Below are 57,671 nucleotides of genomic sequence, written 5' to 3'. Positions count from 1 at the left end.
GAATAAGACTTGGTTATGTTGTTGATATGATTCATACAGACTTTATGAATTTTGCTATTTTTAATGTTGCGGATTCCTATCTTTCAATAGGAGTTGTTCTACTCATGCTCATTCTATGGAAGGAAGATAAATGGAATTAATAATATCAAAAGCAGGCAGTCGTCTAGATAAGGCAATTGCAGATTTAACGGAACTATCACGTGGTCAGGCCAATGAAGCTATAAAAGAAGGTAATATTTTAGTTAATGGCCAAGCTGCTAAAGCTAAGTACGCTGTCAAAATAGGTGACGTCATTACTTATGAGATTCCAGAAGAAGAGGTTCTGGATTACCAAGCCGAGGATATTCCTCTAGAAGTCGTATATGAAGACGAAGATTTGGCAATAATTAATAAACCACAAGGAATGGTCGTCCACCCTTCGGCTGGTCACAGTTCTGGAACAATGGTTAATGCTTTGTTGTATCAAATCAAAGATTTATCGGGGATTAATGGCGTTGTCCGACCAGGGATTGTCCATCGTATTGACAAAGATACTTCAGGTTTATTGATGGTAGCAAAAAATGATGCTGCGCATCAGGCTTTGGCTGATGAATTGAAAGCAAAAAAATCTCTCAGAAAATATTTGGCTATTGTGCACGGCAATTTACCAAATGATCGTGGTGTCATTGAAGCGCCAATTGGTCGAAGTGAAAAAGATCGTAAAAAGCAAGCCGTAATCGCTAAAGGGAAAGAGGCAGTTACCAGATTTCAAGTTGTTGAGCGATTTGGTGACTATACCTTAGTTGAATTGACTTTGGAGACTGGTCGAACACACCAAATTAGGGTTCATATGGCTTATATCGGACATCCTGTTGCAGGAGATCCCTTATATGGGCCACGAAAAACGTTAACTGGAAATGGGCAATTTTTACATGCTCAAACTTTAGGGTTAACGCATCCTAGCACAGGTGAAGTAATGACATTTTCGGCTCAACCTCCAAAAGTATTTCAAACTGCAATAGAAAAACTGAGGAATCAGAACTAGTTTATCAATTTTAAAAAATTGTAAAATAGTATTGTTTTTCACGAGAGAATTTGCTATACTAGTAAAAATTTAATAATCCTTTAAAACGGTCCCGTGAGGCTGGCAAGGAGAAAAGATCAAGAAAAGTGTACGCCTGTATTGGGGTGTGCCATAATTTTGTAAGTCTCCTTGTATACAAGGAGACTTTTTTTATGACTTTGGAGGTTAACATGAAGCAAAAAGAAATTGTTGATGATGTGACGATGAAACGTGCCATCACACGGATAACTTATGAAATAATCGAGCGCAATAAAAACCTTGATAATATTGTATTAGTTGGTATCAAAACTAGAGGAGTCTATTTAGCAAGACGAATGCAAGAACGTCTCCAGCAATTAGAAGGGCTTGAAATTCCATTAGGAGAGCTTGATATTAAACCATTCAGAGATGATATTAAGGTAGAAGAAGATACGACAGTAATGCCAGTTGACATCACAGGAAAAGATATTATTTTAGTTGATGATGTTCTATATACAGGAAGAACAATACGTGCAGCTATTGATAATTTAGTTAGTCTTGGTCGACCAGGGAGAGTAAGTTTAGCTGTCTTGGTTGATAGAGGGCATCGTGAATTGCCTATTCGTGCTGACTATGTTGGAAAAAATATTCCAACAAGTAGTGTAGAGGATATTGTTGTAGAAGTTGTTGAAGTAGATGGTAACGACAGAGTTAGCATTGTAGATCCTTCATAAGAATAGGGAGAGAAAATGAAAGATATTAGTTATGATGTTGAAGAAGTACCAAAAGCAGGGATCTTGTTTGGGTTATCATTTCAACACTTATTTGCAATGTTTGGAGCAACAGTACTAGTACCAATTTTAGTTGGCATTGATCCTTCTGTTGCTTTATTATCAAGTGGACTTGGAACCTTAGCTCATCTATCAGTTACGAAATTTAAGATTCCTGCCTATATGGGTTCAAGTTTTGCTTATATTGCTGCAATGCAGATGTTGATGAAAACAGATGGGATTGGAGCTGTTGCACAAGGAGCAATCACTGGTGGACTTGTTTACTTTGCAGTCGCCTTAATTGTACGATCAGTTGGTAATGAATGGATTGATAAGATATTACCACCGGTTGTTGTAGGTCCAATTGTTATGGTTATTGGATTAAGTCTAGCTTCAACAGCTGTTAATAGTGTCATGTTAAAAGATGGAAAATATAGCATACTCTATTTACTGATTGGTATGGTAACCTTATTAGCAGTTATTTTCTTTAATATCTATGGTAAAGGTTTAGTGGCGATTATCCCAATCTTGTTAGGGCTACTAGTTGGTTATATTTTTGCAATAGTAGTTGGCCTGGTTACAGGTCAAGAAATCATTAGCTTTACTGCAGTTTCACAAGCCAAATGGCTTAGCATTCCATCGGTTTCACTTCCCTTCTTAAGTTATGGTTTCAAATTCTATCCAAGTGCTATATTAACAATGGCACCGATTGCTTTTGTAACAATGACAGAGCATTTTGGTCATGTCATGGTCTTGAATAGCTTAACAAATCGAGACTACTTTAAAGATCCAGGTCTAGATAAAACTCTTACAGGTGATGGCTTTGCTCAAATTATTGCAGGTTTCTTAGGTGCCCCTCCAGTAACATCATATGGTGAAAACATTGGTGTCATGGCCCTCAATAAAATTTTCTCAGTTTATGTTATCGCTGGTGCAGCGGTCATTGCTGCGCTACTTAGCTTTGTTGGTAAAATTTCTGCCCTCATTCAATCAATTCCTTCACCAGTAATTGGTGGGATATCCGTTGCTCTCTTTGGAGTTATTGCATCAAGTGGTTTAAAAATTCTAATTGAATCAAAAGTTGATATGGATAATAAAAAAAATCTTTTGATTGCAAGTGTTATCTTGGTATCTGGGATTGGTGGATTGATGCTTCAAGTACAAGGCTTACAAATTTCAGGAGTGGCCTTCTCAACTTTGCTTGGAATTATATTGTACAGAGTATTACCAGAAAAATAATCATCTAAAAATAGTCGCAACATAGTTTATTAAAGGGGGAAATCATGTCAGTAATCAATAATCAAATAGCACTTAACCATTTAGTTTCAATGGAATTACTCACTAATGATGAGGTCTTAGGTTTAATTACCCGTGGCTATCAGTATAAACTAGGTAAGGTTGAATTCAAAGATAATAGTCATCTCTTTGCGACAAATTTATTCTTTGAAAATTCTACCAGAACACATAAATCATTTGAGGTTGCGGAACGAAAAATGGGGCTCCCAGTAGTCGATTTTAACGTAGATACTAGTTCCGTTAATAAAGGTGAGACACTTTATGATACGGTTTTGACCATGAGTGCTTTGGGAGTTGATATTTGTGTCATCAGACACCCTGAAGTTGATTACTATAAAAAATTAATTGAGAGCCCAACGATCAGTACCTCAATTATTAATGGTGGCGATGGTTCTGGCCAACACCCTAGTCAGTGCTTACTTGATTTAATGACAATTTATGAAGAATTTGGGCGTTTCGATGGTCTTAAAGTGGCTATCGCAGGTGACTTGACACATTCTCGCGTGGCAAAATCAAATATGCAAATTCTGCAAAGGCTTGGCGCTCACGTTTACTTCTGTGGGCCAGAAAAGTGGTATTCCAGTGAATTTGAAGCCTATGGGACTTATAAAGATATAGATGAGATTATTGAAGACTTAGATGTTTTAATGTTACTTCGTGTACAACACGAACGCCATGATGGTACGGCTGGATTTTCCAAGAAAGAATATCATGAAAAATTTGGTTTGACAGAAGGCCGCTATGAGCGATTAAAAAATCAAGCAATTATTATGCATCCGGCTCCGGTTAATAGAGAAGTTGAAATTGCGGATAGTTTAGTTGAAGCTCCTAAAGCAAGAATAGTTGCTCAAATGGAAAACGGTGTTTATGTCAGAATGGCTATAATAGAAGCTATTTTGAATGGAAGAAATAACGCGTAATTAACATAGGAGGGCCTAATGACAAAAAGACTATTACTCTTAGAAGATGGAACTATTTTTGAAGGTTCTGCTATTGGCGCAGATATTGATGTGACTGGTGAAATAGTATTTAATACAGGAATGACAGGTTATCAAGAGTCAATTACTGACCAATCTTATAACGGGCAACTCTTGACCTTTACTTACCCTTTAATAGGTAATTATGGGGTAAACAGAGATGATTACGAAAGTATTGTTCCGACATGCAAGGGTGTCATTGTTTCTGAGATTAGTCGATGTGCAAGTAATTGGCGACAACAAATGACATTAGATGAATTTTTAAAAGCTAAAGGTATTCCCGGTATTGCTGGCATTGATACCCGTGCCCTGACTAAAATAATTCGTCGTTTCGGAACGATGAAAGCTACTTTAGCTGATGAGGGAGATTCACTTGACCATCTAAAAGATCAGTTAAAGGCAACAGTTTTACCTACAAATAATATTGAACAAGTTTCGACTAAGTCAGCTTATCTATCCTCTGGAATTGGAAGAAATATTGTTCTTGTCGATTTTGGATTGAAGCACTCGATTTTAAGAGAATTTGCTAAAAGACAATGTCATGTAACAGTAGTACCATTTGATGTAACAGCCGAAGAAATTTTAGCTTTAAACCCTGATGGGCTTATGTTATCAAATGGACCAGGAAACCCAGAGGATTTGCCTCAGGCACTTGAAATGATTAGAGGTGTTCAGGGAAAAGTTCCAATCTTTGGAATTTGTATGGGACACCAACTGTTTAGTTTAGCAAATGGTGCAAGAACCTATAAAATGACTTTTGGTCATCGTGGATTTAACCATGCCGTACGAGAAATAGCTACAGGACGAATTGATTTTACAAGTCAAAATCATGGTTATGCTGTTGAAAGAGATAGTTTACCAGAAGAGTTAATGATAACGCACGAAGAGATTAATGATGGCTCCCTTGAAGGTGTAAAACATCGTTATTATCCAGCCTTCTCAGTGCAATTTCATCCAGATGCAGCCCCAGGGCCGCATGATGCTTCCTACTTATTTGATACATTTTTAGAAATGATTGATGCTTTTCAGTTAGAAAAAAGCTAACTAATATTTAATTCTATCCAGAGAGATAGGAAATAGAAAGGAGTAGGAGAGGGGATTTCTGATTGTGGAGACTACTTTAGATGTCAAAAAATCATTATATGAGTTATTAATAGAAGAAAGTTAGAGAGTGAGACAAAAGTCAGTAATTTCGTAGAAATTTGATTTTGTCGTCCACCTCCGCAAAGTTGAGTAGGGCTATAGCAGTTGATTTTCAACGTATTAGAGCCCACTCAACTACTGCGTTACATACATAAATCTATATAAAGATTAGAGTCTGAGAATATTTTATCCAGCCTCTTATTTTAAGAAATGCTTCTATTTCCCCTCTCTATCTAAAATATGCCAAAACGTACTGATATTAACAAAATTATGGTGATTGGTTCAGGTCCAATTATCATTGGTCAAGCAGCAGAATTTGATTATGCGGGAACTCAAGCTTGCTTAGCTTTGAGAGAAGAAGGTTACCAAGTTATTTTAGTAAACTCAAATCCAGCTACAATTATGACTGACAAAGACATAGCTGACAAAGTGTATATCGAACCTATAACACTTGAATTTGTGAGTCGGATTATTCGCAAAGAACGGCCTGATGCCTTATTGCCAACACTAGGTGGGCAAACGGGCCTTAATATGGCCATGGAATTGTCACAATCAGGGATTTTGGATGAATTAGATATTGAATTATTAGGCACCAAATTATCAGCAATCGATCAAGCAGAAGATCGCGATTTATTTAAACAGTTAATGAAGGATTTGGAACAACCTATTCCTGAATCAGAAATAGTTCACACGGTTGAAGAAGCAATTGATTTTGCAAATCAGATTGGCTACCCTATCATTGTCAGACCTGCTTTTACCTTAGGTGGTACAGGTGGAGGGATGTGTTCTAATGAAGAACAATTGCGAGAAGTTGCTGAGAATGGTTTAAAGTTATCACCTGTTACCCAATGTTTAATTGAGCGCTCAATAGCTGGCTATAAAGAAATTGAATACGAAGTCATGCGTGATGCTGCAGATAATGCATTGGTTGTTTGTAATATGGAGAATTTTGATCCTGTGGGTATTCATACAGGCGACTCAATCGTCTTTGCTCCGACACAGACTTTGTCTGATGTGGAACATCAATTGTTGCGTGATGCTAGTCTAAAAATCATACGTGCCTTAAAAATTGAAGGTGGGTGTAATGTTCAATTGGCATTGGATCCACATTCTTATAACTATTATGTGATTGAAGTCAATCCTCGCGTCTCACGTTCGTCAGCATTAGCTTCAAAAGCGACTGGCTATCCAATTGCTAAGTTAGCAGCAAAAATTGCTGTTGGATTAACTCTTGATGAGATGATTAACCCTGTAACAGGGACAACTTATGCTATGTTTGAACCAGCTCTCGACTATGTGGTGGCTAAGATTCCTCGCTTTCCCTTTGATAAATTTGAACATGGCGATCGCCGTCTGGGAACACAGATGAAGGCAACAGGAGAAGTTATGGCAATTGGCCGCAATCTTGAAGAAGCACTCTTAAAAGCCTGTCGCTCACTGGAGATTGGGGTTTATCATAATGCTATGCCTGAATTAAGTCAAGTCAGTGATGAAGTGCTCTATGAAAAAATGGTGAAACCACAAGATGACCGTCTTTTCTATATTTCAGAAGCTATCCGACGAGGGATTTCGATTGAGGAAATTGCAGAGCTTACAAAAATTGACTTGTTCTTCCTAGATAAATTATTACATATCTTTGAAATTGAAACAGACCTAGCAGGTCAAAAAGGGGACCTTAACAGCTTAAAACTAGCCAAGAAATATGGCTTTTCTGATAGAATAATCGCTGATCTGTGGAACGATTCGCCAGAGGCGATTAGAAACTTACGACTGGCTCATCAGATTATACCTGTCTATAAAATGGTTGATACTTGTGCAGCTGAGTTTGCTTCTGAAACACCCTATTTTTACTCTAGTTATGAGTGGGAAAATGAATCCCATAAGTCGGAAAAGGAATCAGTTATTGTGCTTGGTTCGGGACCAATTCGTATTGGTCAAGGTGTTGAATTTGACTATGCGACAGTTCATTCCGTAAAGGCAATTCAAGAAGCGGGTTATGAAGCTATTATTATTAACTCAAATCCGGAAACTGTGTCAACTGATTTTTCGATATCTGATAAATTGTATTTTGAACCATTGACCTTTGAAGATGTTATGCATGTGATTGACCTTGAGAAGCCAAAGGGTGTTTTAGTTCAATTTGGTGGGCAAACGGCTATCAATTTGGCTGCTGATCTTGAACGAGCAGGAGTGACTATTTTAGGAACACAGGTTGACGATCTAGACCGAGCTGAAAATCGTGATTTATTTGAGAAAGTTTTAAGTCAGCTTGGGATTCCACAACCAACTGGGAAAACAGCAACAAATGAAGAAGAAGCTGTGCAAGTTGCAAAAACAATTGGTTTTCCAGTCTTAGTCCGTCCATCATATGTTTTAGGTGGTCGTGCAATGGAGATTGTTGATAATGAAGAAAACCTAAGAAATTATATGAGAACAGCTGTAAAAGCTAGTCCAGAATACCCTGTTTTAATTGACTCTTATATTGTTGGGAAAGAATGTGAAGTTGATGCAATCTCGGATGGAAAAGAAGTTCTACTACCAGGGATTATGGAACATATTGAACGTGCTGGTGTGCATTCAGGTGACTCTATGGCTGTATATCCGCCACAACATTTAAGTCAATCAGTCATTGACAAAATTGTTGATTATACCAAAAAGCTAGCAATCGGACTGAAATGTGTTGGAATGATGAATATTCAATTTGTTATTAAGAAAGAAACCGTGTATGTCATTGAAGTAAATCCTAGAGCCAGTCGAACTGTTCCGTTTTTATCAAAAGTGACAGGTATCCCGATGGCTAAGGTGGCTACTAAATTAATCTTAGGACAAACGTTAAATCAGCTAGGTTATCAAGAGGGATTGTATCCAGAAACGACAACTATTCACATTAAAGCTCCAGTCTTTTCTTTCAATAAATTGGCTAAAGTAGATAGTTTGTTAGGACCAGAAATGAAATCGACAGGAGAAGTCATGGGATCAGACCTAACAATTGAAAAAGCCTTATATAAAGCATTTGAAGCCAGTTATTCTCATATGAAAGATTATGGGACTATCGTCTTTACAATCAGTGATGAAGACAAAAATGAAGCATTACATTTAGCTGAAAAATTTAATAGTCTAGGCTACCACATTTTAGCAACAAGTGGCACTGCGGATTTCTTTTTTAAAGAAGGATTGCATGTTTCAAAAGTAGCCAAAGTAGGTCAGAGTCAAAAAGACATTACTAGTCTAATGAGACAAGGCAAGATTCAATGTGTTATCAATACGGTAGACAAACAAAGTCAAGCTGGCAGGGATGGTCAGATTATTCGAAGTACAGCTATTGAACAAGGTATTCCACTCTTTACTGCATTAGATACAGTCCAAGCAATGCTAAAAGTTTTAGACAGTCGAGGCTTTTCAGCATGTGCCATATGATTGCAAACCCAAAAAACCATTTCTATTTGAGAAATGGTTTTTATTACAGTTTTGTAAGGAATTTAAGCATCAATTTTTATTATAATAAGAGAGTGGGACAGACTCAAGAGTCTTTAATAGCTTGACAGGTTATTGAAATGATTATATACTTGTCTTATGAAAATAATACAAATAGGAGTTTCGTTATGTCTAGATCGAAAAAGACAAAAATGTCTAAAAAATTGCAGGTAATTATTTCAGGCGGAGTAATTGCTATCCTTATTATTACTGGTACTTTCTTATATTTTCAAAGTAAAACTAGTCATGAAAAATTAGCTTATTCTACAGCAAATGTAAAGGAAGGAAGTGTTAATTCATCGACACTGTTGTCTGGAACAGTAAAAGCTGAGTCAGAAGAATATGTTTATTACGACCCTTCAAGAGGGACTACAGCAGAAGTTACTGTTAAAGTGGGTGATAAAGTTACAAAGGGTCAACAACTTGTACAATATAATACAAGTACAACTCAGGCAGCCTATGATACAGCTGTTAGGAATCTAAATAAAGTTGGAAGGCAAATTAATTATTTAAGAACTTATGGTGTTCCTATGGTTCAAGCCGAAACATCCCAAGATTCAAGTTCTGGCGCTGTTCAAGGGAACAGTTCATCGTCTTCATCTAATGCCAGTTACAACCAACAGTTGCAAGATTTAAATGATGCCTACGCAAACGCACAAGCTGAAGTCAATAAAACTCAGGATGCATTAAATCAGACGGTGGTGGTGAGTAGCGTAGATGGTACAGTTGTTGAGGTTGACAATGATATTAATCCTGCATCAAAAGAAAGTCAAACGATTGTTCATGTTGCTTCTGAAGGTCAACTGCAGGTGAAGGGGAGCTTAACTGAATACGATTTGGCAAATATTAAACAAGATCAGGACGTTAAAATAAAATCAAAAGTCTATCCTGAAAAAGAATGGACTGGTAAAATTGCTTATATTTCCAATTATCCTAGTCAATCGAATCAAGGTACATCTGGATCTGGAAAAACTTCAACTTCAAATGCTTCAAATTATGAATTTAAAGCTAATATCACTAGTCCACTTGAAAACTTGAAACAAGGATTTTCAGTGTCAGTAGAAGTGGTCAATAATTCTAAACACTTATTAGTACCTGTCTCAGCAATTGTTAGTGAAGGAAAAAAATCTTATATTTGGCTTTATGATAATACAACATCCAAAGTTAAAAAAAGAGAAGTGACTTTGGGAAATGCTGATGGGAAGCACCAGGAAGTCCTGACTGGTATTAAAGCTGGACAACTAGTTATTACGAATCCAGATAAACAGATAAAAGAAAACCAAAAATTAGACAATGTTGACACTGGTTCAGATAAGGGAGCTGAGGTGACAAAATAGTGACTGAAGAAAAAAACATATTAATTCAGTTGAAGGATATTGTAAAAAGTTATAAAAACGGTGATCAAGAATTGCAGGTTCTTAAAGGGATAAACTTAACAGTATCTGAAGGCGAATTTCTTGCTATAATGGGTCCTTCTGGGTCTGGGAAATCAACTTTGATGAATATTATTGGATTGTTGGATCGACCAACAAAAGGGGATTATCAATTAAATGGAACTGCTGTTGAAAAGTTAAATGATCGTAGGTTAGCTCAGGTTAGAAATGAAGAAATTGGTTTTGTATTTCAACAATTTTTTCTATTATCTAAATTAACAGCCTTACAAAATGTAGAACTTCCTTTAATTTATGCTGGAGTTGGATTATCAAAACGTAAAGAATTAGCAAAGCAATTTTTGGATAAAGTTGAATTATCTAGTCGCATGAAACATTTACCTTCTGAATTATCAGGAGGTCAAAAGCAAAGAGTTGCTATAGCCAGAGCATTAGTAAATAGCCCATCGATTATTTTAGCTGACGAACCAACTGGAGCATTAGATACTAAAACGGGTGAGCAAATTATGACCTTACTAACAGAGTTAAACAAGGAAGGTAAAACCATTATTATGGTTACACATGAACCGGATATAGCTGATTTTGCAACTCGTAAAATTGTTATCAGAGATGGCGAAATCACAGCTGATACTACAGAAAGCGTCCGTATTGAATAGGAGGAACAAATGGAAAACTGGAAATTTGCTCTTAGTTCAATCTGGGGGCACAAACTTAGGTCACTTTTAACAATGCTAGGTATTATTATCGGAGTATCAGCTGTTGTTATTATTATGGGACTTGGAAATGCTATGAAAAAAAGTGTGACCGATTCTTTTTCAAATAAAGAAAAAGAAGTTCAAATTTATTTTAAATCGAATGCTGATGTAGACGATCCTTATGCCGTTTATAATATTAAAGAAAATACTGAAGATGTAAAAACAGAATGGCTAGAGCAAGTTGTGCGAGATGTCGATGGCGTTGATTCATATTATGTTATGAATAATACAACATCTACGATTTCTTATAATAAGAAAAAAATGAAGAATGTCAATATTACTGGTGCCAGTAAAGATTATTTCAACATCAAGAAGTATCACATTCAAGCAGGGCGAACACTGAATGATAATGACTATAAAAATTTTTCACGTATTATATTAATTGATACGGCCTTATCAGATGAGTTATTCGGTAAGGGGAATTATAAAGATGCTATTAATAAGGTTGTTAGCATTGAATCAAAGGACTACTTAGTTGTAGGTGTTTACAAAACGGATATGCAAACTGTTTCAATGTCAGGTATGACAACTGGCGGAGCAGTAATGGCAAATACACAAGTTGCATCAGAGTTCAATGTTAATGAAGTTGGAACTATCCATATTCATGTCTCTGATATCCAAAGAAGTATTATCATTGGTCGCCAAGCTGCAAAAATGTTAACGCGTTTATCTCATGTGAAAAATGGCAAATATACAATTCCAGATACCAGTCAGATTGTTAAAAAAATCGATCAACAATTTGGTATAATGACTACCGTAATAGGTTCTATTGCAGGCATTTCACTATTGGTTGGGGGAATAGGTGTTATGAATATTATGCTTGTTTCTGTGACTGAAAGAACTAGAGAAATTGGACTTCGTAAGGCTTTGGGGGCAACACGGATGAAGGTTCTTACACAATTTTTAATTGAATCAATTGTTCTGACGATTTTAGGTGGGATGATTGGTTTAATACTTGCTTATATTACAGTTGGTGGACTGGGAAATGCTATGCATCTAAAAAATGCCTCAGTATCACTTAATGTTGCAGTTATTGCTATAGTTTTCTCAGCTACAATTGGAATTATCTTTGGTTTACTTCCTGCAAATAAAGCAAGTAAATTAAACCCAATTGAGGCCTTACGTTATGAATAAATTTGGCATTAGCCATAGTTGTTAAAGAAAATTTTTCGGATTATTGGAACAGTTTCTATTATTTTGTCAATTGTCTTTTTTTCTGATTGACAAACTTGAGGCTATTAATAATCCCAAAGCCTTATCAGAACTAATAAAATATCAAGTTATTATAGGGGCAATATTATTCTTATAGCTATTTTTGGATTTATGGTGGAGGCTTTTTAATTCATTTATTTTCTTAGCGAGCTATTTTATACGGAGAAAATCTTTATCAAAACTGTCAAGAAAAAAACTTGACAGAATGAATGCCTTAAGATATACTAAGTAGAGTAAGAAGTGCAAAGAGTTCTTCTTGTAAATATAAAAAGAAAAAAGAAAAGAGACTTAATAAAATGGCAGTAAAAATCCGTTTAACTCGTATGGGTTCTAAGAAAAAACCTTTCTACCGTATCAATGTTGCAGATTCACGTGCACCACGTGATGGACGCTTTATCGAAACTGTTGGAACATACAATCCATTAGTTGCTGAAAATCAAGTAACACTTAAAGAAGATCGTATTCTTGACTGGATGTCAAAAGGCGCACAACCTTCTGATACTGTACGCAATATTCTTTCAAAAGCTGGAGTTATGACTAAATTCCACGAGCAAAAATTCTCAAAATAATAAAAGCCTATGGATACCATTGAAAATCTTATTATCGCCATTGTGAAACCTTTGATTTCACATCCAGACAATCTTACCATCAAAATTGAAGATACACCAGAATTTTTGGAGTATCATCTTGACTTGGATGCTCAAGACATCGGTCGTGTAATCGGGAAAAAAGGTCGTACCATTACTGCGATAAGATCGATTGTTTATTCGGTTCCAACACAAGGTAAGAAAGTTAGACTAGTTATTGACGAAAAATAATGTCTAACTCTATTTTAGAATAGCAAAAGAGGTAATGGCAATTGTCTAACCTCAAATAAAAATGAACAAGATAGTATTCTCTCATTACGAATGCTATCTTGTTTTTTCTTATCATTTTTTTATAACTTGAACGAATCATACCATAATGAATGTCTGAATTGGCTATCACATTATTGTCAAATCAACTATTAATACCTCAAATTTAAATGACTATCTTCAAGTATTTTTATTTATAAGTCATTTAAGACAGGAAGTTGCTAATAATCTATAGTATAATAAGTAAGAATGAGAGAAAATGTTGGGGTACATATGATTATTATTGACACTGATGGAAAAAATCTTTCAGTATTGAAAGAAACCTTATCTGATGATTTTAAGAAAATTAAACGAACAATCATATTGAGCGATAACGGTTTTTTAGAAGACGAAACTGAATCATTGATGATGTTAATTGCTGGAATTGATCACCATCAAAAACAAGCATCTATTTACTATAATCGTTTGAAATTGCCAGATTTCTGGGAAGTTACTTTAGAAGGTGGTCTTCAGGGAAGAATTACCTTCTGGGGGCAAAAAAAAGCAATCATTGATTTTAGTGATCCGATTGAAAACAGAATGGTTCATACGATTACTTGGCTAACTGACACAGGTGATATTTCTTATAAGGAAACCTATAACCAATTTGGCTTTCTTTATTCGAAAGAGTATTATGAAGATAATCAAGCTTTGGCGACCTTTTATTATGATAAAGAAGGAAAAGAGTTTGCACAGACTATCCCAGGTGGCAAGGGAATTATCATTGGTGATCAATCCCAACTTGCAGGATTTTACCCTTCAAGGTTGTCTTTATTAAGGACTTATCTGCAATTGGAAGGTAATAGTGATAAGGTCATAACTGTTGATGATAGTTTGCTGAGTGATAGCGAAGAACAAATGGATTTCTTAAATTGTGGTGAAGGAAAACGATTTGATTATTTGATAAACGAAGAAAATAAACTTGGTAAGATTATTGATTTCAGTCATACCAGTCAGGCGCAATCAGAATCCTACGTAAAAGTTTTTAGCCCCCAAACTAATACAAGAATAGATAAGTCGCTATTTATTTTATCTGCCAGTGATTGTCTGGAGATGATTGATCAATTAATACTACATTTACCTGATTACCACTTTAGAATAGGTGCAAGAACAGAAGTGTCGGATAAATTTTTAGGCTTAGGTCGGTATGATAATGTCACTGTGTTTGCAGAAATGACACAAGAAGAGGTTGAAAAAAATTTAGAGCAGACACATGTGTATTTAGATGTCAACCATCTTTACGAAGTAGATCACATAATTTCTAGAGCCATTCTGAAAGACATTCCTATTTTATCTTTCAAAGTAACAGCTCACCATCCACATTATTATTATCCAGGAAGTATATTTGAGTCTCATCAAATGCATGAGTTGATTACTTATATAAAATCTGTAACAAGTAATAAAGAGTTATCTGATATGATTAGTGCTTTTCAAAAGTCACAAATACCTTTTTGTTATGTAAGCAAAGATAAAGCAGTAGCTTATTTGGGAGATAGCAATGACGATATATAATTTTAATTTATTGGTAGGTTATCTACCGTCCGGTGTTGACTATGCTCAGGGGTATCGCGCAAAATTATTTAGAGATCTTCATCAAGAGAGTTATTTTATTTTTACAGAGGCTCCGGAATGGGAATATATCAAATTTTACCTAGAAGATGTTGGCTTGAAAGAAGAGGAGCTGAAATCACTGCATCTATCTTATCTAGATGATGTTAGTTTAATTCCCCAACTCAGTTTTGATGAGGTCAAGGCCTTTTATCCCGAGATTATGGATGACCAACAGTTTGAGTGGGTAAATGATGTCAAAGCTTATACTAATATTGGCAATAACCACTATGGAATCAATTTTTCTTTTAAAAATCCTAGTTCGGATATTGTTAGTTCAGTTGCCATTTTTCTTGATGGCAATCTAATTAGACGTGACTTTTATACGAATCGAAAATTATTTAGTAAATACTATCATCCTAAATTAATTAATAATACCTTATCTGCCTCAACTTATAAAGTTAATTTTTATAATCGAGAAGGTCAGATTGTCTTTGAAGAAAACTTGGCCAGTGAGAATCCCTACTATATTTTTGCCAATCAAACCAAACGTTTAACGAAGTTTGATTTAGTAGAGGAGTTTGTCACTAATCTTAAGTTATCAAAACATGACACGTTAATAATGGATCGTAGTGCAGATATGTCTTTTGCGCAAGTTCTAATGAAGCATAAGGGACCAGCAAAATTAGTAGCTATGATTCATTCTGAACATTTTTTTCCTAAGAATTATGATCCAAGTTATCTCTACCTTAACTATGAGTACTATTACATTATTAGAAATGCGCACTTAATTGATTATTTTGTTACGTCCACTGAACTTCAAAAGATAAATTTTGCTGAAACAGTCATTAATGAAACTGGGGTGACCCCAACCATTAAAGTTATTCCAGTCGGAAGTGTTGAAATAAAAGAGTCACTGAATCGTCAGCGTCAGCCTTTTTCTATGATGACTGCATCACGTTTATACTTAGGTAAGCGAGTGGACTTGCTGGTCAGCGCAGCGATTTTAGCAAAAAAAGAAATTCCTCAGTTAGAGTTTAGTATTTATGGTCGGGGTCATGAGGAGGCAAGGTTAGAAAGAATGATTACAGAACAAAAAGCCCAAGATTATATTTTCTTAAAAGGTCATCTTGATTTAAACAAAATTTACCCACAATATGAGCTTTATGTTTCTGCCTCTCCTAGAGAAAGTTTTGGGTTAAGTTTATTAGAAGCGATTTCGCATGGGTTAGCGATGATTGGCTTAAATGTCCCCTATGGCAACCCAACCTTTATTGAAAATGGCGCTAATGGCTATTTAGTTGATTATGATCATCTTGGAGACCAACAAGTTACTATCGAAGCATTGGCGGAAAAAATGATTAGCTATTTTAAATTGACCGAAATCGAACGGCAATCTTTTAATGATAAGTCATCTGAAATTGCCAAACGTTTTACAAAAGATAAAGTGAAGGCAGCTTGGCTAAATTTGTTGCAGGTTACAAAGTGAGGTAAGGGGAACTTTCTCTGATATAATGCAAATTCTGCTATATCATGATAAAATAGATAAATACGTATTTGAAGGAGCAGCACATGATAGTTATACTTCTTCTAAAAAGATACCAATAGGAGTTACAATGGAATACTTTAATGTCGGTAAAATTGTTAATACCCAAGGCTTACAAGGTGAATTGAGAGTTTTATCTGTCAGTGATTTTACTGACGAACGTTTTCAAAAAGGCAATCTTTTAGCCCTGTTTGATGATAAAAATAATTTTGTTCAGGATGTTGAAATTGTCAGTCATCGTAAACAGAAAAACTTTGATATTGTTAAATTTAAAGATATGTATCATATCAATAAGGTAGAAAAATTCAAAGGTTTTATACTAAAAATCTCAGAAGATAAGTTGACAGAACTTGATGAAGACGAATTCTACTACCATGAAATCATCGGTCTAGATGTTTATGAAGAAGATACCTTAATTGGTCAGGTCAAAGAAATCCTTCAGCCTGGGGCAAATGATGTCTGGGTGGTTAAACGTAAAGGCAAAAAAGATTTATTATTACCCTACATTCCACCAGTCATTCTTAATGTTAATTTAGCTGCTAATCGTGTTGATGTTGAGATTATGGAAGGATTGGACGATGAAAATTGATATATTAACCCTTTTTCCTGAAATGTTTGCACCACTAGAAGCTTCAATTGTTGGCAAAGCCAGTGAAAAAGGATTATTGGATATCAACTATCATAATTTTAGACAGAATGCGCAAAAGGCTCGTCATGTAGATGATGAGCCTTATGGCGGTGGTCAAGGGATGTTGTTAAGAGCACAGCCCATTTATGATACTCTTGATAAGATAAATGCTAATAAGCCGCGCGTGATTTTGTTAGATCCAGCCGGTAGAACCTTTGACCAAGCCTATGCTGAGGAACTAGCAAATGAGGATGAATTAATTTTTATCTGTGGTCACTATGAAGGCTATGATGAGCGGATCAAGGAATTGGTGACAGATGAGGTTTCACTAGGTGATTTTGTATTAACGGGTGGTGAGTTAGCTGCCATGACCATGATTGATGCGACCGTCAGATTAATTCCAAATGTGATTGGAAAAGAGGCCAGTCATCAAGATGATTCATTTTCATCGGGTCTTTTGGAGTATCCGCAATATACACGCCCATATGATTTTCGTGGGATGACTGTGCCCGATGTTTTAATGAGTGGACATCATGAGAATATCCGCCTTTGGCGATTGGAAGAAAGTATCCGGAAAACGTATCTAAGAAGACCAGATATGTTGGAAGTTTATCAGTTTTCGGAAGAAGAAACTAAAATTTTTGAAAAGATTAAAAGAGAAGAGCCTGAAGGAGTAATGAATGACAAAAAAGGTTTATGATATTACGATAATTGGTGGTGGTCCAGTTGGACTATTTACGGCTTTTTATGCAGGGTTGCGAGGAATGACTGTTGAAATTATTGAGAGTCTATCTGAATTAGGTGGACAACCTGCTATTTTATATCCTGAAAAAGTCATTTATGATATCCCAGCCTATCCAGCAATTACTGGTGCTGAACTGACTGATAATTTGATTAAACAGGTTAGTCGATTTGATGATCGTTTAACAGTTTCTTTGAAAGAAGAAGTCTTGTCATTTGAAAAGGTTGAATCAACCTTCCACGTTACCACCAATAAAGGCATGCACTATAGTAAATCAATTATTATTGCTTGTGGTAATGGCGCTTTTGCACCTAAAACACTTGGTTTAGCAAATGAGGAAGTTTTTTCAGATCACAATATTTTTTATAATGTCCACAAATTAGATCAATTTTCAGGTAAAAAAGTGGTTATCTGTGGTGGTGGAGATTCAGCGGTAGACTGGGCTTTAGCCTTATATGGACTTGCAGAGAAAGTGACAATTGTTCATCGTCGTGAAGCATTTAGAGCTCATGAACATAGTGTGGAACTATTGAAGGCGTCTGGAGTTGACATAATGACACCTTTCATCCCAATTGCTGTTGAAGGTGACAATGGCTTAGCTAATAAATTAGTGATTCAGAAAGTCAAAGAAGAAGAAACAAAGACTTTAGATTTAGACGCTTTGATAGTGTCTTATGGCTTTTCAACTTCTAATAAAAATTTGAAGAATTGGAACCTGGATTATAAACGAACTAGTATAAATGTCTCTACTTTGTTTGAAACTAGTCAAGAAGGGGTCTATGCAATAGGTGACTCAGCACAATATCTGGGAAAAGTTGATTTAATTGCTACTGGATTTGGCGAAGCACCGACAGCAGTCAATCAAGCTATTCAATATATTTATCCTGAACGTGATAATCGCATAGTTCATTCGACATCACTGATTGATTAAGTATAAGAAAAACTTATAAAACTATAAAAACATCCGATAGAAACTATAGCAATTTCTTATGACACGCCATATTTCATGTGATATAATTAACATTGTGAATGTGATGGATTTCACACTATAAAATTAAGCGAGGTCATGAAGATGACAGAAACAAACAAAGAGACTTTTAGCTCTTTTATTAATAAAGTTTTGGCAGGAACTGCAACTGCGATTGTAGTAGCACTTATACCAAATGCTATCTTGGCAACTTTTCTAAAACCACTTTTACCTAATGCAACAGCCGCTGAATTTTTACATGTTGTTACAGTTTTCCAATTTTTCACACCAATCATGGCAGGTTTCCTAATTGGTCAACAGTTTAAATTCAATCCAATGCAACAGTTAGCTGTTGGTGGAGCAGCATATATTGGTTCAGGTGCTTGGAAATTTAATCCGGAAATTATTACTGCTGTTGGGAAAGGTGGCTTCCAATTAGTTGGTATTGGTGACCTAATCAACATGATGATTACTGCCAGTCTTGCTGTTTTAGCAGTAAAATGGTTTGGTAATAAATTCGGATCACTTACAATTATTCTCTTACCAATTATCATTGGAACAGGTGTTGGCTACATCGGTTGGAAATTACTTCCATATGTATCATTTGTAACAACATTAATTGGTAAAGGGATTAACTCATTTACTACATTACAACCAGTACTAATGTCAATCTTAATTGCAATGGCATTTGCAGTCCTAATTGTTAGTCCAATTTCAACGGTTGCAATTGGTTTAGCAATTGGATTAAATGGACTAGCAGCTGGAGCCGCTTCAATGGGAATTGCAGCAACAGCAGCTGTTCTTGTATGGGCTACACTTAAAGTTAACAAATCTGGTGTGCCAATTGCTATTGCCTTAGGAGCAATGAAAATGATGATGCCAAACTTCCTTAAGCATCCGGTTATGGCTATTCCAATGCTTATCACAGCAGCAATTAGCTCATTAACAATTCCAATGTTTAATCTTGTTGGAACTCCAGCTTCGTCTGGATTTGGTTTGGTAGGTGCTGTTGGACCTATTGCATCACTTGCAGGTGGAAGCAATATCCTTATCATCATTCTAGCTTGGTTAGTCATTCCATTTGGTGTTGCTTTTGCAGCACATAAAATCTGTAAAGACGTCTTAAAACTTTACAAAGATGATATCTTTGTATTCGAAGGACAATAGGAGGAAATTATGTTAGTATATATTGCTGGATCAGGTGCTATGGGTTGCCGTTTTGGTTACCAAATCTCTAAAACAAATAACGATGTTATTTTATTAGATAACTGGGAAGATCATATCAATGCTATTAAAAAAGATGGCTTAAAGATCTCAGGTGACGTGGAAGAAACCGTTTTTCTTCCAATTATGAAACCGACGGAAGCAACAAAAGAAGCAGATTTAATTATTTTATTTACAAAAGCGATGCAATTACCACAAATGTTGCAAGACATTAAAGGTATCATTGGTAAAGAAACAAAAGTACTTTGCTTGCTAAATGGCTTAGGACATGAAGAAGTAATTCGTCAATATATTCCTGAGCACAATATCCTTATGGGAGTTACAGTTTGGACAGCTGGTCTTGAAGGTCCAGGACATGCACACTTACAAGGTGTGGGTGCTTTGAACTTGCAAAGTATGGATCCAGCTAATCAAGTTGCAGGTCATCAAGTAGCTGAAATGCTTACAGAAGCAAAATTATTTGCGACTTATGATGAAAATGTATTACCAAACATTTGGAGAAAAGCTTGTGTTAACGGAACAATGAATTCAACTTGTGCCTTACTTGATTGTACAATCGGTGAATTATTTGCAAGTGAAGATGGCGTTAAAATGGTTGAAGAAATCATCCATGAATTTGTAATGGTTGGTGAAGCAGAAGGTGTTACTTTAGATGAAGCAGAAATTACTAAATATGTAATGGATACTTCTGTAAAAGCTGCACATCATTACCCATCAATGCATCAAGATTTAGTACAAAACCATCGTAAGACTGAAATTGATTTCTTAAATGGAGCAGTTAATTCTAAAGGGCAAAAACTTGGAATTGATACACCTTACTGCCGTTTAATCACTCAATTAGTTCATACTAAAGAAAATGTATTAAACATTAAATAATTAAAGGACTAGACATTGTCTAGTTTTTTTTGGAGCTAAATATGACTGTTTTTGAAAGAAAGTGCTTGACATTGAAAGAAAATATAGTATAATTTATCTGTAACCGATTACAGAAAGGTGGTGTTATTATCTTAAAATCTAAACGAAAACAAATTATCATGGACCGTATTAGCCAAGATAACTATGTTGCATTAGATGACTTGATACTTCTTTTAAATACTTCGGAGTCTACAGTACGTAGGGATTTGGATGAACTTGAAGTTGAAGGGAAACTTCACCGTGTACATGGCGGGGCTGAACTAGTTCACTCTTTAAAAGAAGAATTGTCTAATCAGGAAAAATCTGTCAAAAACAGTCAAGTTAAATTGAAAATTGCTCAAAAGGCATCAACTTTTATTAAGGACAATGATGTTGTTTTTGTAGATGCAGGTACAACTACTGACTTACTAATTCCATTGATTACACAAAATAATGTTACTGTGGTAACTAATTCCATTCACCATGCTGCTAAACTTGTGGATATGGAAGTTAAGACGATAATTATTGGTGGTTTTGTTAAACAGACAACTGATGCTAGTATAGGCCAAGTTGCTCTACAACAAATCCAGACAATGAATTTTGATAAAGCTTTCCTTGGTATGAACGGAGTTGATGAGAATTTTATAACGACACCAGATGTAGAAGAAGCGGTTATCAAGAGAGCTATTATTGCAAATGCAAAAACATCATATATATTAGTTGATGCCTCTAAAATTGGACATGTTTCATTTATCAATGTTGCTCCAATTGATGATATTGAAATCATCACAGAAGTTTCTTCAAATAAGCTTATGAGTAAAATAAAAGAAAAGGCCAAGGTAAGTGAAGTATGATATATACTGTTACACTTAATCCTTCAATTGATTATATTGTCAGGATTAACCATTTAGAGATTGGTTATGTGAACCGAATGGATAGTGATGATAAATTTGCTGGAGGAAAAGGGATTAATGTAAGCCGTGTTTTAAAACGGTTGGGGACAGAAAATACGGCGACAGGTTTTCTAGGTGGTTTTACAGGTCGTTTTATTCAAGAGTCTTTAGTTAGTGAGGGAATTATTTCAAATTTCGTTAATGTTACTGAGGATACACGTATAAACGTTAAAATAAAATCAGAAAAAGAAACAGAAATTAATGGTCAAGGACCAAAAATAACAGATGAGAATTTAACTGCACTTAAAGCAATCTTAACTAAGTTGACTGATGAAGATACTGTTGTCTTTGCTGGATCAGCGCCAAGTAGTCTTGGAAATGAAGTCTATAAAGAATTGATTCCTTTGGTTAGAAATACAGGAGCTGAGGTTGTTTGTGATTTTGAAGGACAAACACTTTTGGATTCACTAGCTTATAATCCGTTACTGGTTAAACCAAATAATCATGAATTAGAAGAAATATTTAATGTTACCTTATCAGGAATTGATGATGTTGAGCATTATGCTAGAAAAATTCTAGATATGGGTGCTCAAAATGTTATCATTTCTATGGCAGGAGATGGCGCCTTATTAGTTACTAAAGAAGCAGCTTACTTTGCCAAACCAATTAAAGGACAAGTTAAAAATTCTGTTGGAGCAGGTGACTCGATGGTTGCTGGTTTTACAGGTGAATTTGTAAAATCTCATAATCCAATCGAAGCATTAAAATGGGGAGTTGCTTGTGGGACATCTACAGCCTTCTCAGATGATTTAGCTACTGTTGCGTTTATTCAAGAAACATATAAAAAAGTTGAGGTAGAAATACGATGAAAATTCAAGATTTACTAAAAAAAGATCTTATGATCTTAGACTTACAAGCAACAACAAAAGAAGCAGCCATTGAAGAAATGGTTTCTCGTTTTGTTGCTAAGGGCATTGTATCTGATATGGATATTTTCAAGGATGGTATTATGGCTCGTGAAGCGCAAACATCTACAGGACTAGGTGATGGTATAGCAATGCCTCATTGTAAAAACGAGGTAGTACGCCATGCACGTGTCTTGTTTGCAAAATCAAACAAGGGAGTTGATTATGAAGCTCTTGATGGACAACCAACAGATTTATTCTTTATGATTGCAGCGCCAGAGGGAGCAAATGATACCCACTTAGCTACACTTGCTCAACTGTCACAATACTTACTTAAAGATGGCTTTGCCGATTCATTAAGAAAAGCTGAAACTGAAGATGAGGTTATTGCATTATTTGATACCTCTGAATCGGAAACGGTAGCAGAAGTAGTTCAAGTTGCAAATAATGACAAAGATTATATCGTTGCTGTAACAGCATGTACTACAGGTATTGCTCATACTTATATGGCAGAAGAAGCCTTGAAAAAACAAGCTGCGCAAATGGGTGTTGGGATTAAAGTTGAAACCAACGGTGCCTCAGGTGTTGGCAATCGCTTAACAACCGAAGACATCGCAAAGGCAAAAGGTGTCATTGTGGCAGCAGATAAAGCAGTTGAAATGGATCGTTTTGATGGAAAACAATTGCTTTCACGTCCAGTAGCTGACGGGATTAAGAAGAGTGAAGAGTTAATTTCAACTATTTTGGAAGGTAAAGCTTCAACTTATCATGCTAAAAATAGTAGTAATACAGTTGAAACATCTGAGAAATCTGGTCTTGGTGGTGCTTTCTACAAACATCTAATGGGTGGTGTATCACAAATGTTGCCATTCGTTATTGGTGGTGGTATCATGATTGCCCTTGCCTTCTTATTTGATAATATATTAGGTGTACCTAAAGATCAATTAAGTAACTTAGGGTCTTACCATGAAGTTGCTGCAATCTTTAAAAATATTGGTGGCGCAGCCTTTTCATTCATGTTACCAGTTTTAGCCGGTTATATTGCTTACTCAATTGCTGAAAAACCAGGTTTAGTTGCTGGTTTTGTTGCAGGGGCTATTGCCTCTAATGGATTAGCATTTGGAAAAGTTCCTTTTGCAGTTGGGGGCAAAGCATCACTTATGCTTTCTGGAGTCCCTTCAGGTTTCCTAGGGGCATTGGTTGGTGGTTTCTTAGCAGGTGGCATTATCCTTGTTCTCCGTAAATTGCTAGCAGGTCTTCCTCGTTCATTAGAAGGTGTTAAATCAATTCTTTTGTACCCCCTTCTTGGCGTATTAGTAACTGGATTCTTAATGCTATTCGTTAACATTCCAATGGCAGCAATCAATACAGCACTTAATAACTTCTTACAAGGCCTATCAGGTAGTTCAGCAGTATTAATGGGACTATTAGTTGGTGGGATGATGGCTGTTGATATGGGAGGTCCAGTAAATAAAGCAGCCTATGTTTTTGGTACAGGTACACTTGCTGCGACTGTAGCAAACGGTGGATCAGTAGTTATGGCTGCTGTTATGGCAGGTGGTATGGTTCCTCCTTTAGCAGTATTTGTAGCAACATTGATCTTTAAAGACAAATTTACTAAAGAAGAACGTGAGTCAGGTTTAACAAATATTATCATGGGACTTTCATTTATCACTGAAGGAGCAATTCCATTTGGAGCAGCTGACCCTGCACGTGCTATTCCAAGCTTCATTGCTGGATCTGCTCTTACTGGAGCCCTAGTTGGACTTTCAGGAATCAAATTGATGGCACCACATGGTGGAATCTTCGTTATTGCATTGACAAGTAACCCAATTTTATACTTAGTTTTCATTGCAATTGGCGCAGTAGTATCTGGATTACTCTTTGGAATACTTCGTAAAAAGGCATAAAAGTATAGCTAGAATCAGTTATGATTCTAGTTTTTTTGTTATACTATAGAATAGAAAATCACTGTAGGAAGGAAAGTATGGCAAAGAGAAAGTCCTACACCAAAAAAAGGAGAAGCACTAAAAAGAGTAACATAAAGCTGTTTAATCTCTGTGTCCATGGTTTGATGGTCTTAGTTAGCACTTATTCTTTATTAAGCTTAAAAAAAGCAAACAATCAACTATCAGCTTATCAACAAACAGATACAGTAAAGTTTATTGCTAAGGCTTCTCATGCTGCGCGCCAGGTTGCCCATAAAAATAAACTCTATACATCAGTGATGCTTGCTCAATCCATTTTAGAATCAACAAACGGTCAGTCCCAACTGAGTCAATCCCCTTACTATAATTTTTTTGGAATAAAGGGAAGTTATAGAGGGAAATCAGTTGTCTTACCAACAACTGAAGATGACGGGACTGGTAATTTATATCAAATAGATGCTAATTTTAGATCTTATGGAAGTATGACAAATGGCTTTTCAGATTACGCAGCTGTATTAAGTGATCCCTTGTATGAGGCCATTCATAAAGGACAAGCAAAAAGTTATCAAGATGCGACAGCTGTATTAACAGGTCGTTACGCTACAGATACGTCATATGATAGTAAATTAAACCAAGTTATAGCTAGCTACCATCTCTATTATTTCGATTACCCTTTTTAGGCTCTATTTTACAAAATAGTGACAAAAAGCTACAAAAACATATCAAAATAATAAAAAACTTAAATATTGTAGTCAAATACTAAAAAGTTGTGTTATAATATTATTCCAAAACAAAAATGAAATTAAAGGAATTATATTCATATGACATCCAAGAAGAGTAAAAAGCTATTATTAGTATTTGGACTAGTTGCTCTAATCATCTCGACAGTTTTTATGACTAATTATAAGCACAAAGAAGTGAAGGTCTCAGCAGAAACAGTGTCTCTAAGCCGGACACAACTTTTTATCAATGAAATTGCTGGAACGGCTAGTCAAATTGCACAAGCAAATGATTTATATGCCTCAGTTATGATTGCACAAGCTATTTTGGAATCAAATAGTGGTCAATCTGGTCTAAGTGTTGCGCCAAATAATAACTTTTTTGGAATTAAAGGAGCATATAATGGTGCGTCAGTTACAATGTTGACATGGGAAGATGATGGCAACGGCAATGCATATGAAACTCATCAACCATTTCGCTCTTATCCAAGTATTGCAGATTCATTAGCTGATTATGCTAGATTACTTAACTCGCCAATTTATGCAGGTGTAAGACGATCTAATACATTATCCTATCAAGATGCAACTGCTGCCCTGACTGGTGTATATGCCACAGATACGTCTTACAATGCTAAATTAAATAGTATCATTCAAACTTATGGCCTAACGGCTTACGATGTTGCCGCTCCAGTTGCAGCAGATTCAAGTGCGACAAATGCTTCTTCAACAGGTATTGGTGGAAATCAAGCAACTATTCAATCAGTTTGGAATGCTTTTCGTAGACAGTACACAAGTGCAGAGATATTAGCTGAAGATCAAGCATGGTCAGAATTTAAAAAAGGTCATTAATAAATGATTTTTTAACGTGATAAAGTTATAATAACTGAATAAATTACGAGAGAAGGTAATGACTTGCCTTCTTTTTTTAATTTAGAGATAAATGAAAGGGACTGGTAACTGTTGTAATAATAGGTACTGTCATCTTTCGACAGAATTATAAAAAACTAGATTTTTTCGTTACGCTATTTTTTTGATATAATAGCTTTATGAAAACAATAAAAGAAGTCTATCGTAATCATCAGGAAATGCCTTTTGTACTTCCGAAATATGAAAAAGAACTATGTCAAAAACCGATTCCTAAGCGAAATATGATTCGAACGAAAGAAGGGCTTTTGCCAGGACATATTATTATGATTTGGAGAATTCACTTTGGAACTTACACGACTGAAAACCCTCACCATAAGTATTTTTACACCACATATGGAATTGATGCAGAAAAAGAGCTATCTTGGCTCATTGCTAACAATTATGTAGCTATAGATACAGCCTTTATGTCACTTCCTCATCTGTCAGCTTTGCAATTAAAAGAGTTCCTAAAAGAAAAAGGTGTAGTTGGGCTTTCAAAGATGAAGAGGCAGGAGTTAGAAGAGCAGATTGCAAGTGTCTACGATGAAAGCAGTTTAGGAAAATGTTTTGATTTAAGGTCTTACCGTATTTTACCAAAAGGGCAAGCTATTTTAGATAAGTATCCAGAAATTATTGGGAAACATCCACAAAAGAAATACTAAACTAGCCTCACTTTAACTAATGGGTAACTTATGCTATAATGGATATTATCGCGCTCAAGGAGAATAAAATAAAATGCAATTAATTAGAGAAAAAGAATTTGTTAATCAATATCATTACGATGCAAGAAATTTAGAGTGGGAAGAAGAAAACGGAACACCTGAAACAAATTTTGAGGTAACTTTTCAACTAATCGATAAAAATGAAGAAACTAAGGAAACAGTTATTGTTTCTGTATTACAATTTGTTATTGTAAAAGACGAATTTGTAATCAGTGGTGTCATTTCTCAGATGGTAAAAATTATCGACCGCTTGATTGAAAAACCAAGTGAATTCTCTCAAGAAGAAGTAGAGACACTTGCTGCACCATTATTAGATATGGTACAACGATTAACATTTGAAGTGACTGAAATTGCTTTAGATAGACCTGGAATCAATTTGGAGTTTAAAAATTAATGAAATTAGCAGTGATAACGGACAATACCAGTTATTTACCTGATAGCCTGACAAACAAAGATAATCTTTTTGTATTAGATATTCCTATTATGATTGATGGGGAAACATTTTACGAAGGAAAAAATATTACTTTAGATGACTTTTATACAAAAATGGCATCTAGTGCTGAACTCCCTAAAACTAGTCAGCCTGCTTTGTCTGAATTAGATGAGTTATTGACACAACTTGAGAATGACGGTTATAGTCATGTTATTGGCTTATTCTTAGCAGCTGGTATCTCTGGCTTTTGGGCAAATTGTCAATTCCTAGTCGAGGAACATCCACAACTAACAATCGCTTTTCCTGATAGTAAGTTGGCTTCTGTACCAGTTTGCAACATGATACTGAATATTTTTAAATGGTATGAGGAAGACTTTGATTTTCAAACAATAATTTCTCATTTGCAGATCCAAATTGACCACTCGTCAGCATTCATTCTAGTCGATGATTTGAATCATCTAGTTAAGGGTGGGCGATTGTCAAATGGCTCAGCCTTATTAGGAAATTTACTAAATATTAAACCAGTTTTACGATTTGATAATGACGGTAAAATTGTTGTTTTTGAAAAAGTTAGAACTGAAAAGAAAGCTTTAAAACGGTTAGTTGACATTATTAATGACATCAATGAGACGGGTGAATTTGATTTTTCAATTATTAATGCAAATGCTAAAGAAAAAGCTACTCTTTTGAAAGAAATGATTATTGATAGTGGCTTAGATTGTGAGTTTACGGAAGCAAACTTTAGTGCAGTTATCGGCACGCATCTTGGTTCTGGTGCGGTAGCTATTGGATTTTCACCAAAAATGTAAGAAGTAGGACACAAAATGAGCATAAAAGTCATAATAGCTGGTTTTAATGGGAAAATGGGATCAACAACTTTACATATGGTAAAAGAAGATTCTGATTTGGAAGTTGTTGCTCTTTTTGATCCTAACTGCAGTGATAAGGAAATTGATGGTATTCCTGTTGTAAATTGCAAAGAGGATTTAGAGGATTGTGATGCAGATGTTTGGATAGATTTTACAAATCCAACTGTTGCATTTGAACACACATACTTTGCTATTGCAAATGGCTTTTGCCCAGTTATTGGTACTACTGGTTTTACAAGGCAACAATTAGATGAGCTCCACAAGCTGTCGATAGTGAAAAATTTGGGGGGATTAATTGCTCCAAACTTTGCTATTGGTGCGATCTTACTTATGGAATTTGCCACTAAAGCAGCTAAGTATTTTTCAGATTTAGAGATTATTGAGTTACATCATAATCAAAAGAAAGATGCTCCTAGTGGAACAGCTATTAAAACTGCAGAAATGATTAGTCAAGTCCAAAGTAGTCATCGTTATGTCAATGAAGAAGAAACGGAATTAATAGCTGGTGCTCGGGGTGCAGATTACAATGGAATAAAGATTCACAGTGTCCGCTTACCAGGTCTGGTAGCACATCAAGAAGTTATCTTTGGTGGACCAGGCGAAGGCTTAAGTATTCGACATGATTCCTTTAATCGTGACTCTTTTATGCGAGGTGTTAATCTTGCTATAAAAGAAGTCATCAAAAGAGATCAACTAGTATATGGGTTAGAGAATTTACTATGAAATTAATGACAATGCCTTCTGAATTTCAGAAGGCTTTACCAATATTAAAAAAGATAAAAGATGCCGGCTTTCAAGCTTACTTTGTGGGTGGTGGTGTTAGGGATATCCTGTTAAATCGTCCGATCCATGATGTGGATATTGCTACATCATCTTATCCTCAAGAAACGAAAGAAATTTTTGCTAGAACTGTTGATATTGGTATTGAACATGGAACAGTTTTAGTTCTTGAAAATGGTGGAGAATATGAGATAACTACCTTTAGGACAGAAGATGTTTATGTTGACTTTCGAAGACCTAGTCAAGTCTCTTTTGTGCGCTCACTTGAGGAAGATCTGAAGAGAAGAGATTTCACAGTTAATGCTTTGGCTTTGGATGAAACAGGTCAAGTTATTGATACCTTTAGTGGCTTGCAAGATTTAGTAAATAAAGAATTGAGAGCAGTTGGTAAAGCTGAAGAACGCTTTGAAGAAGATGCCTTAAGAATTATGAGAGGTTTCCGTTTTTCAGCGACATTAGATTTCACCATCGAGCAAGAAACTTTTATGTCCATGTGTTCACATGCTCATTTATTGGAAAAAATTTCTGTGGAACGGTCATTTATTGAATTTGATAAATTATTGTTAGCAGATAATTGGAAAAAAGGTCTTCAGTATTTGATCACTTCAAAGGCCTATCTTTATTTACCTGGTTTGGCTCAAAAAGAGTGGAAATTACAGCGTTTCTTAACTGATATAAAAAATAATTATACTTTTGTTAACAGTCCTCAGGCTTGGTCTTGTTTAATCCTGATGTTAGATATTACAAAACCTAAAGACTTTTTAAAGCACTGGAAAACCTCCAACGACTTTCAAAAAACTGTTTTAAAAATTGTAAAACTTTATAAAATGAGGCTAAGTCATTCATACACTAAAGAAAATATTTATGAATTTGGAAAAGACTTAGCAAACTTATGTGAAAATTTAAGGGAAGCTAACGGGTTAACAACGGATTATCAGTCAATTGAAACTATTGATAAAGAATTGGTTATTCATGATAAGCATGATATTTGCGTCAACGGCGGAACCTTGATGAAAGAGCTACAAATGAAGCCTGGTCCACATTTGGGTAGGGTGCTGAGTCAAATAGAATCAGCAATTGTTAAAGGGGATTTGGCAAATGACAAAGAATCAATAATGCGATTTGTTTCAGAGGAGTGTGGACATGAGTGATTTATTAGTCGAAAAATTAAGTAAAACTGTTGGTGATAAGACGGTCTTTAAAGATATTTCTTTTTTAATTCATGATTTTGATCGCATCGGAATAATTGGGGTCAATGGTACAGGCAAAACAACATTACTAGATGTCTTATCTGAAAAAATTGGTTTTGATGGGGATGTTTCTCCAATAAAGAAAGCTAATGGCTATAAGATAGCTTATTTAACACAAGACCCTGATTTTGATGATCAAGCTAGTGTCATAGATACTGTTCTTTCATCTGATTTAAAAGAGATGGAATTAATTAGACAATATGAAAAGATAATGGCTGATTATTCAGAAGACCAACAAAGTTCTCTAGAAAAAATAATGACAGAGATGGATCGCTTAGATGCTTGGTCTATTGAAAGTGAAGTCAAAACAGTCCTTTCAAAATTAGGAATTGATCAATTGCAATCGAAGGTTGGGACCTTATCGGGTGGTTTAAGAAGACGCGTTCAGATGGCTCGAGTCTTACTTGGTTCAGCTGACTTACTTCTTCTAGATGAGCCAACCAACCACTTGGACATTGATACAATTGCTTGGTTAACAAATTATTTGAAAGCTAGTAAAAAAACAGTTTTATTCATTACCCATGATCGTTATTTTCTCGACAATTTAGCAACACGTATTTTTGAACTTGAAAATGCTAGTTTGACCGAGTATCAGGGCAATTATCAAGATTATGTAAGACTAAAAGCAGAGCAAGATGAACGTGATGCTGCAAATTTACATAAGAAAAAGCAACTTTATAAGCAAGAATTGTCTTGGATGAGAAGACAACCACAAGCTCGTGCAACTAAGCAGCAAGCTCGCATAAATAGATTTCATGACCTAAAAACGGAAGTTCATGTTGATAGTAATCAAGATCAACTTGATATCAATTTTGAAACCAGTCGGATTGGGAAGAAAGTCATTAGTTTTAATCATGTCTCTTTTGGCTACGATCAACAAAAATTGATTAATGATTTTTCATTGATCATTCAAAACCGTGATCGCATTGGTATTGTTGGTGATAATGGCGTAGGAAAATCAACTCTTTTACACCTTATCAATGGTGATTTACAAGCCCAATCAGGGGATGTAACCATTGGTGAAACCATTAAAATTGGCTATTTTTCTCAACAAATCAAAGATATGGATGGCAACAAACGGATGATTACTTATTTGCAAGAGATTGCAGATGAAGTAAAGACGAGTGTTGGCTCAACCAGTATCAGTGAATTACTAGAACAATTTTTATTCCCGAGGTCAACACATGGTAGTCTCATCTCAAAGCTTTCAGGTGGTGAGAAGAAACGGCTATATTTACTTAAACTATTGATAGAGAAACCCAATGTCTTATTATTGGACGAGCCAACTAATGATTTAGACATTGCAACCTTGACTGTTTTGGAGAATTTCTTGCAAACTTTTAGTGGTCCTGTTATTACAGTGAGCCATGATCGGTATTTCTTAGATAAGGTTGCTAATAAAATTCTGGCATTTGAAAATGGGGCAATCAGAGTCTTCTATGGAAACTATAGTGATTATCTTGATGACAAAGAGTTTGAAAAAACTGCGCAAGACGAGACCTTCAAAAAGGAAGCACCGAAACCTGTCCAAGAAGTCAATATTTCTCAGAAAAAACGTATGTCTTATCTTGAGAAAAAAGAATGGGCTGAGATTGAAGAAAAAATTGAGGCTCAAGAAGAAAAAATTGAAGTAACAGAAAATGACATGCAAAGTGTTCCTTCAACAGATTATGGCAAACTGATGGACATGCAAGCAAGCATTGATAAAATGAATCAGGAACTTTTGGAAATGTATGACCGTTATGAGTATCTGAGTGAATTAGAGGAGTAACCAATGATCATTCGAACGATAGAAGAAAAAGATGACCAAGCTATAGCTCAAATTATCAAAAAATCGTTAGAAGCAGTCGGTTTGGACCAAGAAGGCACAGCTTATACCAATCCACAGTTGAATGACTTAACAAGTTATTAGAACGATACTCCAAAATCACAATATTTCGTAATGAGTTAAGAAAATAAAATTTTAGGCGGAACAGGGTATGACAAATTAACTCCTGAAATTGCTGCATTGCAAAAATGTTATGTGACAAAGGACGCCCGTCGCCAAGGAATTGCTTGCGCACTATTAGCCGCTGTTGAATTAGCAGCAAAAGAAGAAGGCTATCACCAAATGTATCTCGAAAGCTCTTCGCTTTAAAGGAAGCTGTAGGTTTTTATCAACGACAGGGTTATGAAAAATTAGAGGGGCCATTACTAAATAATCAGAACCATCATTTGATGGATATTTTGATGGTAAAAGAATTATATGCCTTAGAAAATTATAGGATAAAAATCCAACTTATGATACACTAGAAGAAAGGAAGAAGTGCTCTGGCGCTTCTTTTCATATACAAAGGGGAGGTGTGAAATGGGATTAATTTGGTCTTATTTAAAAAATAAGAAATATTGGTTAATTTTAGATGTGATTGGTGCATTATTTTTTGTTTTAGTTAACTTAGGGTTACCAACGGTTCTTGCACGAATGATTGACCAAGGTGTTGTTCAGAATAATAAAAAGGCATTATACTTTTGGGCAGTAATAATGTTTATCATTGTTATACTAGGTGTTATTGGACGGGTTATTCTTTCATACGCATCAAGTAAATTGACAACAACAATGATTAAAGAGCTTCGCAATGATATGTATCGTCGACTACAGGACTATTCTCATACGGAGTATGAAAAAATTGGTATTTCTTCCTTAGTAACTCGGATTACCAATGATGCATTTGTTCTCATGCAATTTGCAGAAATGTCATTACGTTTAGGTGTTGTCACACCACTCATGATGATTTTTTCTGTCGTAATGATTCTTTTGACTAGTCCATCACTGGCATGGATTGTAGCAGTCCTGATGCCTTTACTTATTTTTGTTGTCATTTATGTCGCTGTTAAAACGAAACCTTTATCTGAAAAACAACAAAATACACTGGATAAACTAAATCAACTGGTTCGTGAAAATTTAACCGGACTGAGAGTTGTTAGAGCATTTTCACGAGAAGCGTTTCAAGAAAGCCGTTTTCAAGAAAAAAACCAGGACTATGCTGAAACATCACGACAATTATTCACACTGACTGGTTTGACAGAGCCCTTGTTTGTTCAAATTATAATTGCAATGATCGTTGCCATTGTTTGGTTTGCCTTGGATCCTTTGAAAAAACAAGAGATTAAAATTGGTGACTTAGTAGCCTTTATTGAGTACAGTTTCCATGCTATGTTCTCATTCTTAATGTTTGCCAATCTCTTTACCATGTATCCACGGATGTCAGTATCTAGCAAACGGATTAATGAGGTGTTAGATATGCCCATTTCGATTTCGAAAAACGAAAATGGGATAAGAGAGAGTGAAACTAAGGGTTATCTTGAATTTGACAATGTCACTTTTTCATATCCTGGTGAAACTGAAAATCCTGTATTGCAAAATATTTCTTTCAAAACAAAACCCGGTGAAACCATTGCTTTTATTGGATCGACAGGGTCAGGTAAGTCATCACTTGTTAATTTAATACCTCGATTCTATGATGTGACCTTTGGCCATATCCTGGTTGATGGTATTGATGTACGAGACTATCAACTAAGTGCATTACGTGCTAAGATAGGCTTCATTCCGCAAAAAGCTCTGCTATTCACCGGAACCATTGCTGATAATATCAAATACGGGAAAGAAAATGCCAGTCTGTCAGAATTAGATCAAGCGACAGACGTTTCACAGGCCCGTGAATTTATAACCAGTCGAGAAGAAGGGTATCAAACGCACCTGGCAGAAGCTGGAAGTAATCTATCTGGTGGACAAAAGCAAAGATTATCAATTGCTCGAGCAGTTGTTAAAAAACCAGATATTTACATCTTTGATGATTCCTTCTCTGCATTAGATTATCAAACAGATGCAGAACTAAGAAGGCGGTTAAAGGAAGTGACAGACAATGCAACTGTCCTTATTGTGGCACAACGTGTAGGAACTATTATGGATGCTGATCAGATTATTGTACTTGATCAAGGGAAGATCGTTGGTCGTGGCAAACATGAAGAGTTACTAGAAACGAATGACATCTATGCTGAAATAGCCAAATCTCAATTAAATAGTAATAAGGAGGTGGCTGATTAATGACAGAAAAACAGGTTTTTAGACGTATTTGGACTTATTTAAAGAGATATAAAGTTTCATTAATTTCGGCTATTTTCTTAAAGGTAATGAGTGCACTAATGAGTTCATTAGAGCCATTTGTTTTAGGGTTAGCAATTACTGAAATCTCAAATAATCTGATGGATATGGCAAAAGGAGTTGAAGGGGCGGGCATTAATAAGTCTTATATTGCAGTGATTCTCTGCATCTATTTTGTTCGAGCTATCTTTTTTGAGATTGGATCATATGGTTCTAACTACTTTATGACTAAAGCTGTACAAGCTAGCATAAAAGACTTGAGACAAGATCTCAGCCGTAAAATTAATAAGATTCCAGTTTCCTATTTTGACAAACATCAATTTGGTGATATGCTTGGGCGATTTACTTCAGATGTCGAGACTGTTTCAAACGCCTTACAACAGTCTTTTCTACAAATTGTCAATGCTATTTTGACCATTACTTTTGCCATAATCATGGCTGTTTATATTAACGCGCCCTTAGCATCAATTCTAATTATCAGTATTCCTGTGATTTATTTGTCATCAGAATTTGTCTTGAAAAAATCACAACCTTACTTTAAAGAACAAGCTAAAGTTTTAGGAGATATGAATGGTTTTGTTCAAGAAAATTTAAGTGGCTTTAATATCCTTAAATTATATGGTCGCGAAAATCGTTCTGAGGAAGACTTTCATGCCATTACAGATCGCCTTCAAGAAGTAGGATTCAAAGCCAGTTTCTTGTCTGGCATTATGATGCCAGTTTTACACTTTATCTCAGACTCAGTCTATATGATTATAGCCCTATTAGCCGGACTTCAAGTTTTGGCAGGAAAATTAGCTATTGGTAATATGCAGGCTTTTGTTCAGTACATTTGGCAAATTAGCCAACCAATTCAAACGATTACCCAATTAGCACCGGTGCTTCAAAGTTCTAAATCATCCTTAGAGCGGATTTTTGCAGTTTTGGATGAGGTTGAAGACAAATCTGAAGAAAAGGTAACCTTAACAAAACCTCTAACAGGTCAAGTCTCTTTCAACCAAGTCGATTTTGCTTATAGCAACAGTAAACCTTTAATTAAAGACTTTACTCTGGATGTTAAACCTGGGGAAATGATTGCTATTGTAGGTCCAACAGGTGCTGGTAAAACGACTTTAATCAATCTACTCATGCGATTCTATGATGTTAATCGAGGATCTATCACAGTTGATGGAATGGACATCAGAGATCTTTCGCGGCAAGAGTACCGTCAGCAGTTTGGGATGGTTTTACAGGACGCTTGGTTATTTGAAGGGACTATTCAAGAAAATCTGTATTTTGGGAATTTGTCAGCGACGGAAACAGAAATTATTGAAGCAGCAAAGACGGCAAACGTCGATCACTTTATTAGAACCTTGCCTGGCGGTTATCAGATGATGATGAACCAGGAATCAAGCAATATTTCACTGGGGCAAAAACAACTCCTAACTATTGCGCGTGCGCTATTAGCTGATCCGAAAATATTAATTCTTGATGAGGCAACCTCATCAGTTGATACTCGGTTAGAGCTATTGATTCAAAAAGCCATGAAACGCTTAATGAAAGGCAGGACCAGTTTTGTGATTGCCCACCGTTTATCAACGATTCAAGAAGCTGATAAAATATTAGTCTTAAAAGATGGCCAAATTATTGAACAAGGTAGTCACTATAATCTGTTAGAAGCTCGTGGTTTCTACTATGATCTCTACTATAGTCAATTTAAAACAGCACATCACTAAAATTGTTACCACCTTCCATTTTTTGAAAGGTGGTTTTGTTGTCAGCCAATGAAAAATACTTGACAAGAATATTCTGAAAATTTATAATAATTATTATCTTATTAAAAGTCGTCAGAAAGGAAAGATTATGGTATCAGGAAAAGAATACGTAACACGTGTATTTGAACAGGTGAAAGCAAACAATTCACATGAGGATGAATTCTTACAAGCAGTTGAAGAGGTATTTCACTCACTTATCCCAGTTTTTGATAAATACCCTAAGTATATTACTGAAAATATATTAGCTAGACTTGTAGAACCAGAGCGTATTATTTCGTTTAGAGTTCCTTGGTTAGATGATAACGGTCAGGTTCAAGTGAATAGAGGCTATCGTGTTCAATTTTCATCAGCGATTGGACCTTATAAAGGTGGCTTACGTTTCCACCCATCAGTGAATCAGTCAATTGTTAAATTCCTAGGTTTTGAACAAATTTTCAAAAATTCATTAACAGGCTTGCCAATTGGTGGAGGTAAAGGGGGGGCTAATTTTGATCCCAAAGGTAAATCAGATAATGAGATCATGCGCTTTACACAGAGCTTCATGACGGAGTTACAAAAGCATATTGGTCCTGATATGGATGTGCCAGCAGGTGATATTGGTGTCGGTGGCCGTGAGATTGGTTACTTATTTGGGCAATACAAACGACTAAATGGTTACCAAAATGGTGTTCTAACTGGTAAGGGCTTGACATTTGGTGGCTCATTAGCTCGCACAGAAGCAACAGGTTATGGGGTAATTTACTTTACAAAATGTATGCTAGAAGCAAATGGGCATGATTTTAAAGATAAAACAGCTATTGTTTCTGGATCTGGAAATGTAGCAATTTATGCTATTGAAAAATTACAAGCGTTAGGTGCTAAAGTTATTGCTGTTTCAGATTCATCTGGCTTTGTACATGATCCAGATGGAATTGATTTGGACTTATTGAAACAAGTTAAAGAAGTTGACCGTGATCGTGTTATTGCCTACACACAAAAACGTAAGAATTCAACCTTTACGGAAGCTAAAGCAGGTTCAATTTGGTCACTTAAAGCAGATTTAGCCTTTCCATGTGCGACTCAAAATGAATTGAATGGAGATGATGCAAAAGTCTTGGTTGAAAATGGGGTCATCGCTGTCGCTGAAGGTGCGAATATGCCATCTACTCTTGATGCGGTGGCTGTTTTCCAAGAAGAGGGGATATTATTTGCACCAGGCAAAGCTGCAAATGCTGGTGGAGTAGCTGTATCTGCACTGGAAATGTCTCAAAATAGCAGTCGTCTAGCTTGGACATTTGACGAAGTAGATCAAAAATTGGTTGATATTATGACAACTATCTATACTAATTCAGCAGAGGCCGCAAAAGAATTTGATTTAGAAGGTGATCTTGTCGCGGGAGCTAATATTGCTGGTTTCCTAAAAGTTGCACAAGCAATGTCTTCTCAAGGCCTAGTATAATAGTCTAAAAGAACTCATTGAGTTCTTTTTTTGATATACTAGTTAATAACAAGAAAAGGGGAAGTTATGCTAAGAAAGATTGTAAAAGATCCATTATTTTTATCGGGAAAATCACAAGTGGCAACTAAAGAAGATATAAAAATTGGCAAAGATTTGCAAGATACCTTAACTTATCATCGCGAAAACTGTTTAGGTCTTGCAGCGAATATGATAGGCGAGAAAAAAGCTATTATTATTATAAGTATGGGCTTTGTTGATTTAGTCATGTTTAATCCAATAATTGTTGAAAAATCGGAACCGTTTGAAACAGAGGAATCATGCTTATCTTTATCAGGTTCTAAAAGGACAAGGCGATTTAAAAATGTAACTGTACGTTACCAAGACATGAATTGGCGAGAAAAGAATTTAAGTTTAACCGGACTGCCCGCTCAAATTTGTCAACACGAGTTAGATCACTTAGATGGTATATTAATATAAAAAGAGAGTGGTACAAACACCCATGAGGACAAAGTCCTCATGGGTGTTTGTACCACTCTCTGAGTGTCTATTTATTTGTTTTCTTTCTTTTTCTTAGAAAATCCAATGAATGATAAACTTACTAATCCTAATAATGAAAGCATTGCAGTTTGTTTTTCATCACTATTTGTAGTTGGTAATTGCTCCTTAGTTGTAGTAGATTGTGTATTTACTATTCTAGGTTTGACTGTCGTTGTATTAATAGGAGAAGGAGTTGCTTTTTCTATATGGTTAGCTGTAAAGAGATCAGAAACTAACTCGGTTGCTACCACATTTCCATTACGGTCACGATAAACTCTATGGACTAAATCATGTCGGCCATTTGGATCATTAGTTGTTGAACTCTCCAGTGCAACAGTGACATAAGTTTTTGTACCAGCTAGTGATGCAGATACAGTTTGACCAGATGCTTCTAAATTTTTGATATATTGAATAAATACTTCAGTATCAGGATTAATGGCTCCTAATAATTTAGCATTCAGGAAAGACTTAAAGCCGTCACCACCTCCAAAGAGGAAATCGTTAATGACCAATTTGTAAGTAGCATTTGGGTCAATCTCTTCTCCACTAGATTTGTAGGCTTTAAGAACTTTGAATGGATTTTGAGGATCATTTAAACCACTGTCTGTATAAGTATATTTCAAACCAGACATTTGAAGGAATTGACGTTGCGCGTCATCATACTGTTCATTGAGAGCTTTGTAGATGTCTTGTCCTGTCATTTCAACAACTTGTAAAATATTACCAAACGGTTGAACAGCTTGTGCTGCACCCCATGTAATGGCCCCATCTGGTTGAACCACTAAGTCTGCACGGATTCCACCATTGTTTGTCATGGCAAAATCAATATCTGGATATGATTCTTTAGCGATCGTTAATTGGGCTCTTGTTATTAAATCACCTAATGCAGATTCATAATCAGCATTAATTTCTCTTGAAATAGTTGTATTAGTTGTGGCTGTACCAATTTTACCTTTAGTTAGGGTAGTAACTCGAGTATTTGCATCATCTACAATGGCTTGAATATCAGCACTACCTTTTAAAACATTAGGTGCAACAGCAATAATTTTAGCTGAAGGAGTAGCAGTGAAGTCCTGAGTAGTCGTGTCTAAAGTACCACGAACATCGGAATAGGCTTTTCCTGATGAAAGAGCTTCAACAATACGCGTATTACCGACTGTCCCATTGGTATAAACATGGTTATGACCAGCAAATACGATATCAATCGAATTATCGGGGTATAGTTGATTAACCTTAGTCATAATTGCAGCCATTTCATCTCCAGCAAGTCCATCTTTTCCACTAGTCGCAGGAATGTGAGCCAGAACAACAATAGCATTTACATTTTGTGAACGTAATTCTTTTGCATACTTAACGATAGTTTGTGCCTCATCAAGGAAATTATATTGTTCATAATTTTTTTTAAGGACTAATTCTGGGATTGCTGTTGTTACAACACCAATGAAACCGACATTTACGGATGTGTTATTGACAGGAATATTTTTTATAGCATAAGGTTTCCAGTTATATGGAATTTGATTTGTTGTTTTATCAACAACGTTGGCGATAACGATTTGTTGTGTTGAAGCTTCTGCAGGGTATGCTTTTGTAATATCATTGATAGTAGAATCAGCAGCAGGTGCTGATCCAGTCATGATTCGATTATATTCAGCTAGTCCCTCATCAAATTCATGGTTACCTATCGTCCCATATTCGATACCTATTTTGTTCATTACTTTGACGGTGGGTTCATCCTGTAATAATCCTGAATTTGCAGGACTTGCCCCAACCATGTCTCCAGCTTGGACACGAATGCTTGTTCCATTTGGACTTGTTTGGTTAAAGTCTGCTTGTGATTGATCCATGTAAGCGTCTAATTGAGCAGCTGTTCCTGCACCAGATATTTTACCATCAGGCATATAAGCTGAACCTGTCTGATCAAGGGCCCCATGGAAATCATTTATTCCCATAATTTGTACGTCAACTTGATCAGCTTGAACAGCTGTAAACAGCATTGATACACTAGTAACGACACCTAAAATACTGCTTTTTAAAACAATATGCTTTTTCATAAACTCTCCTAAAGAATTATTTTATGTTACAGTAATAATAGTACTATTTTTTTCTTTTTATGACAATAAGATTATGAGTAAATAACGATAATTATTTTTTTATTGGCACTATAAAATTAAAGAACACGATAAATTGTGAACGATAATTATTGTTTATAAAAATCAAGCGCTTTAAAAACGAATTAAGGGTGTTTTGTGATTTTTTGATATTAACCATAAAAATAGTATAAAAAAAGCGACTTCTCATATTTACAAATAATTATTCTTATGATAGAATTTTCTTAAGTTTAAATGAAAGGAGTACTAAAGATGACTAATTTGGTTTATAAACAAGCTATTTTTAATAATACGAGACTCCTTTTAGTAACCGTAGATTAATCTAAACATAACAAGTTGTTTAGCCCGTGGTAAGGAGTACTCTTTATCGCGGGCTTTTTGTGTACACAATTTACGGTTATTGCTCTGAACTGAAAGGAGGATAGCATGTTATCCTTAATTTTAAAATATATTTGCAAAAAGAAAAAAGCGTATATTTTAATTGCCATTACACTGATTATTTACGATGCTACTTTGGTAATTCCAACTAAGGTGATTGAAAGTTTAATAGATTTGATGTCCAAAAAGACCTTATCCTATAATCAATTGACTGGCCATATTATCTTATTAGCTGGCACAGCATTGCTCTCATATGCTATGGCTTATCTGTGGCACTTGCATTTATTTCAAGAAGCTGTTCATTTTAAGTTTGATATTCAGCAGAATGCTTTTAAAAAATTAGTCATTATGCGAACACCCTATTATGAGAAATTTAGATCGGGTGATATGATGACTCGATTTTCGACAGATGTCGAAGCTTTGATGGATTTTATAGGCTATGGCCTAATGATTATTTTATATGCAGGAGGAATGATTCTTTTTATTATACCTACCATGTTTTTCATTTCTTGGGAAATGACTTTAGTCGGTATGATTCCTATACTTATCATGACGGTGGCCACCTATTTTATAACAAAAAAACAAGAATTATTAGTTGAATCTGCAAGAGAGTCAATTGCTAATTTAAATGATGAGGTCTTAGAAACTGTTGAAGGTATCAAAGTAATGCGAGCCTATGGTAAAAAAGAATATTTAGGCCGACAATTTAGCAAGAAAGTCGAGGATTTAGCCAGTAAATGGAATCAAATTGCTAAATACAGAGGTCTTTATTTCCCGATTTTTAGTGTCATGATTATTGTTGGTGAGCTTTTTATTATCATGGTTGGTCTTGGGATGATTGAAAATTCTCACGTTACTTTAGGGCAAGTTATCGCCTTGCAACTTTACTTAGTTTCTTTAGTTGAACCATTTGCAATGATTTCAGACTTTATCCTAGTTTATCAAACAGGAAAAACATCGTTTGGGAAATTACAAGAATTGATTGAAACCGGAGATACTCTTGAAGAAAATGGTTCCTTAACTTTAGAATCATTTGATGAGATTAAACTCCAAGATTATAGTTTTTCTTATGCAAATAGTCATAAGAAGAGTTTGGAAAAGATTTCACTCGTCTTAAAAAAAGGGCAAACCTTAGGGATTGTAGGCCGGACTGGCTCAGGTAAAACAACATTGGTAAGACAATTATTGAGACAATACCCACTAGGTCAAGGTCAGTTTCTTGTCAACAACCATCAGTTTGTTGATTACGATAGACAAAGTGTTGAAAATCAAATTGGTTATGTCCCTCAAGAGCATATTTTATTTTCCAAATCAGTAGAAGCAAATATTGCGATGGGCAAATCACAAGCTAGTCAAGAAGACATTTTAAAAGCTATAGAAACTGCTTCATTTACTAAAGATTTAAAGGATATGTCAGATGGTTTACAAACTCAAATTGGTGAACGAGGTCTGTCCATTTCTGGTGGGCAAAAACAGAGAATTGCAATTGCGAGAGCCTTTCTTTCAAAACCAAATTTATTAATTTTAGATGACTCTCTTTCAGCAGTAGATGCTAAAACGGAAACCAATATCATCAGACATATTCAAGAAGAACGTCAAGGCAAGACCACCCTTATTGTGACCCATAGATTGTCCGCGATCCAGCATGCCGATTGGGTTATAGTAATGGAAAACGGACAAATCATTGAAGAGGGAAGGCCGCAAGAATTGCTTGCAAACAAGGGATGGTATTACCAGCAATATCAAAGGCAACAAGCACAGGAGGTATAAAATGAGCCTCATCATTACATTATTAAAAGAATTAAAAGTAGCAAAAGTGTCATTTACCCTAGGTATTTTCCTTTTATTAATTGCTACCGCAGCAGGGCAATTGGCCCCACTTTTATTAAAAGAAATTATTGATAAGCAGTTGACACCAGTAGCCGATGGCTTACAAATTAATCATCACCTTTTTTACCAATTCATCTTCTACTATTTTGCAGTTACCTTACTTACAGCCATCTTTCGGTACATTTCGTTTAGAACCTTAATTTATTCTTCAAATAAAGTAGTTTCTCATTTACGAAAAAAGGCATTTAATATCATGCAGAGCTTGCCAATTTCTTATTTTGACAAGGTTCCAGCAGGAAAAATTGCAACACGTATTGTCAATGACACAGAAACCTTACGTAATCAATTTTACGATAATCTTTTGTCACAAATTATTATTAGTTTTGTTCAAATTGTCTTTATCTATGGTGTTATGATTTATTTAGATCATAGGTCAGGGATATGGTTATTGATTGTCATTCCACTATTTTATGGTATTCAATTATTATATAAGGCAATGACTGATAAGCATATGACAGATTTTTACCAAGCACGAAGTACAATCAACACCCAGGTTAATGAAACCATGAATGGTGCTCAAATTATTCAACTCTATCATCAGGAAGAAGCTGTCCTTGATGAATTTAATCAAACTATTCAAGAGATGAAGACCGCAGATGATCATATTATTGTTGCCGATTCAGTTGCCTCGTGGACACTGACAGAATTTGTTAAATACACGATCATTTCAGCTCTATTAGCTGTCATTGGCTATCAGTTTTTACAAGGATATACTGATGTAACGGTTGGTAAACTGTTTATCTACATAAACTATCTGACACGTCTATTTGACTTATTAGGGAATATGGTCCGTCAACTCCCTAACATTCAACGGTCAACGGCAACTGGTAAAAGACTAATGGCTTTGTTAGATGAGGAAACTGAGTCAGAGGAATCTGAACCTATTAACATTTCAAATGGTCAGGTGGTTTTCCAAGGAGTTGATTTTGCTTATACTCCGGATCGATTGGTCTTATCAAATATTACAATTACTGCCAATAAAGGAGAAACAGTCGCATTAGTTGGACATACTGGTTCAGGAAAATCTTCGATTATGAATCTCTTATATCGTTTTTATGACCCTATAAAAGGGGATATATTAGTAGATAATCAATCGATTCAGCACTATTCTAAAGAAAGTCTCAGATCACAGATGGGGATCGTTTTACAAGATCCCTATCTCTTTACTGGAACGATCGCATCGAATATTCGGATGGGAAATGACAACTATAGTGATCAGCAAGTTGAAGATGCTCTAATTAAGGTCGGTGCCAAAAAGATGTTAGAGCAGTTACCACATGGCATAAATGAGCCTGTTTATGAGAAAGGGGCATCTTTCTCAAGTGGCGAGAGACAGTTAATTGCGTTTGCGAGAACTTTAATTGCTAATCCTAAAATTCTTATTTTAGATGAAGCGACATCTCACATTGACACTGAGACTGAAGAGATCATTCAACATGCCATGCAGGTTTTAAAAGAAGGTCGAACAACTTTTATCATTGCGCACCGCTTATCAACAATTCAATTTGCTAATCAGATTTTAGTATTAGATAAAGGAAAAATTGTTGAGCAAGGCAATCACCATTATCTGATGTCATTAAATGGCAAGTATACTCAGTTAGCTAAATTACAAGAAAGGGTTTAAAAGAGACTAGGACAAACATCAGTCATTTCCTGGAAATTTGATTTTATCGTCCCACCTCCGCAAAGTTGAGTAGGGCTATAAAAGGTGGCTCATCAACCTATTAGAGCCCCCACTCGACCACTGTGTCATTTAGACATCACTCTACCAAAAAAGAAGTTGAGAAGATTGTCTCAGCTTCTTTTTGAAAACAGATGAAAAAGCTTTGAATAAGAAATTAATTTCCTTTCCTACTTTTCAAAAAGAGGGTTAGATATCGCAATTTTAACTCTTTTAGTGTAAAATAGTAAGGTAAAAGTAAAGTTAAAAATTATGAAAAGATAAGGTTATGAGTGAAAACATAGGAATTGGTAAGGCGCATAGCAAAATCATTTTAATGGGAGAACATTCCGTCGTTTATGGTTTCCCTGCAATTGCATTACCATTAAAAGATATAGAAGTTACTTGTCGCATTAAGAAAGCGGAAAAAAAATTAGAGTTTGATTTTTATGATACGCTTTCTACAGCGATTTTTTCTGCTTTAGATTATTTACAGATTAAGAATCAACCAATTTCTTATGAAATCATTTCCCAAGTTCCTCAAAGAAGGGGAATGGGCTCATCTGCGGCAGTCTCTATTGCTGCAATTAGAGCGGTATTTTCTTATTTTGATTATGAATTAAGTGATCAATTATTAGAAATCTTAGTGAATAAGGCAGAAATTATTGCTCATACAAATCCTAGTGGTTTAGATGCGAAGACTTGTTTGAGTGATCACGCTATTAAATTTATTAGAAATGTGGGATTTGAAAGTCTAGCTATTGATATAGATGCTTATCTTATCATTGCTGATACAGGTATCCATGGTCATACTAGAGAGGCTGTCGATAAAGTTGCAAAATTTGAAGAAAGTAACTTATCACATTTAACTGAATTAGGAAAATTGACAGAAGAAGTCGAAGAATCAATAAAACAAAAAGACATAACAAGAGTTGGTCACTGTATGACAAAAGCACATGACCATCTTATTGCAATTGGTGTCAGTGTTGACAAATCAAATCAATTAGTAACTGAGGCGTTAGAACAAGGTGCTTTAGGTGCCAAAATGTCTGGCGGTGGATTAGGTGGCTGTATCATCGCACTTGCAAAAAGTAAAGATGATGCTAAGGTAATCAGTAAGGCATTAGAAGAAAAAGGGGCAGTAAACACGTGGATACAAAAACTGTAAGTGTTAAATCATATGCAAATATTGCAATTATTAAATACTGGGGTAAAGATGATGCAACAAAAATGATTCCATCAACAAGCAGTATTTCCTTAACTCTAGAAAATATGTATACCGAAACTTGCTTAACCTTTTTAGAAAATGGTGCAGATTCAGATCAATTTTATATTGATGGACAATTGCAAAATCAAGCAGAGCATGATAAAATTTCAAAAATTATTGATCAGTTTCGTACTAATAAAAAGCAATTTGTCATAGTTGACACTAAAAATAATATGCCAACTGCGGCTGGCCTTTCATCGAGCTCAAGTGGCTTATCGGCACTTGTAAAAGCTTGCAATCTGTTGTTTGAAACTGGTCTATCACAACACGAATTAGCCCTTAAAGCAAAATTTGCTTCAGGATCTGCTTCGCGCTCATTTTTTGGACCTTTAGCCGCTTGGGATAGAGAAAGTGGCGATATTTATCCTGTTCAAACTGATTTGAAATTAGCAATGATTATGCTAGTGGTGAATGATGCGAAAAAACCTGTTTCTAGTCGCGATGGCATGAAACTTTGTCGTGAAACATCGATCACATTTGACCAGTGGAAGGAAGAGTCATCTAAAGATTACCAAGCCATGTTACATTATTTGAAGTCTAATGATTTTGAAAAAGTTGGTTTATTAACTGAAAAGAATGCCTTGGCAATGCATGCAACGACAAAAACATCAACGCCTTCCTTTTCATATTTGATTGAAGAATCTTATCGGGCGATGGATAAAGTAAAAGAACTTCGTCAACAAGGTTTCCGCTGTTATTTTACAATGGATGCTGGCCCAAATGTCAAAGTCCTATGCTTAGAAGAAGATCTTGAACAGTTAGCAAGCATTTTTGAGAAAGAATTTGACATTATTGTGTCTAAAACTAAGGAATTATAAAAATGACAAATTTTCATGTGGAAACTGGTGGTAAACTATACATTGCTGGTGAATATTCCATATTAAAAGCTGGACAAGTAGCGGTTTTGAAAAATATCCCTATTAAATTGTCTGCGATTATAGATAGCTCAGAACAATTCCATATCTCTTCAGATATGTTTGATTATAGTACTGACCTAACCCCTGATGCTAATTATCGCTTGATTCAAGCTTCAATTGAAACTGTTGCTTTACTTCTTGGAAAAGACAGCACTTCTCTAAGACCATTTGACTTATCTATCACAGGTAAATTAGAAAGGAACGGCAAAAAATTTGGAATAGGCTCAAGTGGTAGTGTTACAGTTTTAACAATCAAAGCCTTAGCAGCTTTTTATCATATTCATCTCTCAAATGATTTATTATTTAAACTGTCTGCCTACACACTCCTAAAATTAGGTGATAATGGTTCAATGGGAGATATAGCTTGTATTGCTTACAATCAAACGATCGCCTATTGGTCTTTTGACCGAAAGGTAATTACTCAAAAGATTCACGAAATGACCTTCGAACAAGCTATTAAATTGGATTGGGGCTATAAAATTGAAGTTATTTTACCTAAATTGCCTTGTTTCTTCATGGTTGGTTGGACAGGACATCCTTCCATATCAAAAGATATGGTTAATAAGGTGATTAATCAAATTGATAGGGCATTTTTAGAGAACACCCAAGAGGCAACCTTAGCTGTTATTGAAGCATTGAAACTGGGAAATAAATCGCAATTTGTCACAGCACTTAAGCGTGCAGATCAGAGTTTAGAAGCCTTATCCTCAGCCATTTACACCGAAGACTTAACATCCTTGCGTCAGGCTAGTGACGATTTGGAGGTTGTTGCTAAATCATCAGGCTCAGGCGGTGGCGACTGTGGTATTGCTTTTGCATTTACAGAGGCAGATAGTCAGGTTTTGAAAGAAAGATGGTCCAAAGAGGCTATTCAATTAATTTATCACGAAAGATTGGGAGAATGATGACCAACCGAAAAAATGATCATATCAAGTATGCCTTGAAGTATCAATCAGATTATAATTCTTTTGATGACATAGAGCTGATTCACACGTCTTTACCAACATTTGATTTAAAAGATGTGGATCTATCAACTCATTTTGCAGGTCATGACTTTGCCTTTCCTTTTTATATTAATGCTATGACTGGTGGTAGTGAAAAAGGCAAAGCTGTTAACGAAAAGCTAGCTCGAATAGCAGAGGCGACAGGAATTCCAATGGTGACAGGTTCTTATAGCCCTGCTTTGAAGAATCCACAAGTAAAATCATCATTTCAGTTGAGACAGGTTGCTCCTGAGATGCTTCTTGCAACTAATATTGGTCTTGATAAACCAGTTTCATTAGGGAAGCAAACAGTAGAGGAAATGTCCCCTCTATTCTTGCAGGTTCATATTAATTTAATGCAAGAATTGTTAATGCCAGAAGGGGAAAGAAGCTTCAGTCACTGGGAAAGACATCTTAAAGATTATGTTGCTGAAATTGACGTTCCGCTTGTTTTAAAAGAGGTCGGATTTGGCATGGACAGAAAGTCTATTCAAAAGGCGCGAGCGATTGGCATTAAAACCTTTGACATTTCTGGGCGTGGCGGAACATCGTTTGCCTACATCGAAAACCAAAGAGGTGAAGATCGCTCTTATTTAAATAATTGGGGTCAAAGCACTATGCAAACCTTATTAAATGTGAAAGATTTGTCAGACGATATTGAAATTCTAGCTTCTGGTGGTGTCAGACACCCATTAGATATGATTAAATCTTTAGTGCTAGGCGCTAAGGCAGTTGGTATGTCGAGAACCATGCTCTCTTTAGTTGAACGTTATCCTGAAGAAAAAGTAATTGCTATTGTAAATGGATGGAAAGAAGAGTTAGCCATTATCATGTGTGCACTTAATTGTAGGACGATTCCTGAATTAAAACAGGTTGATTATCTACTTTACGGGAAATTAAAAGATGCCAATTCATAAAACGTTTGAAGTGATTCAAACGTTTTTTAACTCTTTCTTAATGAGAACTTATTGGGCAATTAGTTATCATCTGAACATAAAAAAGATTTGATAGGCTCAAATCTTTTTATTTCTTAAGTTTTGTAAATGGTGTTTTGCTGTTTCTAAGTTCATATGTTTTTCTTTTAGTAAAACATTAAGCAGTTTAGGTGTTTCGTCCTGGTTAGCTCCAGCAAGCAGGGCTAATGATTTAGCCTGTAGTTTCATGTGGCCAGCTTGGATGCCTTTATTAGTTAAAGCTTTTAGGGCTGCAAAGTTTTGTGCTAAACCAGCTGAAGCAATAATCATTGCTAATTCTTTAGCCGATGGATTATTTAACAAGTCATGAGCGATTGTAACACTAGGATTAAGTCCAATTGAGCCACCTTTTGTAGCTATTGGCATTGGTAATGTAATGCTTCCAATTATCATTTGGGTGTCATTGTTAATTTGCCAAGTCGTAAGCCCTTTATAACTTCCATCTTTTGCTGCATAGGCATGAGCACCTGCTTCAATAGCTCGCCAGTCATTCCCTGTAGCCAAAACTAGTGCATCAATCCCATTAAAAATACCTTTGTTATGTGTTGCTGCACGATAAGGATCAACTTGAGCTAATTGACTGGCAAGAGCCATCTTATTAGCCAATTCTTTAGCTTGTAATGTCTCTCTACTTAAGTAATGGAAAGGAAGCTGACAAGTTGCAGTTACTAATGATTCCGTAGCATAATTGGATAAAATTGCCATGAGCTGCTTTCCTTGGCTGAGACTGATTAAATCCTCAACTAAAGCTTCCATCATGGTGTTAACCATGTTTGCACCCATCGCTTCTTGAGTATCGACACATAAATAGACAATCAAGAATTGTTCTTTAATTGCTAGGTCAATTCTTCTAGCACCGCCTCCTCTTTTGACAATTGAAGGGTAGGCTTGGTTGGCCTTTTCAATAAGGCTTTCTGCCTCATTCAAGATAGTTGCTTTAGCCAATTCTAAATCAGGGACATCGTATAGAGCAACTTGACCAATCATTTGACGATTATGAATCTGGGCGTGAAAGCCACCAGACCGTTTGATTAATTTTGTGGCATATGATGCAGCAGCGACGACGGAAGGTTCCTCTGTCACATAGGGTAGGTGATAGGTTTTACCATTAACAAGAAAGTCTGGAACAATGCTAAAAGGCAAAGCTAGACGTCCGATGACATTTTCTGACATATCGTTTGCTATAGCGGTGCTTAGTAGTTCACCTTCTTGAAGTGCTTGTAAGGTTTGTTGTGATAGCAGATGACCAGAAGTTAGTAGTTGGTGGCGTTCTTGAAGTGATTTTTTATAAAATCCTGACCAATTTAGTTCGTTATCTGTCATTTTTTTGATAGATCCTTTGGTGTTCTTGAATACTGTCAAGTCTGTAGTCCCCAGTTAGGTAGGTAGGTAATGTTACATTCCCTTTGTCATCAAATCTAGCTTCTTCATAGAAAAGTGCTTCGTATTCTTCAACAGTGATGTTACGGCGAGCATCTAGCATTGCCTGATGGTCAATGGTTAACATTTCATGATAGCCATCAACAAGTTGACCTGAAAAAATTTCGCAAACTGCACCAGAACCATAGGAGAAGAAGGCAATATCATCCCCTGCCTTAAGTTCTTTATTGTTTTCTAACAAAGATAAGAAAGACATATAGAGTGATCCTGTATAGATATTTCCAACTTGTCGACTAAAACTGATTGAATCGGTAAAAGCTTTTTCTAATGCTATTTGCTTTGCTTCTGATACAGTTTGATCCATTAATAACTTCATCCCTTTTAGTGCTTGCTTTGGAAAGGGAATATGGAAGCAAAAGGCTGCAAAATCAGATACGTTTTTATGTGTTTTCTTTTGATATTGAGTCCAAGTTGTTGTTAAGGTATCTAAATATTGTTCTGTTGAAAAACGCCCATTGACAAAAGGTGTTGCTGAATAATTTGGTCTCCAAAAATCCATGATATCACGTGTTTGTGCAATGTTATCATTATTAAAGGTTAAGATGCGTGGATTTTTTTTGACTAACATGGCTATACTTCCAACGCCTTGAGTCGGTTCACCACCTGAAGCAATACCATATTTTGCAATGTCACTTGCAATGACTAGGACACTAGCGTCAGGATGCATAGCGATATGGGCATTGGCATAATCCAGAGCAGCAGTTGTAGCGTAGCAAGCTTCTTTCATTTCAATAGCTCTTGCAAACGGCTGAATGTCAAGTAAGCCATGAATATAGACACTAGCTGCTTTTGATTGATCAATAGCTGTTTCAGTTGCTAGGATCACCAAATCAATTTCTTGTTTATCTTGATTGGTTAAAATTTCTTGGCAAGCAGTTGCAGCTAAAGTCACAATATCTTCAGTAATTGGTGAGATACTAATGGCATCAATCATTAATCCTTTTTGATATTTAGCAAGTTCAACCTGACGAGCTTCAGCTAATGCTTCCATTTTTAATACATACTGACTTGATGCAAAGCCAATTTTATCTATCCCTATTTTCATTGATGTCCTCTTCGTAAATTTTATCTATAATATTTTAACATATTTTCTGAAAAAGAAAGTTTTTTAACATTAATACTTGGGATCTTTACGATATTCAGTCCTTAAAAGTGATTAAGGGACATTTCTCCTAGCATTTTTTCTATAATTTGGTAAAATAATAAACAGTATGAGAACGTGAAAGGTTTTACTTATGACAAAAGCAGATCAGCTATTTAAAGAAAATATTAAAAAGATTATGGACCAAGGTGTTTATAGTGAACAGGCTAGACCTAAGTATAAAGATGGCAAAACTGCGAATTCAAAATATATCACAGGTGCTTTTGCAGAATATGACCTCTCTAATGGGGAATTTCCAATAACCACTTTACGTCCTATCCCAATTAAATCAGCAATAAAAGAATTACTCTGGATTTATCAAGATCAATCTAACAGTTTAGATATTTTAGAGGAAAAATATAATGTTCATTATTGGAATGACTGGGAAGTTGGTCAGACAAGAACGATTGGACAACGTTATGGAGCTGTTGTCAAAAAACATGATATTATCACTAAAATTTTAAACCAACTGGAAGAGAATCCATGGAATAGACGAAATGTTATTTCATTATGGGATTATCAAGCGTTTGAAGAAAGCGAAGGATTATTGCCTTGTGCGTTTCAAACAATGTTTGATGTCCGTCGCGTAGACGGGACAATTTATTTAGATGCAACCTTAGTTCAAAGATCAAATGATATGCTAGTTGCACATCATATTAATGCCATGCAATATGTTGCTTTGCAAATGATGATTGCGAAACATTTTGGATGGAAAGTTGGAAAATTTTTCTATTTTATAAACAACTTGCACATTTATGATAATCAATTTCCACAAGCAGAAGAACTGTTGAATCGTCAAGCAAGTGATTGTCAACCACGATTACTACTAAATGTTCCCGATGGGACGAATTTCTTTGATATCAAAGCAGAAGATTTTGAATTGATAGATTATAATCCAGTCAAACCTCAGTTGAAATTTGATTTAGCTATTTAATTCGTTAATTTTTTTATAAGCAAATTTGTGGCAAATTTGGTAAAATAGATAGACTTTAGATTGAAGGAAAACTAGTATGACAAAGGAAATTATTGCCATTTGGGCTGAAGATAAAAATGGAGTAATTGGTGTCGAAGGAAGATTACCTTGGCGTTTGCCAAAAGAACTACAACATTTTAAAAAGACAACACTTAACCATGCTATTTTAATGGGAAGAGTGACATTTGAAGGGATGCAAAGACGACTTTTACCAAATCGTCAAACGCTTGTTTTGACCTCAGATAATAAGTATCAGGTTGATGGTGTTTTGACGATGACTAGTGTTGAGCAAGTACTTGAGTGGTTCCATACACAAGAAAAAAATCTTTACATTATTGGTGGAAGTAAAGTCTTAAAAGCTTTTGATGGCTATTTTGATTGCATTATTAAAACCTTGGTTGATAACGAATTTACTGGAGATACCTATAGTCCAGATTTAAATTTAAGTGGCTTTGAAGAAGTTGAAAGCCAATTTTTTGAAAAAGATGACAAAAATCCTTATGATTTCACCGTTCACATTTTCGAGAAAAATAAAACGGTTGGAGGAATGTAGAAAGCATGCAACGGAGTATATTTGGCGTATTCACGGCTTTTCTATTTGTTATTTGTTTGCTTTGTGCAATACCGGCAATAAGAAAAAACCGTTATGGATTAGGTGTTTTATTTTTATTAAATGCATTGACAAATTTAGTTAATACTATTCATGCCTTTTATGGCACGCTATTTTAAGAGTTAAGTAGAGAAAGTTAGAGGGAAAATGGCAAGTAATCGTAGTAACGATATCAAGGTTCATTGTTCATTTTGTGGCAAGAGCCAAGACGAAGTCAAAAAAATTATTGCAGGTAACAATGTCTTCATTTGTAATGAGTGTGTTGCCTTATCACAAGAAATTATCAAAGAAGAATTAGCAGAAGAGGTTTTAGCAGATCTAACGGAGGTTCCAAAACCTAAAGAATTACTGGATGCTTTAAATCAGTATGTTGTAGGTCAAGATCGTGCTAAACGTGCTTTAGCTGTAGCTGTTTATAATCACTATAAACGTATTTCTTATACTGAAAGCCGTATTGAAGAAGAAGTTGAACTCCAAAAATCAAACATTATGATGATTGGACCAACTGGTTCTGGTAAAACCTTCTTAGCGCAAACCTTAGCCAAAAGTTTAAATGTGCCTTTTGCAATCGCTGACGCTACTTCTTTAACAGAAGCTGGGTATGTGGGGGAAGACGTTGAGAACATTCTTTTGAAATTGATTCAAGCAGCAGATTACAATGTTGAACGAGCTGAACGTGGCATCATTTATGTTGATGAGATTGATAAAATCGCTAAAAAAGGCGAAAATGTGTCTATCACTCGAGATGTATCAGGTGAAGGGGTTCAGCAAGCTTTGCTGAAAATTATTGAAGGTACAGTTGCAAGTGTTCCACCTCAAGGTGGTCGTAAGCATCCAAATCAAGAAATGATTCAAATTGATACTAAAAATATTCTTTTCATCGTTGGTGGTGCTTTTGATGGCATTGAAGAGATTGTTAAACAACGTTTGGGTGAGAAGATAATCGGTTTTGGCCAAAATAGTCGAAAAATCGATGATGAAGCATCTTATATGCAAGAAATTATTGCAGAAGACATTCAAAAATTTGGCTTAATTCCTGAATTTATTGGACGTTTACCAGTAGTTGCAGCTTTGGAACAATTGTCAATTGATGATTTGATTCAAATTTTAACTGTACCCAAAAATGCATTAGTTAAGCAATATCAGGCCTTGTTATCCTATGATGGTGTTGAACTTGAATTTAACCAAGATGCACTTGTCGCTATCGCTTCAAAAGCTATCGATCGTAAAACGGGTGCGCGTGGTTTGAGATCAATTATTGAAGAAACAATGCTTGATATTATGTTTGATATTCCAAGTCAAGAAGATATTTCAAAAGTTATCATTACAAAGGAAGCTGTTTCAGGAGATAGTAAGCCTATCTTAGAAACGGCATAGAGGGAAAAATGGCAGAAGAACAACTATTAAATACGCATAATGCTTCCATTCTCCTTAGTGCGGCAAATCAGTCACATTATCCTGATGATGATTTACCAGAAATTGCTCTTGCAGGTCGTTCAAATGTTGGAAAATCTAGTTTCATCAACACTATATTAGGACGTAAAAACTTAGCGAGAACATCCAGTAAACCTGGAAAAACGCAATTGTTAAATTTCTTCAATATTGATGATAAATTACGTTTCGTAGATGTCCCTGGTTATGGCTACGCTAAAGTTTCAAAGTCTGAACGTGCTAGATGGGGAAAAATGATTGAGGAATATTTAACGACCAGAGATAATTTAAGAGCTGTTGTGAGTTTGGTTGATTTAAGACATGAGCCTTCAGCAGAGGATGTCCAAATGTATGAATTCCTCAAATATTATGAAATCCCAGTTATTGTTGTTGCTACAAAGGCAGATAAGATACCACGTGGTAAATGGAATAAACATGAATCAATGGTGAAGAAAAAATTGAATTTTGATAAAGATGATCATTTTATCATCTTCTCATCAGTGGATCGTATTGGGATTGACCAATCTTGGGATACTATTTTAGATCAGATATAAGAAAAGCACAGATTAATTCGGTGCTTTTCTTATCTAATCATTGACACATAGCTTATTTTTGTTGCATACCACTATATACTGTGGAGATAAAAACGATTTTGCTAAAAAATCCTTTTCGGACTTAGAAAATATGCTAATAAAATGGAGTTAACATTACTAATCCTAAGCTCTCTAACTATAGTCATTTTAATGGAATTATCAATTTTAGTAAGAACCTTGATCATATTAGTAGGGACATAGGTATTGATTTGAGTAATCATATGACAGTACCAATGCATTTAACAGTAGTGACTAGTCAAGCAAAGTGTGTTATTACATTTAAAATAAACATACTAAGATTTGTAGTGAAGAGTTTTCCGACGGAAAATTTCTTCACTACTTTTTCTTTGTGTTAAAGTAGAAGTTATTTTTTACTTTGACTATATCAAAATAAAAATAACTTAAATATAAAGAATGATACTAGTATTCGATTCACGAAAAGTGACTAATACGAGATCCTAACAGTATCTAAAAGTGTCGGCAATCGGAGAAATAAAGTCATAGCTAAACTTGTCAATTAGATAAAAACAACAGCGACCTCTATCATTGGTGAATTGGGAGATATTCGCCGGTTTCAGTTTGCCAACCAAATCAATGCCTTTATCGGAATTGACCTCAGACACTATGAATCTGGGAACTTTCTTGCCAAGGAACATATCACCAAACGTGGCAATCCTTATGCTAGAAAGATTCTCTTCAAGTGTATTCACAACATCGCTTCAGCTAGTCACACTAATCCTTGTCATATAGCAGACTTTTATGAGAAACGAAAAAGACAATCGGAACTAGCTTCAACTAAGCCACATACGATTGCCTCCATATATCGTCTTATTCGGACAATGTATTACCTTATAACGCATAACAAACTTTACGATTATACTTCGATCCAAAATCATTAAAGCTTTTATGCCATATTATTCTAACACCTTATTTTTAAAAAGGCTAGATAAGGTGTTCCTTTGGCGTACACTTTTTTCATGCTTACCACAGAAAGAGAGGACAATAACCTGCAGTGAACTACTGTCCTCAAAATATTTTCACCTTAAAGCCTTGGTAGGCTTAACAAATGGTAGAAAAAGAGAGTGGGACAAACAGTAGTAGTTGCTGTTTTTTAAGCTTTAGAAATTGTAATGTGACCACCAGTCAGATTGGCTTGTAAGTCTTTGTCTTCTGGATGATCCAAATAGTAATCCGTAATGCGGTCTCGGATTTCTTGTTCAATGACACGACGTAATGGTCTAACCCCCATAGCCTTGTCATAACCTAACTCAATCAGTTCTTCTTTAACTGGTTCAGTGACATCCAATGTAATGCCCTTTTTAGCTATCGTTTGATTAACTTCAGTAAGCATTAACTCTACTATTTCTTTTAAGTCTTCTTTTTGTAGATGTGAGAATTCAATGACGCCATTGAAACGATTTAAAAACTCAGGTCTGAAGTAAGGTGCAATGCGATCCATGATTTTTTGGTCATGCTCTTCTTGGCCTGTTAAAGCTTCATTACCAAAACCAGCATTAGATGTAGCAATAATCACTGTATTTTTAAAATCAATAGTATTTCCTTGCCCGTCTGTTAAACGACCATCATCTAAAACCTGAAGCAGTAGCGTGATAACTTGTGGGTCAGCCTTCTCAATTTCATCTAGTAAAACAATAGCATAAGGATTGCGGCGAACACGTTCAGTTAAAGTATTTTGATTGTCATCGTAGCCAACATAACCAGCAGTAGTTCCAATCAATTTGGAAACGGCAGTACGGTCACTGAATTCTGACATGTCTAAACGAATGATAGCATCCTTAGAACCAAACATATCAAGCGCCAGCTGTTTGGCCAATTCTGTTTTACCAACGCCGGTTGGACCTACAAAAAGGAATGAGCCAATTGGGCGCTTGCCATCATCAAAACCGGCACGGTTACGTCGAATAGCCTTTGCAACTGCTTGAACGGCTTGATCTTGTCCAATGACATGACCTTTGAGGCGATCAGCAATTTCCTTCAAACGTTCCAAATCACTTGCTCCCATATTAGAAACTGGTACGCCGGTTAGTCGTTCTACTGATTCAGCCACATCGTTTATGCTTGCAGTCACTTTTTGATCTTCGGTGTGGTTTGCCATTTGTTTTTGTAATTCTTCAATCCGGACCTTAGCTTGCAAGGCTATTTCATAATCTTCTGCAGCGACAGCCTTTTCTTGCTTGTCTTTTTCACTAGCAATTGCTGTTTCCAGACTCTTCAAGTCAGTGACTGGGTGTTGCGCAGCTAAATGGGCAGCCGTCATGTCAATCAAATCGATAGCTTTGTCTGGTAGGCTACGTTGTGGGATGTACTGAATAGAGTAATCCACGGCTGCTTTCAAAACAGAATCAGGAAGAAGGACATTGTGGTGTTGCTCATAAAGATTCCTGATGCCCATTAAAATATGGAAGGTATCTTCGGCAGAAGGGGCACTAACTTTAACTTCGTTAAATCGACGAGCCAAGGCAGCATTTTTCAGAATAGTGTTACGGTATTCATCTTGAGTTGTCGCACCGATGACTGTCAACTCCCCACGGGATAAAGCTGGTTTTAGGATATCGGCTAAGCCTTTGGAACCAGAATCACCACCTGTTGAACCAGCCCCTAAGATTTGATGAATTTCATCGAAGAAGAGGATTACATTTCCGGCTTCTTTAACCTCTTTAATTAAATTTTGAATGTTTTCTTCAAAAGCACCACGATATTGAGTACCTGCTTCTAAGCCAGAAATATCAATAGAGATAATTTCTTTGTTCTTAATAGCAGCAGGGACGTCACCAGCAATAATAGCTTGGGCTAAGCCTTCGACGACAGCTGTTTTACCGACCCCAGCGTCACCAACTAGAACGGGATTGTTTTTTGTGCGTCGCGCTAATATTTCAGCTGTATCTTGAATTTCTTTATTTCGGCCAATTACGGGGTCTAAGTGTCCTTGACGAGCTTCTTGCGTTAAGTTAGTCCCTAATTGGCTTAAGATGCCATCTTCTTTTAGAGTTTGTTGCTGTTCTTGTAAAGGAGCAGTTGAACTGAGTTTTCCAGTTTTGCGATATTCTTGAAACTCTTCAGGTGTCATTTCACGTCCATTAACTAAGTAACGACGGTTCTCAGTTTGGTAACCACCAGTGTTACCCATCAATTGGTTAAAAATGTCATCCATGCTTCCAAAAGGGTCTTTTCCATAATAGTTTGTCATAATTTTTTACCTCATAATTTTTATTTATACTTTAAAAGTATTGATGAAGGAGTAGTTATTTAGTCTATACTTATCAGGTAAGAGGCCTGATTTAAATAATTACATTTTGGTTTGCCAACCACCTTCTGATACTATTATATATCTTTGGTCAGCAAAGGTCAATAGAAAAGTTTGACTATTTTTGACCTTTATCAAAATTATAACCTTTCTTTTATTCGGCAAATTACAAGTTCAAGTTAGCCATTTAGTAAAAACTCTTTAGGAGATTTATAATCTAGTATTTTTTTAGGATAGTTATTTATCCAATTTTCAATGAATGCGACCTGTTTTAGGGTCGCATTC

Annotated in this window: 50 protein-coding genes and 2 pseudogenes (1 of these 52 running past the window's edge); 47 read left to right on the top strand and 5 right to left on the bottom strand. The window is 35.7% G+C overall.

Features of this window, described 5'->3' with window-relative positions; all coding sequences use genetic code 11:
• From lspA to ACVRZD_RS06785, 36 genes are all read left to right on the top strand, one after another.
• Positions 1-140, top strand: partial view of a signal peptidase II gene (lspA, locus tag ACVRZD_RS06960; protein WP_037625793.1) — the 3' portion only. It extends 316 nt beyond the left edge of the window; only the last 140 of its 456 coding nucleotides appear in the window; its start codon lies beyond the left edge, outside the window; it ends in the stop codon at positions 138-140.
• Entirely contained in the window at positions 131-1,024 is an 894-nt protein-coding gene (locus tag ACVRZD_RS06955) for an RluA family pseudouridine synthase (RefSeq protein ID WP_037625791.1), read from the top strand. The genes lspA and ACVRZD_RS06955 overlap by 10 nt, the downstream gene beginning before the upstream one ends.
• A gap of 209 nt (positions 1,025-1,233) precedes the next feature.
• Complete coding sequence (gene pyrR, locus ACVRZD_RS06950; RefSeq protein ID WP_037625857.1) at positions 1,234-1,755, top strand: bifunctional pyr operon transcriptional regulator/uracil phosphoribosyltransferase PyrR; 522 nt, start codon at positions 1,234-1,236, stop codon at positions 1,753-1,755.
• A 15-nt stretch (positions 1,756-1,770) separates the two neighbouring features.
• Positions 1,771-3,030: a uracil-xanthine permease family protein gene (locus ACVRZD_RS06945; protein ID WP_037625788.1), complete on the top strand. Its 1,260-nt coding sequence runs from the start codon at positions 1,771-1,773 to the stop codon at positions 3,028-3,030.
• A gap of 44 nt (positions 3,031-3,074) precedes the next feature.
• Positions 3,075-4,007 carry an aspartate carbamoyltransferase catalytic subunit gene (locus tag ACVRZD_RS06940; protein ID WP_037625787.1) on the top strand — a complete coding sequence of 311 codons (933 nt, stop codon included), beginning with the start codon at positions 3,075-3,077 and terminating at the stop codon, positions 4,005-4,007.
• Positions 4,008-4,025: 18 nt separating this feature from the next.
• Positions 4,026-5,108 (top strand): carbamoyl phosphate synthase small subunit, encoded by a 1,083-nt coding sequence (locus ACVRZD_RS06935; RefSeq protein ID WP_037625785.1) that lies wholly within the window; start codon positions 4,026-4,028, stop codon positions 5,106-5,108.
• Between the two features lie 339 nt (positions 5,109-5,447).
• Complete coding sequence (gene carB / locus ACVRZD_RS06930) at positions 5,448-8,624, top strand: carbamoyl-phosphate synthase large subunit (RefSeq protein WP_037625783.1); 3,177 nt, start codon at positions 5,448-5,450, stop codon at positions 8,622-8,624.
• Positions 8,625-8,809: 185 nt separating this feature from the next.
• On the top strand, positions 8,810-10,018 hold the full coding sequence (locus ACVRZD_RS06925; RefSeq protein ID WP_037625781.1) for an efflux RND transporter periplasmic adaptor subunit: 1,209 nt from the start codon (positions 8,810-8,812) through the stop codon (positions 10,016-10,018).
• A complete protein-coding gene (locus ACVRZD_RS06920; RefSeq protein WP_037625780.1) occupies positions 10,018-10,728 on the top strand; it encodes an ABC transporter ATP-binding protein in 711 nt (236 codons plus the stop codon). Before ACVRZD_RS06925 ends, ACVRZD_RS06920 begins: the two co-directional genes overlap by 1 nt.
• A 9-nt stretch (positions 10,729-10,737) precedes the next feature.
• Positions 10,738-11,961: an ABC transporter permease gene (locus ACVRZD_RS06915; protein ID WP_037625778.1), complete on the top strand. Its 1,224-nt coding sequence runs from the start codon at positions 10,738-10,740 to the stop codon at positions 11,959-11,961.
• 374 nt (positions 11,962-12,335) lie between these two features.
• Positions 12,336-12,608, top strand: coding sequence for a 30S ribosomal protein S16 (gene rpsP, locus ACVRZD_RS06910; RefSeq protein ID WP_037625776.1), 273 nt, complete (start codon positions 12,336-12,338; stop codon positions 12,606-12,608).
• Positions 12,609-12,617: 9 nt separating this feature from the next.
• On the top strand, positions 12,618-12,857 hold the full coding sequence (locus ACVRZD_RS06905) for a KH domain-containing protein (RefSeq protein WP_003104111.1): 240 nt from the start codon (positions 12,618-12,620) through the stop codon (positions 12,855-12,857).
• Positions 12,858-13,166: 309 nt separating this feature from the next.
• A complete protein-coding gene (locus ACVRZD_RS06900) occupies positions 13,167-14,444 on the top strand; it encodes a glycosyl transferase family 8 (RefSeq protein WP_447450381.1) in 1,278 nt (425 codons plus the stop codon).
• Positions 14,431-15,969 carry a glycosyltransferase gene (locus ACVRZD_RS06895; protein WP_037625769.1) on the top strand — a complete coding sequence of 513 codons (1,539 nt, stop codon included), beginning with the start codon at positions 14,431-14,433 and terminating at the stop codon, positions 15,967-15,969. The genes ACVRZD_RS06900 and ACVRZD_RS06895 overlap by 14 nt, the downstream gene beginning before the upstream one ends.
• A gap of 127 nt (positions 15,970-16,096) precedes the next feature.
• The gene (rimM, locus tag ACVRZD_RS06890) at positions 16,097-16,615 is read left to right on the top strand and encodes a ribosome maturation factor RimM (RefSeq protein ID WP_037625767.1); all 519 of its coding nucleotides are present in this window, start codon (positions 16,097-16,099) and stop codon (positions 16,613-16,615) included.
• On the top strand, positions 16,605-17,354 hold the full coding sequence (gene trmD, locus ACVRZD_RS06885; RefSeq protein ID WP_037625765.1) for a tRNA (guanosine(37)-N1)-methyltransferase TrmD: 750 nt from the start codon (positions 16,605-16,607) through the stop codon (positions 17,352-17,354). The genes rimM and trmD overlap by 11 nt, the downstream gene beginning before the upstream one ends.
• Positions 17,335-18,327, top strand: a complete 993-nt coding sequence (locus ACVRZD_RS06880; protein WP_037625763.1) for an NAD(P)/FAD-dependent oxidoreductase — start codon at positions 17,335-17,337, stop codon at positions 18,325-18,327. The genes trmD and ACVRZD_RS06880 overlap by 20 nt, the downstream gene beginning before the upstream one ends.
• A gap of 135 nt (positions 18,328-18,462) precedes the next feature.
• A complete protein-coding gene (locus tag ACVRZD_RS06875; RefSeq protein WP_198777470.1) occupies positions 18,463-19,530 on the top strand; it encodes a PTS sugar transporter subunit IIC in 1,068 nt (355 codons plus the stop codon).
• A gap of 9 nt (positions 19,531-19,539) precedes the next feature.
• Positions 19,540-20,463 carry a 2-dehydropantoate 2-reductase gene (locus ACVRZD_RS06870; protein WP_037625760.1) on the top strand — a complete coding sequence of 308 codons (924 nt, stop codon included), beginning with the start codon at positions 19,540-19,542 and terminating at the stop codon, positions 20,461-20,463.
• A gap of 152 nt (positions 20,464-20,615) precedes the next feature.
• Complete coding sequence (locus ACVRZD_RS06865) at positions 20,616-21,335, top strand: DeoR/GlpR family DNA-binding transcription regulator (RefSeq protein WP_268987892.1); 720 nt, start codon at positions 20,616-20,618, stop codon at positions 21,333-21,335.
• Positions 21,332-22,243 (top strand): 1-phosphofructokinase, encoded by a 912-nt coding sequence (gene pfkB / locus ACVRZD_RS06860; protein WP_037625756.1) that lies wholly within the window; start codon positions 21,332-21,334, stop codon positions 22,241-22,243. Before ACVRZD_RS06865 ends, pfkB begins: the two co-directional genes overlap by 4 nt.
• The gene (locus tag ACVRZD_RS06855) at positions 22,240-24,189 is read left to right on the top strand and encodes a PTS fructose transporter subunit IIABC (RefSeq protein ID WP_037625752.1); all 1,950 of its coding nucleotides are present in this window, start codon (positions 22,240-22,242) and stop codon (positions 24,187-24,189) included. Before pfkB ends, ACVRZD_RS06855 begins: the two co-directional genes overlap by 4 nt.
• Positions 24,190-24,266: 77 nt before the next feature.
• Positions 24,267-24,887 (top strand): glycoside hydrolase family 73 protein, encoded by a 621-nt coding sequence (locus tag ACVRZD_RS06850; protein ID WP_037625749.1) that lies wholly within the window; start codon positions 24,267-24,269, stop codon positions 24,885-24,887.
• A 141-nt stretch (positions 24,888-25,028) separates the two neighbouring features.
• The gene (locus tag ACVRZD_RS06845; protein WP_037625747.1) at positions 25,029-25,775 is read left to right on the top strand and encodes a glycoside hydrolase family 73 protein; all 747 of its coding nucleotides are present in this window, start codon (positions 25,029-25,031) and stop codon (positions 25,773-25,775) included.
• 197 nt (positions 25,776-25,972) lie between these two features.
• On the top strand, positions 25,973-26,494 hold the full coding sequence (locus ACVRZD_RS06840; protein WP_037625746.1) for a hypothetical protein: 522 nt from the start codon (positions 25,973-25,975) through the stop codon (positions 26,492-26,494).
• Between the two features lie 73 nt (positions 26,495-26,567).
• Positions 26,568-26,948 carry a DUF1149 family protein gene (locus ACVRZD_RS06835; RefSeq protein WP_037625742.1) on the top strand — a complete coding sequence of 127 codons (381 nt, stop codon included), beginning with the start codon at positions 26,568-26,570 and terminating at the stop codon, positions 26,946-26,948.
• On the top strand, positions 26,948-27,796 hold the full coding sequence (locus ACVRZD_RS06830; protein WP_037625740.1) for a DegV family protein: 849 nt from the start codon (positions 26,948-26,950) through the stop codon (positions 27,794-27,796). The genes ACVRZD_RS06835 and ACVRZD_RS06830 overlap by 1 nt, the downstream gene beginning before the upstream one ends.
• 15 nt (positions 27,797-27,811) lie before the next feature.
• Positions 27,812-28,579: a 4-hydroxy-tetrahydrodipicolinate reductase gene (gene dapB / locus ACVRZD_RS06825; RefSeq protein ID WP_037625738.1), complete on the top strand. Its 768-nt coding sequence runs from the start codon at positions 27,812-27,814 to the stop codon at positions 28,577-28,579.
• Entirely contained in the window at positions 28,576-29,787 is a 1,212-nt protein-coding gene (locus tag ACVRZD_RS06820; protein ID WP_037625736.1) for a CCA tRNA nucleotidyltransferase, read from the top strand. The genes dapB and ACVRZD_RS06820 overlap by 4 nt, the downstream gene beginning before the upstream one ends.
• Positions 29,780-31,657, top strand: coding sequence for an ABC-F family ATP-binding cassette domain-containing protein (locus tag ACVRZD_RS06815; RefSeq protein WP_447450380.1), 1,878 nt, complete (start codon positions 29,780-29,782; stop codon positions 31,655-31,657). Before ACVRZD_RS06820 ends, ACVRZD_RS06815 begins: the two co-directional genes overlap by 8 nt.
• 3 nt (positions 31,658-31,660) lie before the next feature.
• Complete coding sequence (locus tag ACVRZD_RS06810) at positions 31,661-31,798, top strand: hypothetical protein (RefSeq protein WP_230588940.1); 138 nt, start codon at positions 31,661-31,663, stop codon at positions 31,796-31,798.
• Between the two features lie 96 nt (positions 31,799-31,894).
• Positions 31,895-32,023, top strand: a complete 129-nt coding sequence (locus tag ACVRZD_RS06805) for a GNAT family N-acetyltransferase (protein ID WP_230588939.1) — start codon at positions 31,895-31,897, stop codon at positions 32,021-32,023.
• A 210-nt stretch (positions 32,024-32,233) separates the two neighbouring features.
• On the top strand, positions 32,234-33,970 hold the full coding sequence (locus ACVRZD_RS06800; RefSeq protein ID WP_037625733.1) for an ABC transporter ATP-binding protein: 1,737 nt from the start codon (positions 32,234-32,236) through the stop codon (positions 33,968-33,970).
• Positions 33,970-35,742 carry an ABC transporter ATP-binding protein gene (locus ACVRZD_RS06795; RefSeq protein WP_447450379.1) on the top strand — a complete coding sequence of 591 codons (1,773 nt, stop codon included), beginning with the start codon at positions 33,970-33,972 and terminating at the stop codon, positions 35,740-35,742. Before ACVRZD_RS06800 ends, ACVRZD_RS06795 begins: the two co-directional genes overlap by 1 nt.
• 127 nt (positions 35,743-35,869) lie before the next feature.
• On the top strand, positions 35,870-37,219 hold the full coding sequence (gene gdhA, locus ACVRZD_RS06790) for an NADP-specific glutamate dehydrogenase (RefSeq protein ID WP_447450378.1): 1,350 nt from the start codon (positions 35,870-35,872) through the stop codon (positions 37,217-37,219).
• Between the two features lie 66 nt (positions 37,220-37,285).
• Complete coding sequence (locus tag ACVRZD_RS06785) at positions 37,286-37,696, top strand: peptide deformylase (protein ID WP_037625731.1); 411 nt, start codon at positions 37,286-37,288, stop codon at positions 37,694-37,696.
• A gap of 71 nt (positions 37,697-37,767) precedes the next feature.
• On the opposite strand, the gene ACVRZD_RS06780 is transcribed toward ACVRZD_RS06785, so the two are convergent.
• Positions 37,768-39,807 (bottom strand): surface-anchored 5'-nucleotidase, encoded by a 2,040-nt coding sequence (locus ACVRZD_RS06780; protein WP_037625729.1) that lies wholly within the window; start codon positions 39,805-39,807, stop codon positions 37,768-37,770.
• A 483-nt stretch (positions 39,808-40,290) separates the two neighbouring features.
• On the opposite strand from ACVRZD_RS06780, the gene ACVRZD_RS06775 reads away from it, so the two are divergent.
• The 6 genes from ACVRZD_RS06775 to fni all read left to right on the top strand — a co-directional run bounded on the left by ACVRZD_RS06775 (position 40,291) and on the right by fni (position 47,876).
• Positions 40,291-42,012 (top strand): ABC transporter ATP-binding protein, encoded by a 1,722-nt coding sequence (locus tag ACVRZD_RS06775; protein ID WP_447450377.1) that lies wholly within the window; start codon positions 40,291-40,293, stop codon positions 42,010-42,012.
• A 1-nt stretch (position 42,013) separates the two neighbouring features.
• Positions 42,014-43,756 carry an ABC transporter ATP-binding protein gene (locus ACVRZD_RS06770; RefSeq protein ID WP_037625727.1) on the top strand — a complete coding sequence of 581 codons (1,743 nt, stop codon included), beginning with the start codon at positions 42,014-42,016 and terminating at the stop codon, positions 43,754-43,756.
• A gap of 325 nt (positions 43,757-44,081) precedes the next feature.
• Positions 44,082-44,960, top strand: coding sequence for a mevalonate kinase (mvk, locus tag ACVRZD_RS06765; protein ID WP_037625725.1), 879 nt, complete (start codon positions 44,082-44,084; stop codon positions 44,958-44,960).
• Complete coding sequence (mvaD, locus tag ACVRZD_RS06760; protein ID WP_037625723.1) at positions 44,942-45,877, top strand: diphosphomevalonate decarboxylase; 936 nt, start codon at positions 44,942-44,944, stop codon at positions 45,875-45,877. Before mvk ends, mvaD begins: the two co-directional genes overlap by 19 nt.
• Before the next feature lie 2 nt (positions 45,878-45,879).
• Positions 45,880-46,881, top strand: coding sequence for a phosphomevalonate kinase (locus tag ACVRZD_RS06755; protein WP_037625721.1), 1,002 nt, complete (start codon positions 45,880-45,882; stop codon positions 46,879-46,881).
• Positions 46,881-47,876, top strand: coding sequence for a type 2 isopentenyl-diphosphate Delta-isomerase (gene fni / locus ACVRZD_RS06750; protein WP_037625719.1), 996 nt, complete (start codon positions 46,881-46,883; stop codon positions 47,874-47,876). Before ACVRZD_RS06755 ends, fni begins: the two co-directional genes overlap by 1 nt.
• 96 nt (positions 47,877-47,972) lie before the next feature.
• On the opposite strand, the gene ACVRZD_RS06745 is transcribed toward fni, so the two are convergent.
• On the bottom strand, positions 47,973-49,256 hold the full coding sequence (locus ACVRZD_RS06745) for a hydroxymethylglutaryl-CoA reductase, degradative (protein ID WP_447450376.1): 1,284 nt from the start codon (positions 49,254-49,256) through the stop codon (positions 47,973-47,975).
• Positions 49,246-50,418 carry a hydroxymethylglutaryl-CoA synthase gene (locus ACVRZD_RS06740; RefSeq protein WP_037625716.1) on the bottom strand — a complete coding sequence of 391 codons (1,173 nt, stop codon included), beginning with the start codon at positions 50,416-50,418 and terminating at the stop codon, positions 49,246-49,248. The genes ACVRZD_RS06745 and ACVRZD_RS06740 overlap by 11 nt, the downstream gene beginning before the upstream one ends.
• 190 nt (positions 50,419-50,608) lie before the next feature.
• On the opposite strand from ACVRZD_RS06740, the gene ACVRZD_RS06735 reads away from it, so the two are divergent.
• From ACVRZD_RS06735 to ACVRZD_RS06715, 5 genes and pseudogenes are all read left to right on the top strand, one after another.
• On the top strand, positions 50,609-51,448 hold the full coding sequence (locus ACVRZD_RS06735; protein WP_447450375.1) for a thymidylate synthase: 840 nt from the start codon (positions 50,609-50,611) through the stop codon (positions 51,446-51,448).
• A gap of 76 nt (positions 51,449-51,524) precedes the next feature.
• Positions 51,525-52,040: a dihydrofolate reductase gene (locus ACVRZD_RS06730; RefSeq protein WP_037625715.1), complete on the top strand. Its 516-nt coding sequence runs from the start codon at positions 51,525-51,527 to the stop codon at positions 52,038-52,040.
• 204 nt (positions 52,041-52,244) lie between these two features.
• Positions 52,245-53,474: an ATP-dependent Clp protease ATP-binding subunit ClpX gene (gene clpX / locus ACVRZD_RS06725; RefSeq protein WP_037625713.1), complete on the top strand. Its 1,230-nt coding sequence runs from the start codon at positions 52,245-52,247 to the stop codon at positions 53,472-53,474.
• A gap of 8 nt (positions 53,475-53,482) precedes the next feature.
• Positions 53,483-54,082, top strand: a complete 600-nt coding sequence (yihA, locus tag ACVRZD_RS06720; RefSeq protein WP_037625711.1) for a ribosome biogenesis GTP-binding protein YihA/YsxC — start codon at positions 53,483-53,485, stop codon at positions 54,080-54,082.
• Between the two features lie 563 nt (positions 54,083-54,645).
• Positions 54,646-55,020, top strand: a pseudogene (locus ACVRZD_RS06715) (transposase); the annotation flags it as partial.
• Between the two features lie 212 nt (positions 55,021-55,232).
• Here the strand turns inward: ACVRZD_RS06715 and ACVRZD_RS06710 are convergent.
• Positions 55,233-57,329: an AAA family ATPase gene (locus tag ACVRZD_RS06710; protein WP_447450374.1), complete on the bottom strand. Its 2,097-nt coding sequence runs from the start codon at positions 57,327-57,329 to the stop codon at positions 55,233-55,235.
• 236 nt (positions 57,330-57,565) lie between these two features.
• Positions 57,566-57,671: pseudogene (locus tag ACVRZD_RS06705) on the bottom strand (IS30 family transposase); the annotation flags it as partial.

This window comes from Streptococcus hongkongensis (assembly GCF_053206145.1).
Note: the sequence above shows the minus strand (reverse complement) of the source record. Positions and strands in the feature narration are given on the sequence as shown.

Excerpts from the sequence above, each read along its gene's own strand:
- ACVRZD_RS06955 (WP_037625791.1), top strand. The coding sequence starts at position 131 with ATGGAATTAATAATATCAAAAGCAGGCAGTCGTCTAGATAAGGCAATT.
- pyrR (WP_037625857.1), top strand. The coding sequence starts at position 1,234 with ATGAAGCAAAAAGAAATTGTTGATGATGTGACGATGAAACGTGCCATC.
- ACVRZD_RS06945 (WP_037625788.1), top strand. The coding sequence starts at position 1,771 with ATGAAAGATATTAGTTATGATGTTGAAGAAGTACCAAAAGCAGGGATC.
- ACVRZD_RS06940 (WP_037625787.1), top strand. The coding sequence starts at position 3,075 with ATGTCAGTAATCAATAATCAAATAGCACTTAACCATTTAGTTTCAATG.
- ACVRZD_RS06935 (WP_037625785.1), top strand. The coding sequence starts at position 4,026 with ATGACAAAAAGACTATTACTCTTAGAAGATGGAACTATTTTTGAAGGT.
- carB (WP_037625783.1), top strand. The coding sequence starts at position 5,448 with ATGCCAAAACGTACTGATATTAACAAAATTATGGTGATTGGTTCAGGT.
- ACVRZD_RS06925 (WP_037625781.1), top strand. The coding sequence starts at position 8,810 with ATGTCTAGATCGAAAAAGACAAAAATGTCTAAAAAATTGCAGGTAATT.
- ACVRZD_RS06915 (WP_037625778.1), top strand. The coding sequence starts at position 10,738 with ATGGAAAACTGGAAATTTGCTCTTAGTTCAATCTGGGGGCACAAACTT.
- rpsP (WP_037625776.1), top strand. The coding sequence starts at position 12,336 with ATGGCAGTAAAAATCCGTTTAACTCGTATGGGTTCTAAGAAAAAACCT.
- ACVRZD_RS06905 (WP_003104111.1), top strand. The coding sequence starts at position 12,618 with ATGGATACCATTGAAAATCTTATTATCGCCATTGTGAAACCTTTGATT.
- ACVRZD_RS06900 (WP_447450381.1), top strand. The coding sequence starts at position 13,167 with ATGATTATTATTGACACTGATGGAAAAAATCTTTCAGTATTGAAAGAA.
- ACVRZD_RS06895 (WP_037625769.1), top strand. The coding sequence starts at position 14,431 with ATGACGATATATAATTTTAATTTATTGGTAGGTTATCTACCGTCCGGT.
- rimM (WP_037625767.1), top strand. The coding sequence starts at position 16,097 with ATGGAATACTTTAATGTCGGTAAAATTGTTAATACCCAAGGCTTACAA.
- trmD (WP_037625765.1), top strand. The coding sequence starts at position 16,605 with ATGAAAATTGATATATTAACCCTTTTTCCTGAAATGTTTGCACCACTA.
- ACVRZD_RS06880 (WP_037625763.1), top strand. The coding sequence starts at position 17,335 with ATGACAAAAAAGGTTTATGATATTACGATAATTGGTGGTGGTCCAGTT.
- ACVRZD_RS06875 (WP_198777470.1), top strand. The coding sequence starts at position 18,463 with ATGAAGATGACAGAAACAAACAAAGAGACTTTTAGCTCTTTTATTAAT.
- ACVRZD_RS06870 (WP_037625760.1), top strand. The coding sequence starts at position 19,540 with ATGTTAGTATATATTGCTGGATCAGGTGCTATGGGTTGCCGTTTTGGT.
- pfkB (WP_037625756.1), top strand. The coding sequence starts at position 21,332 with ATGATATATACTGTTACACTTAATCCTTCAATTGATTATATTGTCAGG.
- ACVRZD_RS06855 (WP_037625752.1), top strand. The coding sequence starts at position 22,240 with ATGAAAATTCAAGATTTACTAAAAAAAGATCTTATGATCTTAGACTTA.
- ACVRZD_RS06850 (WP_037625749.1), top strand. The coding sequence starts at position 24,267 with ATGGCAAAGAGAAAGTCCTACACCAAAAAAAGGAGAAGCACTAAAAAG.
- ACVRZD_RS06845 (WP_037625747.1), top strand. The coding sequence starts at position 25,029 with ATGACATCCAAGAAGAGTAAAAAGCTATTATTAGTATTTGGACTAGTT.
- ACVRZD_RS06840 (WP_037625746.1), top strand. The coding sequence starts at position 25,973 with ATGAAAACAATAAAAGAAGTCTATCGTAATCATCAGGAAATGCCTTTT.
- ACVRZD_RS06835 (WP_037625742.1), top strand. The coding sequence starts at position 26,568 with ATGCAATTAATTAGAGAAAAAGAATTTGTTAATCAATATCATTACGAT.
- ACVRZD_RS06830 (WP_037625740.1), top strand. The coding sequence starts at position 26,948 with ATGAAATTAGCAGTGATAACGGACAATACCAGTTATTTACCTGATAGC.
- dapB (WP_037625738.1), top strand. The coding sequence starts at position 27,812 with ATGAGCATAAAAGTCATAATAGCTGGTTTTAATGGGAAAATGGGATCA.
- ACVRZD_RS06820 (WP_037625736.1), top strand. The coding sequence starts at position 28,576 with ATGAAATTAATGACAATGCCTTCTGAATTTCAGAAGGCTTTACCAATA.
- ACVRZD_RS06815 (WP_447450380.1), top strand. The coding sequence starts at position 29,780 with ATGAGTGATTTATTAGTCGAAAAATTAAGTAAAACTGTTGGTGATAAG.
- ACVRZD_RS06810 (WP_230588940.1), top strand. The coding sequence starts at position 31,661 with ATGATCATTCGAACGATAGAAGAAAAAGATGACCAAGCTATAGCTCAA.
- ACVRZD_RS06800 (WP_037625733.1), top strand. The coding sequence starts at position 32,234 with ATGGGATTAATTTGGTCTTATTTAAAAAATAAGAAATATTGGTTAATT.
- ACVRZD_RS06795 (WP_447450379.1), top strand. The coding sequence starts at position 33,970 with ATGACAGAAAAACAGGTTTTTAGACGTATTTGGACTTATTTAAAGAGA.
- gdhA (WP_447450378.1), top strand. The coding sequence starts at position 35,870 with ATGGTATCAGGAAAAGAATACGTAACACGTGTATTTGAACAGGTGAAA.
- ACVRZD_RS06785 (WP_037625731.1), top strand. The coding sequence starts at position 37,286 with ATGCTAAGAAAGATTGTAAAAGATCCATTATTTTTATCGGGAAAATCA.
- ACVRZD_RS06780 (WP_037625729.1), bottom strand. The coding sequence starts at position 39,807 with ATGAAAAAGCATATTGTTTTAAAAAGCAGTATTTTAGGTGTCGTTACT.
- ACVRZD_RS06775 (WP_447450377.1), top strand. The coding sequence starts at position 40,291 with ATGTTATCCTTAATTTTAAAATATATTTGCAAAAAGAAAAAAGCGTAT.
- ACVRZD_RS06770 (WP_037625727.1), top strand. The coding sequence starts at position 42,014 with ATGAGCCTCATCATTACATTATTAAAAGAATTAAAAGTAGCAAAAGTG.
- mvk (WP_037625725.1), top strand. The coding sequence starts at position 44,082 with ATGAGTGAAAACATAGGAATTGGTAAGGCGCATAGCAAAATCATTTTA.
- ACVRZD_RS06755 (WP_037625721.1), top strand. The coding sequence starts at position 45,880 with ATGACAAATTTTCATGTGGAAACTGGTGGTAAACTATACATTGCTGGT.
- fni (WP_037625719.1), top strand. The coding sequence starts at position 46,881 with ATGACCAACCGAAAAAATGATCATATCAAGTATGCCTTGAAGTATCAA.
- ACVRZD_RS06745 (WP_447450376.1), bottom strand. The coding sequence starts at position 49,256 with ATGACAGATAACGAACTAAATTGGTCAGGATTTTATAAAAAATCACTT.
- ACVRZD_RS06740 (WP_037625716.1), bottom strand. The coding sequence starts at position 50,418 with ATGAAAATAGGGATAGATAAAATTGGCTTTGCATCAAGTCAGTATGTA.
- ACVRZD_RS06735 (WP_447450375.1), top strand. The coding sequence starts at position 50,609 with ATGACAAAAGCAGATCAGCTATTTAAAGAAAATATTAAAAAGATTATG.
- ACVRZD_RS06730 (WP_037625715.1), top strand. The coding sequence starts at position 51,525 with ATGACAAAGGAAATTATTGCCATTTGGGCTGAAGATAAAAATGGAGTA.
- clpX (WP_037625713.1), top strand. The coding sequence starts at position 52,245 with ATGGCAAGTAATCGTAGTAACGATATCAAGGTTCATTGTTCATTTTGT.
- yihA (WP_037625711.1), top strand. The coding sequence starts at position 53,483 with ATGGCAGAAGAACAACTATTAAATACGCATAATGCTTCCATTCTCCTT.
- ACVRZD_RS06710 (WP_447450374.1), bottom strand. The coding sequence starts at position 57,329 with ATGACAAACTATTATGGAAAAGACCCTTTTGGAAGCATGGATGACATT.